This is a genomic window from Microcoleus sp. D3_18_C2 (assembly GCF_036702395.1).
Lineage (GTDB): Bacteria > Cyanobacteriota > Cyanobacteriia > Cyanobacteriales > Microcoleaceae > Microcoleus.
Genome location: NZ_JAUBTG010000048.1, coordinates 1 through 51,352, shown reverse-complemented (window position 1 = coordinate 51,352; position 51,352 = coordinate 1). Strand labels below are relative to the sequence as shown.

The 51,352-nt window shown below is 44.8% G+C and carries 39 protein-coding genes and 1 riboswitch; of the genes, 15 read left to right on the top strand and 24 right to left on the bottom strand.

From position 1 onward, the window contains the following. The first annotated feature begins 110 nt into the window (after positions 1 to 110). The gene (locus QUA88_RS22845) at positions 111 to 1,001 is read left to right on the top strand and encodes an IS630 family transposase (RefSeq protein WP_333233408.1); all 891 of its coding nucleotides are present in this window, start codon (positions 111 to 113) and stop codon (positions 999 to 1,001) included. A 116-nt stretch (positions 1,002 to 1,117) separates the two neighbouring features. On the opposite strand, the gene QUA88_RS22840 is transcribed toward QUA88_RS22845, so the two are convergent. After that, entirely contained in the window at positions 1,118 to 1,303 is a 186-nt protein-coding gene (locus tag QUA88_RS22840; protein WP_333212884.1) for a hypothetical protein, read from the bottom strand. Positions 1,304 to 1,686: 383 nt separating this feature from the next. Between QUA88_RS22840 and QUA88_RS22835 the strand changes: the two genes are divergently transcribed. The 3 genes from QUA88_RS22835 to QUA88_RS22825 all read left to right on the top strand — a co-directional run bounded on the left by QUA88_RS22835 (position 1,687) and on the right by QUA88_RS22825 (position 4,359). Next, on the top strand, positions 1,687 to 2,133 hold the full coding sequence (locus tag QUA88_RS22835) for a cation transporting ATPase C-terminal domain-containing protein (protein ID WP_333056979.1): 447 nt from the start codon (positions 1,687 to 1,689) through the stop codon (positions 2,131 to 2,133). Positions 2,134 to 2,854: 721 nt separating this feature from the next. Further along, positions 2,855 to 3,127 (top strand): hypothetical protein, encoded by a 273-nt coding sequence (locus QUA88_RS22830; protein WP_333056978.1) that lies wholly within the window; start codon positions 2,855 to 2,857, stop codon positions 3,125 to 3,127. Between the two features lie 422 nt (positions 3,128 to 3,549). Further along, positions 3,550 to 4,359, top strand: a complete 810-nt coding sequence (locus QUA88_RS22825; protein WP_333056977.1) for a glucose 1-dehydrogenase — start codon at positions 3,550 to 3,552, stop codon at positions 4,357 to 4,359. 217 nt (positions 4,360 to 4,576) lie between these two features. Here the strand turns inward: QUA88_RS22825 and QUA88_RS22820 are convergent, their stop codons facing one another. Then, a complete protein-coding gene (locus tag QUA88_RS22820; protein WP_333056976.1) occupies positions 4,577 to 6,202 on the bottom strand; it encodes a cation:proton antiporter in 1,626 nt (541 codons plus the stop codon). 91 nt (positions 6,203 to 6,293) lie between these two features. Beyond that, positions 6,294 to 6,382, bottom strand: a riboswitch (Fluoride riboswitch). Between the two features lie 469 nt (positions 6,383 to 6,851). Further along, complete coding sequence (locus QUA88_RS22815) at positions 6,852 to 7,862, bottom strand: Gfo/Idh/MocA family oxidoreductase (RefSeq protein WP_333056975.1); 1,011 nt, start codon at positions 7,860 to 7,862, stop codon at positions 6,852 to 6,854. 527 nt (positions 7,863 to 8,389) lie between these two features. Between QUA88_RS22815 and QUA88_RS22810 the strand changes: the two genes are divergently transcribed. After that, positions 8,390 to 8,689 carry a ferredoxin gene (locus QUA88_RS22810; protein WP_333056974.1) on the top strand — a complete coding sequence of 100 codons (300 nt, stop codon included), beginning with the start codon at positions 8,390 to 8,392 and terminating at the stop codon, positions 8,687 to 8,689. A gap of 347 nt (positions 8,690 to 9,036) precedes the next feature. Here the strand turns inward: QUA88_RS22810 and QUA88_RS22805 are convergent, their stop codons facing one another. Both QUA88_RS22805 and QUA88_RS22800 read right to left on the bottom strand, forming a co-directional pair. Next, positions 9,037 to 10,692, bottom strand: coding sequence for a SpoIID/LytB domain-containing protein (locus tag QUA88_RS22805; RefSeq protein WP_333056973.1), 1,656 nt, complete (start codon positions 10,690 to 10,692; stop codon positions 9,037 to 9,039). 209 nt (positions 10,693 to 10,901) lie between these two features. Further along, complete coding sequence (locus QUA88_RS22800) at positions 10,902 to 12,089, bottom strand: M20 family metallopeptidase (protein ID WP_333273992.1); 1,188 nt, start codon at positions 12,087 to 12,089, stop codon at positions 10,902 to 10,904. Between the two features lie 431 nt (positions 12,090 to 12,520). On the opposite strand from QUA88_RS22800, the gene QUA88_RS22795 reads away from it, so the two are divergent. After that, on the top strand, positions 12,521 to 13,999 hold the full coding sequence (locus QUA88_RS22795) for a glycosyltransferase family 87 protein (protein ID WP_333273989.1): 1,479 nt from the start codon (positions 12,521 to 12,523) through the stop codon (positions 13,997 to 13,999). A gap of 87 nt (positions 14,000 to 14,086) precedes the next feature. Here QUA88_RS22795 and QUA88_RS22790 read toward each other — a convergent pair whose 3' ends face one another. Further along, entirely contained in the window at positions 14,087 to 14,356 is a 270-nt protein-coding gene (locus QUA88_RS22790; RefSeq protein WP_333273986.1) for a ribbon-helix-helix domain-containing protein, read from the bottom strand. Next, positions 14,340 to 14,516: a plasmid partition protein ParG gene (locus tag QUA88_RS22785; protein ID WP_332983430.1), complete on the bottom strand. Its 177-nt coding sequence runs from the start codon at positions 14,514 to 14,516 to the stop codon at positions 14,340 to 14,342. The genes QUA88_RS22790 and QUA88_RS22785 overlap by 17 nt, the downstream gene beginning before the upstream one ends. A 171-nt stretch (positions 14,517 to 14,687) precedes the next feature. Here QUA88_RS22785 and QUA88_RS22780 point away from each other — a divergent pair, with 171 nt between their 5' ends. Further along, positions 14,688 to 14,921 (top strand): hypothetical protein, encoded by a 234-nt coding sequence (locus QUA88_RS22780; protein ID WP_333233378.1) that lies wholly within the window; start codon positions 14,688 to 14,690, stop codon positions 14,919 to 14,921. 44 nt (positions 14,922 to 14,965) lie between these two features. On the opposite strand, the gene QUA88_RS22775 is transcribed toward QUA88_RS22780, so the two are convergent. From QUA88_RS22775 to QUA88_RS22725, 11 genes are all read right to left on the bottom strand, one after another. Further along, a complete protein-coding gene (locus QUA88_RS22775) occupies positions 14,966 to 15,736 on the bottom strand; it encodes a DUF3226 domain-containing protein (protein ID WP_333233379.1) in 771 nt (256 codons plus the stop codon). Beyond that, a complete protein-coding gene (locus QUA88_RS22770; protein ID WP_333233381.1) occupies positions 15,733 to 16,830 on the bottom strand; it encodes an AAA family ATPase in 1,098 nt (365 codons plus the stop codon). Before QUA88_RS22770 ends, QUA88_RS22775 begins: the two co-directional genes overlap by 4 nt. Before the next feature lie 202 nt (positions 16,831 to 17,032). Next, positions 17,033 to 17,299, bottom strand: coding sequence for a Txe/YoeB family addiction module toxin (locus QUA88_RS22765; protein ID WP_333056963.1), 267 nt, complete (start codon positions 17,297 to 17,299; stop codon positions 17,033 to 17,035). Further along, positions 17,296 to 17,520: a hypothetical protein gene (locus QUA88_RS22760; RefSeq protein WP_333056962.1), complete on the bottom strand. Its 225-nt coding sequence runs from the start codon at positions 17,518 to 17,520 to the stop codon at positions 17,296 to 17,298. The genes QUA88_RS22765 and QUA88_RS22760 overlap by 4 nt, the downstream gene beginning before the upstream one ends. 209 nt (positions 17,521 to 17,729) lie before the next feature. Then, a complete protein-coding gene (gene aspS, locus QUA88_RS22755; protein WP_333056961.1) occupies positions 17,730 to 19,523 on the bottom strand; it encodes an aspartate--tRNA ligase in 1,794 nt (597 codons plus the stop codon). Positions 19,524 to 19,678: 155 nt separating this feature from the next. Further along, a complete protein-coding gene (locus tag QUA88_RS22750; protein ID WP_333056960.1) occupies positions 19,679 to 20,266 on the bottom strand; it encodes a hypothetical protein in 588 nt (195 codons plus the stop codon). Positions 20,267 to 20,779: 513 nt separating this feature from the next. Continuing rightward, complete coding sequence (locus QUA88_RS22745) at positions 20,780 to 21,409, bottom strand: macro domain-containing protein (RefSeq protein WP_333056959.1); 630 nt, start codon at positions 21,407 to 21,409, stop codon at positions 20,780 to 20,782. 349 nt (positions 21,410 to 21,758) lie between these two features. Next, positions 21,759 to 22,733 carry a diguanylate cyclase gene (locus tag QUA88_RS22740; protein ID WP_333056958.1) on the bottom strand — a complete coding sequence of 325 codons (975 nt, stop codon included), beginning with the start codon at positions 22,731 to 22,733 and terminating at the stop codon, positions 21,759 to 21,761. Between the two features lie 10 nt (positions 22,734 to 22,743). Further along, a complete protein-coding gene (locus QUA88_RS22735; RefSeq protein ID WP_333273979.1) occupies positions 22,744 to 25,839 on the bottom strand; it encodes a response regulator in 3,096 nt (1,031 codons plus the stop codon). Between the two features lie 26 nt (positions 25,840 to 25,865). Beyond that, positions 25,866 to 26,054 (bottom strand): hypothetical protein, encoded by a 189-nt coding sequence (locus QUA88_RS22730; protein WP_333273976.1) that lies wholly within the window; start codon positions 26,052 to 26,054, stop codon positions 25,866 to 25,868. Positions 26,055 to 26,091: 37 nt separating this feature from the next. Beyond that, positions 26,092 to 31,581, bottom strand: a complete 5,490-nt coding sequence (locus QUA88_RS22725) for a PAS domain S-box protein (protein ID WP_333273973.1) — start codon at positions 31,579 to 31,581, stop codon at positions 26,092 to 26,094. 674 nt (positions 31,582 to 32,255) lie between these two features. On the opposite strand from QUA88_RS22725, the gene QUA88_RS22720 reads away from it, so the two are divergent. The 3 genes from QUA88_RS22720 to QUA88_RS22710 all read left to right on the top strand — a co-directional run bounded on the left by QUA88_RS22720 (position 32,256) and on the right by QUA88_RS22710 (position 35,451). Beyond that, entirely contained in the window at positions 32,256 to 32,579 is a 324-nt protein-coding gene (locus QUA88_RS22720) for a hypothetical protein (RefSeq protein WP_333273970.1), read from the top strand. A gap of 304 nt (positions 32,580 to 32,883) precedes the next feature. After that, positions 32,884 to 34,281, top strand: a complete 1,398-nt coding sequence (gene mgtE, locus QUA88_RS22715; protein WP_333056952.1) for a magnesium transporter — start codon at positions 32,884 to 32,886, stop codon at positions 34,279 to 34,281. A 246-nt stretch (positions 34,282 to 34,527) separates the two neighbouring features. Next, entirely contained in the window at positions 34,528 to 35,451 is a 924-nt protein-coding gene (locus tag QUA88_RS22710) for a hypothetical protein (RefSeq protein WP_333056951.1), read from the top strand. 181 nt (positions 35,452 to 35,632) lie between these two features. Here the strand turns inward: QUA88_RS22710 and QUA88_RS22705 are convergent, their stop codons facing one another. After that, the gene (locus QUA88_RS22705) at positions 35,633 to 36,151 is read right to left on the bottom strand and encodes a hypothetical protein (protein ID WP_333056950.1); all 519 of its coding nucleotides are present in this window, start codon (positions 36,149 to 36,151) and stop codon (positions 35,633 to 35,635) included. Positions 36,152 to 36,171: 20 nt separating this feature from the next. Beyond that, positions 36,172 to 37,254, bottom strand: coding sequence for a ParM/StbA family protein (locus QUA88_RS22700; RefSeq protein ID WP_333041971.1), 1,083 nt, complete (start codon positions 37,252 to 37,254; stop codon positions 36,172 to 36,174). 404 nt (positions 37,255 to 37,658) lie between these two features. On the opposite strand from QUA88_RS22700, the gene ftsH2 reads away from it, so the two are divergent. The 5 genes from ftsH2 to QUA88_RS22675 all read left to right on the top strand — a co-directional run bounded on the left by ftsH2 (position 37,659) and on the right by QUA88_RS22675 (position 45,898). Next, complete coding sequence (gene ftsH2 / locus QUA88_RS22695) at positions 37,659 to 39,545, top strand: ATP-dependent zinc metalloprotease FtsH2 (RefSeq protein WP_333056949.1); 1,887 nt, start codon at positions 37,659 to 37,661, stop codon at positions 39,543 to 39,545. A gap of 133 nt (positions 39,546 to 39,678) precedes the next feature. Next, a complete protein-coding gene (locus tag QUA88_RS22690; protein ID WP_333211531.1) occupies positions 39,679 to 40,074 on the top strand; it encodes a hypothetical protein in 396 nt (131 codons plus the stop codon). Between the two features lie 117 nt (positions 40,075 to 40,191). Further along, positions 40,192 to 41,481, top strand: a complete 1,290-nt coding sequence (locus tag QUA88_RS22685; RefSeq protein WP_333273965.1) for an aminopeptidase P N-terminal domain-containing protein — start codon at positions 40,192 to 40,194, stop codon at positions 41,479 to 41,481. Positions 41,482 to 41,740: 259 nt separating this feature from the next. After that, positions 41,741 to 44,668, top strand: coding sequence for a PAS domain S-box protein (locus QUA88_RS22680; RefSeq protein WP_333273962.1), 2,928 nt, complete (start codon positions 41,741 to 41,743; stop codon positions 44,666 to 44,668). A 6-nt stretch (positions 44,669 to 44,674) separates the two neighbouring features. After that, positions 44,675 to 45,898, top strand: coding sequence for an ATP-binding protein (locus QUA88_RS22675; protein WP_333273959.1), 1,224 nt, complete (start codon positions 44,675 to 44,677; stop codon positions 45,896 to 45,898). Between the two features lie 15 nt (positions 45,899 to 45,913). Here QUA88_RS22675 and QUA88_RS22670 read toward each other — a convergent pair whose 3' ends face one another. The 4 genes from QUA88_RS22670 to QUA88_RS22655 all read right to left on the bottom strand — a co-directional run bounded on the left by QUA88_RS22670 (position 45,914) and on the right by QUA88_RS22655 (position 51,289). Continuing rightward, positions 45,914 to 46,495 carry an HAD family hydrolase gene (locus QUA88_RS22670; RefSeq protein WP_333056940.1) on the bottom strand — a complete coding sequence of 194 codons (582 nt, stop codon included), beginning with the start codon at positions 46,493 to 46,495 and terminating at the stop codon, positions 45,914 to 45,916. 270 nt (positions 46,496 to 46,765) lie between these two features. After that, a complete protein-coding gene (locus QUA88_RS22665; RefSeq protein ID WP_333273956.1) occupies positions 46,766 to 47,890 on the bottom strand; it encodes an ATP-binding protein in 1,125 nt (374 codons plus the stop codon). Beyond that, positions 47,887 to 50,151, bottom strand: coding sequence for a WD40 repeat domain-containing protein (locus QUA88_RS22660; protein WP_333262536.1), 2,265 nt, complete (start codon positions 50,149 to 50,151; stop codon positions 47,887 to 47,889). The genes QUA88_RS22665 and QUA88_RS22660 overlap by 4 nt, the downstream gene beginning before the upstream one ends. Position 50,152: 1 nt before the next feature. After that, on the bottom strand, positions 50,153 to 51,289 hold the full coding sequence (locus QUA88_RS22655) for an AAA family ATPase (protein ID WP_333273953.1): 1,137 nt from the start codon (positions 51,287 to 51,289) through the stop codon (positions 50,153 to 50,155). Positions 51,290 to 51,352: the final 63 nt, after the last annotated feature.

Below are 51,352 nucleotides of genomic sequence, written 5' to 3'. Positions count from 1 at the left end.
TGCATTAAAGAGAGCTAAAATGTATGCGTCTCCTAACACATCTCTTGATGAAGTTATTCGTGCTTATTGTGCATGAATAGTGTCTCATACTTATTTGAAATAACTATAATCTGAGAACGGCGAAAGTACCACAAAAAGTCAAAGATCGAGCAGAAGTAATCAGGTTAAACGCAAATGGCTGGTATGTTGAGAAAATAGCTACTCACTTTAACTGGGCTTCACAAACAGTGAGAGCAGTCTTACATAAATGGGAAGAATTTGGTATAGAAAGCCTTTGGAAAAAACCAGGTCGAGGGGTAAAAGCCAAATGGAAAGAAGAAGATATAGAGTTTTTGTCAGAATGCTTAAAAAAAGAACCACGTACATATAACAGTTTTCAATTAGCTGATAAGTTAGAAAAAGAGCGCTCTATTAAATTAAGTCCCGACCGACTAAGACGGGTACTAAAAAAAAAAGGGATCATTTGGAAAAGAGCTAGTCCAAGTCATAAAGGAAAACAAGACCCCAAACAACGAGCAATAAAGCAATCAGACCTAGATATGCTGGAATTAGCAGCGGCAGCCGGAGAAATCGACTTAAAATATTTAGATGAATCAGGATTTTGTGCGTGGAGTAAAGCAAGTTATACATATTACAAAAAAGGTCAACAAAAACGGATACAGCAAACTAAAAATCGAGGTCGTAGATTAAGTATTGTGGGGCTTTTTGAACCTTTAAGTAGCTTTGTATATGGTTTGGTAATTGGAGGTGTTGATCGAAAAGCTTATATTCAGATGATGGAAAAAGAAGCAGAAGAAGCGGCCCAAATGAAACGGATTAGAATTATTGTACAAGACAACGGTCTAATACACCGATGTCAGGAGGTTAAACAGTTGTGGTCAAAGTGGGAAGCTCAGGGTTTATATATTTTTTTCTTGCCTAAATATTGTTCCGAAATGAACCCAATTGAATTAGAGTGGCAACACATTAAAGAAGATGAATTAGCAGCGACATTTGTTTGAGGATGAATTAGAACTCGCCTACGCCGTAATTCATGGAGTAGAAGTTAGAGGAAAAAGAGGAGATTACCCTACACAACGTATTAAATTCAAGTCCAGTCACCCGACTTAATATTTTGTTACATACTTATGGATTTTCCCGCCGACCTACTTATGTAGCCACCGCTAGCTTTCCTGTCTCTTTTTAGTCCTACGCCCTTGGGGCATTCCTTCTGTGCTTGTTTGAAGTAGTCCAGAATCCGCTCGTAACCAACAAGGTAGTCTCCAGTGGTACTTGCCGTGACTGGATTAGACTTTTCGCTCATCTTTCGCTCCCTACTATAAGAATGCCGACTTTGCTTGCTGTAGACAGCGTACAGCAAGTCGCTCGGTATTCGCTCAAATCCAAAACAGGACTTTCAGAGTAGGCACAAAAAATGGCTAGAACAACGTAAAAGCGTCGATTGAGAACTCAGCGCTAATTCAAATCCCACCCTCTCCGTATCCCTTGACTGATAAAGGTTTTAGCGATTAACAAGCTCTAGTTTTTCAGTAATACATACCAAAATGGTATATAAAATGGTATATATACCACAACTGTATATAAAGCATTACAACTGTTGAACTAGCTTGCCTTACCCGTACTTACCGACACCACACTGTGTTTGCACGGGAGCCTAGAGGCCGTAAATTCTCGTTACCTGAGACTATGCAGCGATCGCCCCGCCGTCCCAATGAACCCCTATTAACGAAAAAATTGCTGTGGCGCATCCTGATTATTTCCATCTTCAATCTCATTGCTGTACTTGGAATTTTTGAATTGGCTTCGCAAGCCACAGGTAATATCAATTTGGCTCGGACAATGGCAGTCCATACCATCGTTTCCGCAGAAACCTTTTACTTATTGAGTATTAGCCAATGTATTCCATCTCTGTTTGCGTATTTTAAATATCGCACTCCAGAAATTGCCTTGATTCCTGCGATCGGTGTGGCTTGTGTGTTTATATTTCAAGTTTTCTTTAGCCAGTTGACTTTCATAAACCCGCTATTTGCTACCCAACCGCTTAGTTTTATTCAAGCTCTCATTTGTATCGGTGCAGGGATTCCAGTCATTGTGCCTGCTCTGTTTTTAAAGCGGTTTGCTCCTCTTGCGTAATGTGATAGCGATCGTCACTCTAATTGGCGCGGCTGGAATTTATGCGTTTGAGCGCGAACTTCCTAATCGATCGCCCTATGCGGTTATTTGACAGCAACGCTGCCTACATTTTTTGTGAGTCAGGATGCTGAGAGCGATCGATCAGAAATAGCGGCTACACAATCAATTCAAGCAGTGTCAACCGAAATTACTGCACTGCCAAGGTTCAATCCTGCTTGACGAAAAGGTTTAGACTTGTGAATTGCTAACCTTGGATTTGAGCATGAAGTCGATCGCTCTCGATGCGATACTATAGAATCGATGATGTCTGTCCAATTATAGATCACCTTTTACTCTAAACTCTTCCAAGCGATAGATGATTTTTGATTTTGGGAAATTTACTATAACAATACCCTCTACCCACTCACATAAAACTACTTAAAATAAGGGAAAAAACAAGCCGAATAAATTCATGACAGGGAATCCCAAAAAACTTGATTCAGGATAAATCCTATATTGCACTGTTCAATAGTGCGGACTATTTTTCTAGGACCCAATGGCTAATTTTCTATGACTTTGAGCCCCGGTGGATAATTAAATCAATGTCATCTCCACTCCTGACTTGCATTTAATTCGACTTTCTTATGTTCCTTGCCATCTAAAGCTTGTAGTATCATCCCCAAAAAACCAACTGTATTGAATGTTAACCTGATTCTATTTATTACATTGACACGAGAAACTCATGGAAAACACATTGTTCGATCGCACATTCCGCGACAGCGAAGGTCAAATTGTTATAGCTCAGATGCCAAATCTACCACTGAGTGTCGGGATTATAGCTAGTTTATTAACGCTCATTGTTACAACAGGAAAAGTTAATCTAGGGTTGGATATAGTAGCCTTTGGCTCTTTGTTTACTTGGGCTTGGGAAGAATTGTTTCAAGGCGTTAATTACTTTCGTAGAGCATTAGGTCTGATTGTGCTGCTTGGTCTAATTGCGGGGAAACTTCAATAATTAGGTCAGCATAAATCAAATCAAGAAGGTATATAAGCTGTCACGCATTTAAATTGCATATTCTGGGCGGGATATTAGGCCCACCCCACCCCAAGGGGATTGTTTTGTGACATTCAGTTTAAATGCACAACAGCTTAGCACTGGGAGCATCTCAATGAAAGCAGCCCAGCCCAAAATTGGAGTTTTGAGGCAGGAATTTTGAGGCTCTCTTGCTGCGGGGAAAGAGGAAGAAGGAAGGATCCCGAATAAGTGTTTTTACAAATATGAGATGCTCCCGGACGATCGCGGGGGTGGCGATCGGCATCCTGGATATTGATGAAATGCGTGGGGAAAAGACAGAACAACCTTCTGGTTGATGTAGAAGCCAGTTGGCTTAAGGTTTCGGTTAAGATATTTTGTTGTGAATCTCTGGGAGAGCAATTATGAAAGGTTTAAAGGGAAAAAACGCACTAATTACTGGAGCGAGTTCAGGCATTGGGCAGGCGATCGCCATTCGTCTCGCCCAAGAAGGTTGCAACATTGCCGTTAACTATCGCAAAAGCTTAGAAGAGGCAGAAGATACGGAAGAAATAGCTCTGCAAAAAGCCTGTGGACAAGCATCGGAATGCGGGGTTGAAACCCTATTAGTTCAGGGAGATGTCTCCAAAGAAGACGACATCCTTCGTATGGTGAATACTGTCATTGATAAATTTGGTAGTCTCGATATCCTGATTAATAATGCTGGGATTCAAACAGAAAGCGCATCCCATGAAGTGCCAACCGATGAATTCGATCGTGTGATTGCAGTAAATTTGCGAGGTGCATATCTCTGTGCGCGGGAAACCATTAAGCATCTGTTAGAGCAGCAGCGCCCTGGCGTGATTATCAACATTTCGAGTGTGCATGAAATCATTCCCCGCCCGATGTATATTAGCTATTCCATCAGCAAAGGCGGCATGGGAAATCTGACTAAAACCCTAGCGTTGGAATACGCAAACCGAGGCATCCGTGTCAATGCTATTGCGCCCGGTGCGACGATTACACCGATTAATGAAAGCTGGACGGACAATCCAGAACAAAAGGCAGTAGTGGAAAGCCATATCCCAATGGGACGGGCAGGCACATCGGAGGAAATGGCAGCATCTGTTGCGTTTCTCGTATCAGATGAAGCGGCTTACATTACGGGACAAACGCTCTATATTGATGGTGGATTGACCCTCTATGCTGACTTTCGCGAAGCTTGGTCTGCCTAGACTGACAATGAACCACTTGCCCAGTTGCGGAATGACTGTGAACTGCTCAAATTGAAGGAGAGGTTTGATAATAAAAAATTCTTTTGAATAAATTTAGGCTCGCTGCGATCGAGCCTAAATCGGGGTTAAATAACGCCTTGATTATGAACCGCAGAGGGCGCAGAGGACACAGAGAGGGGAGAAGAGGATCGAGGGGATATAAAACCCATATTTGGGATTACTTGTAACTAGATTCTACCAAGATGACAGGAAGAGGACTGGTTTCTAATACGGCTTGAGAAACTGAACCTACTAGCACTTGTTCCCAAGGTTGATGCCCTCGTTTTCCGATCGCAATATATGTCACTTGCCGAGCTTGCGCCACGCGGATAATCTCCTCTGGCACTGTACCAGAAAGACTCAGGAACTCATAGCGAATATCTGATAAGATTCGTTGTGCTTGTTGTTGTAATTGGGCGATCGCCTTTTTATCTCCCAGGTTATCCACATACAAAACAATCACATCCCCGTCACTGCGCCGAGCTAAGTCTGCCGCCTTAGTTAAAACATCTGTTGTTAGGGGAGAATTGTCTACGGCGGCGAGAAAAACTGGACGGCCGGAAATCGCTACTTTGGTCGGGTCAACTTCGCCTTTTTCTAATAGTTTGGGAGCAAAGGTAGGAATTGCCCAAGCACCCAAGGGAGCCGTTACTAAAATTGAGAGGGCTGCGATCGCCAAAATCGTCTCGCCACCAGCAATGCCCTGAGCTAGGGGAATCGCCCCAATTGCCGCCTGTACCGTTGCCTTAGCCGAATTTCCTGCTAGCAGAAACAGCCGTTCTTTCCCAGTCCAATTACTACCCAAGGTGGAAAGATACCAACCGAGCGATCGCCCAATCAGAGTCCCAATCGCCAACACCAACAAACCAACCAGCAAGGTATTGCCTAATACATTAAGTTGAATACTTGCTCCCAGCAGCACAAACAAAATAATTTCCGCGATCGTCCACAAACTATCAAACCCACCCCGTAATCTTCGTGCTAAAGGCGCATCCAACTCAATCAGGAAAAACCCCGCCCCCATGACAGCTAAATAGCCAGAGAAAACCGGAATATGTTCGGCTGATACTACCAGCCCTAGGGCAAAGCCAGCAGCCACTAGGGAGTCCTGAACCGCAGTTTGAGTCCAGTTTTGCTTGACTAATAGTGCCACCAAAATTCGAGCACTCACCCATCCCAACAGCACCCCCAAGGTAATTTGGATGATGATTTGAAATGGCAGTAATTGCAGAGGGCTGAGGGTGATTCCTCCGAGTAAGGTAATGGCTGTAGCTTTCCCTTGGGACAGAAAAGCTAGCAGTAGGCTAAACACCAGCAACAGCAATACATCTGACAAGGCACTTCCCGTCAGAATTGCATCGGGAATTCCTTTTTTTACTCCCCAACCAAGACTTTTTAACCGCAGCATTCCGGGAACAATTACTGCTGGAGATTCTGCGCCAATGATGCAGCCTAGCAGTAGCCCCGTCAAAAAATCAAACTGAAGTAGCCACATCGCAGCGACAGCAATAGAGATAGCCTCGCAAGCAGCAGGCAGAAAGCCTAATCGCAGCGCCACGGTTCCCTGTTGGGATAGCTTTTCGCGATCGAGTCCTAACCCCGCCTTCATCAAAATCACCATCACGGCTATGGTGCGAAGAGAATTCGCTGCGCCCAAAACCTCTGGGCTAATGACATTCCCCAGTTGCGGGCCTAATAAAATGCCCACCAGCACCATACCTACGAGTGCTGGAGCTTTCAGCCGTCGAGCAATCTGCCCGACAAAAAAGCCCATTAATAAAATCCAGATTATACTTTCTAACATCACGCCACCTTAAATTTGAATCGATGAAGGTGACTTGTAGGGGAAAGATCGATCGAGGCATCCGCACCATCCTACCCTTCCGCCACAAGTCGGAACAGTAGGAGCCATCAGCCTTTTAAACGTTATGAAGATTATTAATAACGAAGGGCGGTTTCGGCGAGCTCCATCGCCATCATTACTTTTATACCACTATTGAAGCTGATATTCCATTTCCGTGCCTCCCGGAATGCCTATCCTTGTTCATAAACTTCGACAGTTTGAATCCATCTTTTTGGGATGGAAACTAGCTCAGCTCCTGGAAGGATTGCTATAGCAATCCTTCCAGGAGTCGTACAAAAATTTAGGGGTAATGCCTTTCTTTGCCTACCCGGCATCATGGGGGCAACCACGAGGGGTTTGCCTCTAGGAATGAGAATTAAATAACTTAGAATTTTGATGGTTCTTGTGGGATGGGCGTCCCGCCCGTCCAGAAAGGGCGGGCTATAAGAGCCCAACCCACTTTCAAGAGTGTAAATTATTTAATTCGCGATCCCTACAAGAATTACACAAATGATGCGAGGATTGCTATAGGTAATTGAGAAGGGTGCAATATCTCAGTTATATTGGATTTTTACCCAAATTAAATAACCTTCTTTTTCCTAGCTTTTTATTAATTTATAAGTGCGATAGTTTGTCGAGTTTCGCTCGATCGCCTCGCAGCATCTGCCACCTTCAAAGCGTACAAACTACTGGCATTATTCACGTACAAAGGCGTACCGTTTGACAAATATTCCAACACCATATCGGTGTCTTTGGCAAACAAGCCGCGCCGCGTTCCTACTTTGAGGTTGCGCCGATTTTCTCCCTGAATAAATTGACCGGATTCAGGAGTGAAAACCAGCGTTCCTGCTTCACCGTAGATAGTAAAAATGTTTTCCGACTGCCAAAAAGTCTCTCCTTTTCCATAAACAGCTTCAGCGACAACGCCATTGGCAAAGCGCAACTGTGCGTTGCACAAACAAGCTTTGTAGAAATCCGGCTGACTGTCCCAAAATTGAGCTTGACAGTTAACGCTTGCCACTTCCCCGAACAAATCAGTAAATCGGTGCAGTCGCGAAATTGCACCAACTAACGGAAAGCCAAAGAGGGAATGTTGATAAGTCCACCGCTGCGGCGCTGGATGTTGAGGAGTAATAGTAATGTAGCGGGCGTAAAAAACTTTACCGATTAAGGGCAAAGATTCTTTGATTGAGGAGTGCAAACCGCCTAAGAGTTCGATGTGTTCGATGTGGAGGAGTTTTTGCTTTTGGGCTGCAAGTTCGATCGCCCTTTCTGCTTCAGATACGTCTAAAGATAGAGGATATTCCACCACAACGTGCTTGTTATTTTCTAGGGCTGCCAGGACGATCGCCCCGTGATCCCGGTTCACCGTACAGACAATCACCAAATCTAAATCGTCTCTTTCTACCAGCTTGCGCCAGGAAACCGCAGCTTCTGCCCCGAACCCTTGACAAAATTCTGCGGTTTTCTCCGGGGAGTGGCCCGCAAGCGCTACCAAGTGCGATCGCCCATCAGCTTGAATTGTCTGGGCCCTCAACTTAGCGGCAAAACCAGTACCCACAATCCCCACGCGAATTGGAGAATTAACTGAAAAACCAAAGCGAGTATCAATATTAGTCATGGGATTTGAGATTTAAGATTTTAGATAGTTACAGACTTGCGCTGCAGGGGTTTAGGGGTTCTATGGCCCCGATTTTAACCTGTGGTTGTGGTGCGATTTATGGGATCGAGCCTTCAACACCCAAGTCTTGATGTCGATCTAACTATACATTTCACCGCCGGCAGGGACTTGCCTTGCAGCAAGTCTTGCTGAAACTCGATCGACACAGCGCATACCCACAACCCGGTTTTTGTGCTGTAGGGCTCAAAACAGGATTTTTCCTAGAAACCGGATTAATTCGCGCAAGTCTTGCGGCAACAGTATCACAAGGCTGAACCCAAGATAGGTATAAGTAATCAAGATGAAATTAGAAAAAGTTATAACTAATCCCATTCAAATATTTTGTAAATAAGTGTGTCAACCTCCCTTATATCCCCTAATATCATAGAGGGAACGAACCTAATACCTAACCTCAAAGCTAATAGAGCCTTGAAGGTTGCATTAGGAAAAATTATCAATCTTGTTGAATTTTTGAGAGGATTTAGTGCATGGCAACTTATAAAGTTACCCTCATCAGCGAAGCCGAAGGAATTAACCAGACCATTGACGTTGATGACGATACTTACATTCTTGATGCTGCTGAAGAAGCAGGACTCGACCTCCCCTACTCTTGCCGCGCTGGAGCTTGCTCCACCTGCGCCGGCAAAATTACCAAAGGCGAAGTTGACCAATCCGACCAATCTTTCTTGGACGACGACCAAATCGAAGCTGGATTTGTCCTCACCTGCGTCGCCTATCCCAAGTCTGACTGTACGATCGAAACTCACAAAGAAGAAGAGCTCTACTAAGAAAGGACGCTCTGCGTGATACCCTAAGAAACCCGGTTGCTCGTTTCCAGAATTAAGAAGCTGAAATACGGCAATTATTTTAAGAAACCGGGTTTCGGTGTCTAACACTGCAACAAAGCCGCCAGCAGTCTCTCACTCCCATCTATGAATTCGTAGCTGTTTGAGCAGATAGCTGGCCCAATAATTTTAGATTTTAGATGGCCGATTTTAGATTAACTGTGAAACCAATCTAGAATCCAAAGTCTAAAATCTAAAAGTTTTACGGCTAATATTTAGTCTGGCGTGGCGCGAAATTTATTTGTGTAGTGGCGATTTAACTCGCCGACTCTTAGGCAGACTTCGATCGCCTATTCGCGCCAAAATGTAATGTTATCGCTAAGCGGGACAACTTGGGCGCCGGGAAAATAAAAGCCCAGAATTTGAGATCCATTCCAGCCCAAATTAGCCAAATTGTAAGAACCAGTCTGACTCATTCCCACGCCGTGTCCAAAACCGCCTCCGACAAAAGCATAACCATTGAGAGTTTTGTCTGGATTGTAAATTGGTTCTAGGTAAAAAAGCGTGCTAATCGGCGGGTAAAAAGCATTGCGAATCTCGTCTTTGTCGATATCAATCGGGCCCAAGTCAGTTTGAACCTTCATTTTCAAAACTCGACCTGCGGGCGACCTTTCTACCACTTCCACCTGAGTGACAGTTTTCAAATTAGCCATCGGGTGCTGTTTCTTCTGAAGATACTGTTTGAGAAATCCAGCAATCGCGGTCAAAGAAGCGGGTTCGCGCCACCGAAATGTGTCTTCTTTTTCCTCATTAAACCCTTTTTCCAAACTGATAAAGCGGCGGAAATTGTTTTCGTCAGACAAACTCTGCTTGGACAAATCCCACACCTTATTAGGGGAATCGACGATCGATCGCAAATATGGACGTTCCGCGCCCTGCCACACATCGTTAAAAGAGGCTGTCACGCCGCCGCTAGACGCGGAATAGAGCGCGTCTACTAGCTGATTTTCGTAAGTTAGCACCAAACCGCTCGTTTGGGCGATCGCCTTATCACTTTGCGGGTAAACCTCCGTCAAACCCTTATAAACTTGACAGTTAACATCAGCGCACAACTCATAATTATCCACAGCAAACCGGCGCAAATTTCTCAGGGCGTAGGTTCTCGCCAAAATAGTTTGAGCGACAATCGAAGCGTAAGGCGAAAAAGCCCCAATTTCGTGAGGAACAACACCCCGCAAATAAGTTTCCGTCAGCACTTCATTCACCAAAGTATAAGTGCCGTAAGCATTTTTTTGCAGGCGCAAATTCCCACCATAACGGCGAGTTTGTTGAATAGCTTTTTCTGGTTCAATAGCTGTCGCCTCTTGGGTAGTTTGTTCCAATACCTCAATCACATTTTTACCGGCCGTCACATCCAACTCATTGCGGTTGAAACGAAAGCCGTTTAAAACCCAAAAAGCCTGGGGTATTTGCTTCAAAACTTTGGAATCCAAAAAAGCTGTTGTGTTCCCTTGAGCTTGCAAACTTTGCAACAGCCAGCGCCGCACCAAAGGAGAGTTGTAAATATCTCTTTTTGCCCAAACTTGCCAGCGAAAAGGTTGAGCAATTTCTACCTCAATTCCCTGGGCGCGCCACTGATTAGCGCTGTCTTCCGCACTCTCGAAACTGCGGTGAGAACTTAGTACCACTCGTTCTTCTACTAAGGGCGTTTCCAGCGGTTTCGGGGCTATTTCTAACTTGACGCTAGCAGCAGTTTTGGTTTCTATGCCTTGAGGAGTTTTGTAACGCAAAGTTAAGCTGTCGCCCGGTAATGCTTTCAGCGTCAGTTTGTCGGTTGCTTTCGTGCCAAACCGCTGCACCACGCCGATTTTGATGGGTCTATTTTGGGGACTTTGGGCGTATCCCGCAGCGCTGAAAAGAGGTAACAGGCACAATGCGGTGAAAACAGTCCTAGAAATGCAGCTAAACCATTTGTAATTGGGAGTTGGAGGTGCTTGAGCGAACACGGTTATCTGTCTCGCGATAGTTGAAATTGGGGGATTTTTGATTGTAGGTTAGCACATTTAGCGACTGCTATAGGGGAATTGCGGAAGATAAGGTGGTTTGGTTGCCAGAATTCTGTTAAGCAGCTAGGCGCAAATAAACTTTACATCAAGCAATTTTGAGCTATTACCCACCCCACAATCTTATTACGGGTAATTCAATGAAAGCGAGTTTACCTACTTACTTGCTGTTTCCAATATTGGTAGGCGGCATAGGCCAAGGTGACAGCGCCGGTGACAATAGCCGCTTCATCAACCTCAAATTGCGGGTGATGGAGGGGATAGTTCGGTTTGTCAGTCAGTCCCACTCCTAAGCGAAACATGGTTCCCGGTGCGTGTTCTAAGTACATCGAAAAATCTTCCGCGCCGAGGGATGGTTCTGGTAAAATCTGGACGCGCGATCGACCTAAAGCTTCTAAAGCCGCAGTTTCGACTAATTGCGTGAGTTTGGGGTCGTTTTGGACTCCGGGCACGCCGCGCTTGTAGGTGAGTTCGTACTTAGCGCCGTAAGTCGCGCAAACGCTGGAAACAATTTGTTCGATCCAAGCCGGCAGTTTTTCGTGGGTTTCTGGATGCAGCGATCGCACGGTTCCCAGCAATTTTACTCGATCGGCAATCACGTTCGGCGCTCGTCCGCCGTTAATTTGCCCGATCGTCAAAACCAGTGGCCTCAAAGGATTTTGCGTGCGGCTAATTGCCTGCTGCAAAGTGGTAATTATCTGAGAAGCAATCCAAATTGCGTCGATCGCCTCGTGGGGACGCGCACCGTGGCCGGATTCGCCCATCACAATCAATTCTAGGTCATCTGCCGCCGCCGTCAGGGCCCCGTGGCGGATACCGACGCAACCGCCGGGAATCGTCGGAAAAACGTGCACTCCGAGGATGCCGTCAACATCTTGCATCGCCCCGTCTTTAATCATCCATTGAGCACCTTGGGCAATCTCTTCTGCAGGCTGAAACAAGAAGCGGACGTTACCGGGCAATTTTTCCTCTAGCTGAGACAATATCATTGCTGCGCCCAAACCGACTGTGGTGTGGATGTCGTGGCCGCAGGCGTGCATGACTCCCTCGTTGCGGGAGGCAAATTCTAAGTTTGTGCGTTCTTGAATCGGTAAAGCGTCCATATCGGTGCGAATTGCCAGCCACCGGGACTCGCTGCTGTTGCCTTTGAGTTCGCCGAGCACTCCTGTTTTGCCGATTCCTTCGATGGCGCGGACTCCGCTGGATGCGAGAACTCCGGCTACGTAGGCGGCGGTTTGATATTCTTGGCCGCTGAGTTCGGGGTGGGAGTGGATGTGGCGGCGTATTTCGATTAAGCGGGGTGCTAGGGTGGCGGCTAATTCTTGGATGCGGGGAAGCATGAATTTTGTTGGGGAGTGCGGTACAAGTTGTAGTCAACTAGGTTAACGCATATGTTTGGGGGTGAACAGGGTTATAAGGGGCTAAAGTGCGATCGGGCTTTTGGATGGCAATGCTATTTCGTTTGTGAATAGGATTTTTTTTTTAACCGCAGAGGGCGCAGAGGACGCAGAGAATAGAGAGGAAAGAGAGTTAGGTTGAAACCAGGAATAAACGTCTATATTCTAGGTTCAAAGGCTGATTTTTAGTTAATAATATGATGTCCGGTCGAGCAACCGCGATTTTTGTAGGGGCGGGTTCACCAACAATACCTGTTAATAATTTACTATCTCAAAAACCCGCCCCGACCGGGATATTAGGGTCGATGGATCGGACATGAGATAATTTCTGGTTGTGATATCATCAAATAGTAATTTGATCAAAATTATGACCTATGATTAGCTTGGGATTCTGGAATATAATTATTATAATTACCGTCGCTTTGTTCCTCAAATTTAATTGGCGATTAGATACCGAAAAAACAGCATGGCAAGATTCTTTGTTTTTCAAACATCCTTCGAGCCAAAGGTTGACTCAGTTTTTTCGTCAACCTATCGTTAACTTTATTTTGCAAGCAGTTATTGTATTAGTTCTCACCCGATTTCTCTGTTATACCGGTTGGTTGGTTTACAATCTGACTACTCGGCCCGATCCGCCTTACTGGGATTTTAAGTGGTTTTATGTAGCGAGTAGATTAGCCCATCAGCATTTGAGTCCCTTTAATGTCGAGGTGTTTAACAGCGGTTTCTGTAGCATCACAAAAGTGTGTGGGTTTATTCCTTCTTTTGTTTATCCACCTAATATCATTCCTCCGCTGTGGTTTTTGGGCTATTTCCCGATGAAGACTGCATTCACAATCTGGATTTGGCTGCATCTTATTGCCACAGGTTTTGTTTTATGGGGAGCGAATATTTTGTTGGAGTCCCACTCACGAGCTTTTAGGACTATTTGTAGTATATCAGTTGCATTCCTCTACGGTTTTGTCTTCGATCTTCAAGTTGGCAATGTGGCAACTTTTATTGCGGTTCTGCTGTTATGGATGTTTATTTATGCTAGAAATGATCGGGATATAATTGCAGGACTTTTCTTAGGAATTGCCCTTTTTAAACCAACTTTAGTTATATTGTTTCTTCCTTATTTTTTAATCAAAAGACGGTTTCAGCTAGTTTTTATATCTATAGTCACGGTAACTGTTTTGGCAGTTATAGGTCTAGCTGTAACGGGCAATTCTTTAACAGGATTTATACAGGATGCGACTCGTGGATTTCCACTCTGGCTCAACGATCCATCGAATAATGCTTATATTTCTATGAGTCGCCTTGATTTAAGGGTTATGGGGCCGAGATTTTTCCCCGATAGTCCCTTCGTGGCGAAGCTATTTTCTGACTTGATTGTTCTGGTGCTAGTTGGTTTAGTGTGTTGGTATTTTTACAAAAAACAATCTCGCAATGCTTGGTCAAAAAAGGTTGACTTATCTGAAATGGTGCTAATTTCTACTTTGAGTATTGCTATCAACTATTCTCAGCCCACCAGTTCTGTGATGTTAGCACCGGCGGTGGTTTTTTTGCTGAATGATTTATGTTTTCAGATTAAAAATTGTGCCTTCTCTAGGCAAAGAATGTCGGTTTGGTTATTGGGCGTTGGCTGTGTCATGGTGCAAACCGCAGTGATTCATGGCGGGCTGTTGGTGTTTCTAGGAAAGCGGTGGAACTGGAAGGGGGGGGAATTGCCTTATTTGTTTAAAGTAACTATTTTTTCACTACCGAGTTATGCGATTTTAGGTCTTACGTTAAGTGTTTTAGTCTTAGCAATTACCTCTCTTCGTCAAAAACAGGTTCCTGAATTTGACCCTTTGGATCAGATTTCTGGTTAGAGGAAAAACAAAACCCCACTCCAACACAAAATAAACGGCCCGACAGGTTGGCAGTTGAGAATGACCCATCAGCGTAGAGATCAAAGGTTAATTGCTGCTGGGTTCATCTTCTGTAGTCTTTTTAGCCAAGTAAGCATCTACAGCTTCAGAGACAATCCGACTTACGAGATTGCTGACTGTCCGGTCTTCTTCCTTGGCCCAATCTTCCAAGACGTTGTAGGCGTTTGGAGGAACGTAGCTGGTGACTCGTTTTAGGTTTTTTGCTGGCAAGTTAGGCAACTGGGAATTTACTTCATAGATCGATCGTACTTTCTTTGTACGCCTCTTTGGTGTCGCCCCTTCAGGTGTTTGACTCATCCCGTTTCGCCTGGGCTTGCTCTTGCTCTTGACACCAGTTTTCTATTAGTTGACCTCCGACGCTGCTCATATCCCTTTCCGCACGAACGCACAAGGCTTTGAACCTGATCTTCAATGCCTTGGGAATTACAAGTTTGATGGTGTCTTTTTCATTTGCCATAACTTTATTTTCACACGTTTACGTGTGAAAAGTTTAAAATTCCCTTAGTTACCTATTCCCATATTCCCATAGCTGTGCTAGACTGAGGATGTACAAACGGAAAAGCGATCGCCCCTGGCCTGGAAAACTTGAGGGCGATCGCAATTCCACTATTCGTGTAATTCAAAGTCTATGATATCACAGCCAAAGTCAGTTCCCGAGCTGCTCCGGGAAGAAATTCCTGATGTACCTCAAGGTAAGCAACCGATTCGTTTGCTGTTGTGTGGCGTTCCCAAAGCGGTAAACAGCATCGTTAATCTGTTGCACGTTTTAGGTTTTGCAGAAGTTGGGGAATGGAGCCCGCCTCTACCATCGCCGATAGCGGGTGAGGTGATTCGGATTTTAACCCGTTACTGGAAAGAGTAATTGTTGAGGGCGATCGCACTTTTTTTGTGAAGTGCGATCGTCCCTTAACTCACTTCCAAAAGTTGCCTCAAAAATTCAATAAAATTTGCCAAAGCAGGAACCTGCTGTTGCGTCTGTTCGCTCACCCAATTATTATCAGCAATACTTGTTGTATTAGTCTTCCCAGGTTTGAGAACGCTGACAACAGTAGCAACTAAAGCTTTTTCGGGATCGAAATTTTTCCACTTTAAAGATTTTCTATCTGACTCAGAAAACTCATTTAGATAGGAACTAGCTTTTTCCATGTACGCGGGATAAGCTATCTGTCCGCACTCACACAGCAAAGTATCCAACACACCAGGCGAAGCGTTATCGGGCAAAACATAGACTCCTGTACGCGGGCTATTGGTATTTACAACACCAGGGCGATCGGGAAAATTAGGAAAATAACTTCGGAATTTGTTAGCATATGGTTCCGCAATGCGATCGGGAGTTGATTTGTCGCAATCGGCAACTATCCCGAAGGCTGCCAAGTTTGTCTGATACTCATAATTTGTGAATAAAATGTCATCCAAATTAGTCACAAGATTGCTTCCTTCACCTGCATAAATTGCTACAGAGATAGTATCATTAAACAGAATAGAAGGCATATCAAGACGTTTGTACAAGTTTCCTTTCTTGGGATAAACGGGAATAAACTTGCGCCAGAAGGGGTCTAACTGAGACTCTAATCCTTTCAACTCTTCCCGCAAATCTTTGAAATTCAAAAGCTTGAGAACCTTGCCTGTAAAGGCCTGATCGTGTGGCCCTTCTACTCCAATAATGGCGTATTTCACACGCGCACCTCCTGACCCAAATCCTCCCGCAATCTTTGCAATCTTTCCCGTTCAATTCTAACTGCTTTAGTTTGTGACTCGTGTTTCTCTAAACGATAAAGAACTAAGTCCGTCTCCGTATCGCTAGCATCCAACATCGCATCAACTGTTTCTAAACTGTGAGTAGTTGCAAATAACTGAACATTCATTTGCTTGCACCACTGCACAATCCACGCAAATGAACTGCGAAGTGCTTCAGTATGAATTGCTGTTTCTATCTCATCAATTAGCAAAACTCCACCTCTGACTTTTGTCAGGGTTAGAGCAATAAATAGCAAGCGACGTACTCCATCACCAAAAGAACTTAATGGTGAAATTCCCACTTGTTTGTGGTCAATATAGAGACTGCTACGATTGCCGCCATGCGAGAGAATCACTAAATCAATAATTCCTGAATCCATCACTTGCAATAGCTTAATCACTTCCGGCTTAAAACGCTGAAAAATAGCTTCTGACAGCAAGCCAACTTGTGACTGTTCTATGCGGTGAGAAAAAGGTGTCACAGTATCAACTGACAGCATTGCATCTGAGCGAATTCGCCGATTAGTTAAACGCTCATTTTCCCAAATTTCAAAAAATTCAGATAATTCATTTGGTGAATCCGATATAATAGCTTTTAGCTCTATTTCTGCACCTCGCAGAGTATTATCAAATCCAAGATCGTCTGAGGATTGACTTTCGTCATCTTCCGATAATTCCACTCCCTCAATTTCTTGGTAAATTGCCCTCGACTCTCTCACTAAAAACTTACCATTACCAGAAACACGAGTTTCCATTGGGTAAAAATCCAATTGTTCTTCTTCTTTATTTTGAGGAAACAGCCATTGTAGTGCCTCCAGTCTTGGCTTGCGAGAATATTTGATTTCTCGCCGCCACGATGTGTTCAGCCATTCCAGGGGATCTAAGGGGCGACAATAGGTTGATATCGCCTCTAAAACACTGGTTTTACCTGAGTTATTTCCACCAACCAATATGTTGATTTGACCCAAGTCCTGCAAGGTTAAATCTCGCAGGCCTCGGAACCGATGAATGGTTAAATTGTCAAGGTGTTTCATAATTATGATTTAGGCATTTCAACTGAGATGCTTCGTTTCTCTCAGCATGACACATCGGCTTTGCCTAAGTCCCGATCGCCTTATGACTTGGGCGTATAAGTCGATCGCACTTGCAACTCCTTCAACTGCTTCTCATCCACACCAGACGGCGCATTTGTCAGCAAACAACCCGCCTGCTGCCTCTTCGGAAACGCAATCACATCTATTCAGTGTAATGATACTTACAAGCCGCGATCGCAATTTCTCGATCTGTAACTTGGTAAACTAAACGATGTTCGTTATCAATGCGCCTAGACCAAAAACCACTTAACTCGTATTTCAGAGGTTCAGGTTTTCCCAATCCTTCAAACGGTGAGCGGTCTATATCTTTAATCAATTCTACAATTTTGCGATAAATCTTTTTGTCTAATTTTGCCCATTCATTAAAATCTGCAAAAGCAGAAGATTCAAAAACAATTCTTCTGCTCATTGCAAATTCTGTAAGTTAACTTCAACTAAATTTTGCCGCTCGTTAACATTTTCAATAGCTTTTAAAAGTCTATTTTTGTTGACTTCGGATTTCAAAAGATATTCTGTTTCATCACACTCAGAAACAATTATTTCAATCTCTTTATCTCCAAAAGTCGCCTTGATTTGTTCTAAAAAATGATGATTGATTTCGCTGGCTTTTAAACGATAAACTGTTGACATCGTTTTTACCTATTTTCGATTATGCTAATTATAGCGTTTTTAGTCTAAAGACCTGGAATGTAACTCTAGCATACAGTATCAGCCAAAGTTTTGACTCAATGACAGTCCTGGACGCAGAATCGTGTCTGTCATGCTGAACAAAACGCAGTCTAGTGAAGCTTCGCTTCTCTCAGCATGACACATCGGCTTTGCCTAAGTCCCGATCGCCCTTATGACTTCGGCGTATAAGTCGATCGCACTTGCAACTCCTTCAACTGCTTCTCATCAACCCCAGCCGGCGCATTCGTCAGCAAACAACCCGCCTGCTGCGTCTTCGGAAACGCAATCACATCCCGAATCGATTCCTCACCAGCCAACAGCATCACCAACCGATCCAAACCGTAAGCAATGCCTCCGTGGGGCGGAGTTCCATACTCAAACGCATCCAACAAAAAGCCAAACTTATTGTAAGCTTCCTCAGTCGATAAGCCGATCGCCTCAAACACCTTTTCCTGAACTTCCCGCTGATAAATCCGCAGGGAACCGCCGCCGATTTCTGTACCGTTTAACACCAAATCGTAAGCTTGAGCTCTCGCAGTTTTCAAATCATTAATATCGTCAGGATGCGGCGCAGTAAACGGGTGATGCAATGCTTCCAAACGCTTCTCATCAGCGTTCCATTCAAACATCGGGAAATCTGTCACCCACAGCAGATTCATCTTATCTTTGTCAATCAATCCCAATTCGTTACCCACGAACAAACGCAATCTATCCAAAGTCTTATTGACAGTTGTCACATCAGCCGCAGCAAATAACAACAAATGACCTGGTTGCGCGCCCGTGCGATCGAGCAATTGCTGTTTTTGTGCTTCCGTCAAATTATCCTTAATTGCGCCGATCGTATCAATTTCGCCATTATCCCGCACGCGAATGTAAGCCAATCCCTTCGCACCGGCGTCGCTGGCTTCCTTAAACAAATCGCCTTTCGGGCCCGGTTTAATCCGCACGTTAGAAATCGCATCATTCCCGCCCGGAATCGGCAAAACTTTCACAATTCCGCCCGCAGCAACCGCCCCGGAAAATACCTTAAATCCCGAATCTTTCATCAAATCGGAAACATCGACTAATTCCATACCGAAGCGAGTATCCGGTTTATCGCTACCGTAGCGATCCATTGCTTCAGCGTAAGTCAAGCGCGGGAAAGGACGAGGCAATTCTACCCCTTTGACACTTTGGAAAATATGGCAGACTAAACCTTCGTTTAATTCGATAACTTCTTCTAAAGACATGAAACTCATTTCCATGTCTAATTGTGTGAATTCCGGCTGTCTGTCGGCGCGCAAATCTTCATCGCGGAAACAGCGGGCAATTTGATAATATCTGTCCAAACCCGAAACCATTAACAATTGTTTGAACAACTGCGGCGACTGCGGCAAAGCGTACCATTCGCCCAAATTGACGCGGCTGGGCACTAAATAATCTCTCGCACCTTCAGGAGTCGATCGCGTTAAAATTGGTGTTTCAACTTCAATAAAACCTCCCACATCTTCCAGGTGGCGGCGCATCGCTTTGACTACTTGGTGGCGAAGCTGCAAATTGCTACTCATGCGAGCGCGCCGCAAGTCCAAATAGCGATATTTCAGACGCAAATCTTCCCGCACGCTTTCGGTATCCGCCGTCGCCACCTGAAAGGGTAACTGTTTGCGAACCGCATTCAACAACTCAATTTCGTCAGCATAAATTTCCACCTCACCCGTAGGCAATTTCGGGTTGAGGGAATCTTCGGGGCGGCTGCTGACTCTACCCGTAATTTTAAGCACGTATTCGCTGCGTAAAGCCTCAGCCCCGTGATAGGAATCGGGGGTGCGTTCAGGATCGCTAACAATTTGCACAATACCCGATCGATCGCGCACATCCAGAAAAATCACCCCGCCATGATCGCGGCGGCGATCCACCCAGCCGTAAAGGGTGACAGTCTCTCCGATGTGTTCGCTTCGCAGTTCGCCGCAGTAGTAACTTCTCATGGTTGGGGGTTATGGACTAAAAATAATGCTTTTTGATTATAGCGCTTAGTGTCAAAACCTTTTATGAACAGCCAAGATGCCTGTTCCACAAGAAAATTCAATCTTTGTGGAACAGGCCGAAAAGCCTGTTCTTTAAAATGGTCTCATATCTGAGTTTAATCCTTCTTGTCAAAAAACACCGTCAGCGAGTTCCATGCAGACTTAGCCGCATCCGTCAAGCGAGTGCCGATCGACTCAATTTGCTTCACAATAAGGTGCCAATTCTTTTCAGCTTCCGTGTGAATGTGGTCAACAGCTTGTTCGATGCGATCGCGTTCGATCAATTTATTTTGTTCCACCGCTTCTCGCGCTTGTCGCACTGCTTTCAAATAAGCTTCGCGACTGACAACACCTGCATCTTGCACCTGCGCTTGCGCCCGCGTTTTAATCGCATCTACCACCAGCCAATTTTTCTCAGTTTCTTGTTTAATCAGCTTGACTGCTTCTGTGAATCTCTCGTGGGCGAGATCCTTATTTTCTTCGATCGCCCCGGAGGCCTTATTCACAGCTTTTAAATAAGCTTCGCGGGTGAGTTCGCCCGCTGCTTGCACTTCGGCGGTGGCGCGTTTTTTAATTGCTTCAAACAGCGCCGCAGTTTCTGCGATCGCCTCATCAGTCGCGTCGGGCATCTCTTTTTTGACGAGCTCCGTCGTTTCGAGAGTAGCCTCTAAAACTGGTTCCTCGGTTACTTTTGGATCTGTCATCTCAATCTTCTCCTTTGGTAGTAAACATTTTCAAACAATCTCATAGTCCCTGGATGCAGACTTTGTAGGTGTAGCGCCCGAACGAATTGTGGTCTTTTATACAGACTTTGTACGTGTAGCGCCAGAAGGAATTCTGGCATTTAATAAGAACTAGGCAATTCTTGTTCCAGCTTTATCAACTTTTGTATCCGCGCTTACCTAGTTGGAATGACCTCAGTTCTATTACATTATATCTACCAAAGTTTCTCTTGTCTGTAGGATACCGCCAACTTGCAGGTACGGTTTAGCGCACTTAGGATCGCGAATTAAATAACTTACAATTTTAATTGTTATTGTGGGATGGGCTCTTATAGCCCGTCCACTCATGACGGGCTATAAGAGCCCATCCCACTTTCAAGAGTGGAAGTTATTTAATTCTCATTCCTTAAATTTATGATAAGTCTCTCTACCTAAAACAACACACACCAATCAACTTGGTTTCTCAACCCAATAAAACGGGCAAATTTTATAATTTCAATTTGCCAACTGCAAATCTTCGCGATCGTCGGTATATAACAAATGGTGACATCTTTGAGCGTGCAGTAAAGATTGAGGAAATTCGTACTGAGATAAGAGGATATCTTCCAGCGCAACTTTCATTTGATTGGCACAGATATGTGGTGGCATTTTGCCCATTCCCGTACCCATGCCGGGAATAGCGATAGTTTCAATTATATGTTTGACAGGAGTTCCATCTGCGACTGAGCCAAATTTTACGAGAGTCAAAATAGCGCGGGTTGCTAGATAAACATTTACTGTTTCTCTTAAAACTGTGGGAACGCGCATAATTGGGGCAGCTATTAAATAGGGAATTTCTGCATGATCCGTGTCTACAATTTCTGCCATGCCTACTAAGAGTTCGCCGTGATGTCGAGATTGAATTATTTTTTGCAAGCGTTCAAGAACCTGCCCTCCAAAATATTCCGAAATTTCTAACTCTAAGCCGTCGTCCATGAAACCAAAACTATTCCCCGGACTAACAATAGCATCGCATTTCACATCAAATATTGAACCGTGATGTATCTTTACATTTTCCATACTGCCGCAAGTGCTTTCCCAGGCTCTAACTAAACTATCGTCTAAGGCAGCCAGCACAATTTGCATAAATACTCTCTCTTAATTTTAATGGCGAACAGCCAGAACGATCGCCAATTTAATCCTACAATACTTTACATAAGTCCGCTGAATCTAAAATTCATCTCAATTTCAACTAGCAAATGTTCAATAGCTACGAAATTTTTTGCTCGCACACACCCTTAACCTAATACAGAGAGAGCTTTTAACGCGGTTGTCACCCTCTCAGTTTTAGGTGTGATGAGCTGTACTGCATCGTGTTTTCTGGCCCAGGGGCTAAAGTCTGCAAGCTGTTTCCCGATCTTGTTTTCAGTTTACTCTTTCTCGGTTGAACTCACGTTTAATAAATACTGCTTATGACGCTCCGATATCGGTGTTCTCAAAAGAAAGGTTGAGGATTGAAACAGCGTTTGGTGCGTTTATGCTCGTACATCAGTTTATCAGCCTTTGCCAGCAATTGTTCTAATAAAACTTCATTATTTAAATCCCCAAACTGCACACCAAGACTTATTGATATATAAGCTCGCTCTGACTGTTGATTAAAGCGATCTATATTGTCTTGCAGCCGAGCATGAAAATTAGTAGATGAATCACCAGAAAAGTTAGGAATAAATAAAGCAAATTCATCTCCTCCCAGTCGAGCAACAATATCCGCCTCACGAAAGGTTTGTTTCAATATTTGAGCTGCGTCCACGATTACTCGGTCTCCCATTTCGTGTCCTAAAGTGTCGTTAATTTTTTTCAAACCATCTAAGTCAGCGAACAAAATAAAATAAGATGTTTGCGTGCGCCTCGCAATTTTTAGTTGTTGCTCTGCTAGTAAAAAAAAGCCCCGTCGGTTATATAATCCCGTTAATTCATCGGTCACGGATAGCTGTCTTACTTCTGCTTCTGCCCTCAGACGTTCTTGGATTTCATGTTCTAAACGTTGATTTTGTTCTAGCAGTTGTTGGCGTTGCTGTTGGATGAGTAATTGATTTTTTACTCGCATCAGCACTTCCTGTTCTTGAAAGGGTTTGGTAATATAGTCTACGCCACCGAGTTCAAAGGCTCGTACCTTGTTTTCTAGTCGTTCGAGGGCACTGATAAAAATAACCGGTATCTGAGCACTCGCTTCCGATGCTTTTAACTTTTGGCAGACTTCGTACCCATTCATCTCCGGCATATTGATGTCAAGTAAAATTAGACTCGGTGGGTCGCGATGAACACCTTGGAGTGCCATTCTGCCGTTGAGGGCTTTACGGACAATATAGCCCTGTGACTCTAGAATTTTGGCTAACAAGCGTAGATTGTCTGGGGTATCATCCACGATGAGAATATGCGTTTGGGCTACAAGTTTGAATAAAGCTGTCATGTTCTTATTCCTAAATCTGGGTGAGAGTTGCGATCGCTTCAAGCTGAAAGTTATCTACCAGAGATGTCATCGCCGCGATGAAATCTTGTTTCTCCTTGGGAATTTGAGCGATAAGTTCATAAAGCTTATTATCACTAAGATCGAGTGCTGCTTCATGAACTTCTGCAATCCACTTGGGGGGCATGGTTTTCAAGTATGGAGTCAATATCTTTGGTGGCGAAGCTGATGAGTCTGGCGGAATTTTTTCGGCGTAGCAGTAGCGGACGCCCAAGTGATGAGCTATCTTGTCGAAAAGTGTGTCTTCAGTAAACGGCTTGGCAATGTAGTCATCGCAACCGACTTGCAGGCTGGCGGTGCGATCGTCCTCAAAAGCATAGGCAGTGAGGGCAATTATGCGTGTAATTTGTCTTCTGTCCTGTGACATTTGCCCTGAGTTATCTGCTGATGACTCATGACTCATGACTAATGACTGTTGTGCTCGAATCTGTCTCGTCGCTTCATAACCATCCATGACAGGCATTTGAATGTCCATCAAAATCAAGTCAGGGTGCCATGTTTGCCAACGATCGATCGCCTCTACCCCATTTTCCACCGCACACACATCAAACCCAACTGACTCCAGCAGCGTCACCAGCAGTTGCCGATTTTCTAGAACATCTTCTACTACTAGAATTCGGTAGATAGGTTGCCCAGGTTCGATCCCGATAATCCGATCGCTAATTTCAGGTTCATCTAAATCAACCGACTCTGGTAGTTCCAAAACGACTTGGCAGGTAAAAGTCGAGCCTCGATTCAGGGTGCTTCGCACGGTGATATCCCCTCCCATCAGACGCGCAAACTCACGACTGATAGACAGTCCTAAACCTGTTCCTCGATCGTGGCAACCGCGATTGGTTTGCATGAAAGCCTCAAAAATTGATTCTAAATCTGAGGGAGAAATGCCAGGCCCGGTATCCTCAACTTCGAGACACAAGGTAATAGTTGGTTTAATATCGGGTGGATTAGTGGCGCGATCGCAATTTGTACCGGATGGCATATCATCTAATGAAAAAGCTCGTCCACGTAGGGCTATGCTTCCTGTTGTTGTAAATTTGAGCGCGTTCCCCAGCAGATTAATCAAGATTTGGCGAAGTTTTGCTTGATCGCCACAGACATAACGGGGGACAGTAGCATCCCACTCGCTGCTGAGATGTAACCCTTTCTCAGGCGCTTTGATGGTGAACATCTCGTTAATAGAACCTAGCAGGCGATGCAGATTAAAACAGCTTTTACTCAGTACCAATTGCCCTGCTTCAATCCTAGACATTTGCAAAACATCGTCGATCAATGTCAGCAGGTGTTCTCCACTACGGGTAATGATCCCTAAATGCTCTTGAAATTCTTCTGGGATATAGGGGCTGCGGTTCATAAGCTGGGTAAATCCCAGAATCGCGTTGAGTGGCGTTCTGAGCTCGTGGCTCATGTTGGCAAGGAACTGGCTTTTGGCACGGTTGGCTATAGCGGCCCTTTCAGCAGCGTGTTCTAGGGCTGCTTGCGAAAATTCTAACACCGCCAGCATGAGGATATGTCTCATTTCGGCAGCAGCTTCTAACTCTGCAATCTGCCACGGATAAGACATCTGGCGCACTGTCTCTTGCCACCGTTCAAAGGATCTGCGGGGACACAGGTGCATTTTTCCAATTTCGTCGATCGACACAGCATCCTGTGGATTACCTGCCCAGTTTATCGTTTGAATTTGTTCGGGTCGGAACCAAAGGATATGATATGACTTTTGTTTGGCATAGCATAGGAAGATTGAGATTGCTAAAACACCGCTAGCTCGCTCTTTGAATTGCTTGGCTTGGGGATACAACTGAGACAAAGAAGCTGTTGCAAACACTCGTTCTTTGTTCTGTTGCAGCAACCACTGCACGAGTTCGTCTACCTCAGCTTCAGATGGTGTTTCACCCACCAATGTCAGACGACCATCGAGCAGAATTGCAGCTCCCTGAGCATGAACTAAATCTAGCAATTGAGAAGCATTTTCGGTCAATACCTGTTCGATAAAATTAGAATCTCGCCGGAAGGCCTCCTGAAGTTTATCCTGAATAGTTTTCGCCTGCGATCGGTAAACGTTCAATTCTCGCTCTTGCTGATGCACCAGTTCGATCGAGGCAAATTGTCCTAAAAATTCACAGCTTTTGCGAGTTTCGTAATCTACCAATCGCGGGCTGTAATGGTGACAGGCAATTAATCCCCAGAGACGCCGATCGTCAATTAACGAAATCGTCAGTGTCCCAGCCACTCCCATATTCTGCAAATATTCAATGTGGTAGGGAGATACTCCCCTTAACACACAAGCACTGAGATCCTGGGGTGTATTGGTTAGGGGATGGTTGGTGGGAATTAGGCGGGCCGGGGTGTAATTGATATTGGGAATTTGGCGCACCCAATTGCTGTAAAACAATTTGCGGGCGGGTACGGGAATATCGATCGCCGGGTAATGCAATCCCAAGTAGCTTTCTAGATAGCTTTCTTTCTCTTCAGCAATCACCACCCCATGCTCATCGGCTTCAAACCGATAAATCATAACGCGATCGAACCCTGTCATGGCTTTTACTTCTCTAGCAATGGTTTGAGCTAAATCAGAAAGACCGAGCGCAGTGCGAAAGTTGAGGATAACTGTTTGCAGACGCTGATAAAAATCCATTGCATGATTATTTTCAATAGTCAATTGGGGCTCTAGTTCCAGAATCAACTCATCGGGTCGCTGATGCACTGTGCTTCTAAAACTTTGAATTTTTCCGTCTTTTAGAGGTATTTTCAGATTAAAACTATTATGAATCTTGAGCTTTTCTTGATTGAGATACCTGACCATTTCTTGTACTTGCTCGTGACCAAATAGCCATGGCAATGGCTGACCTAGCAATTCTGCGACAGCAATGCCAAAAAACACTTCTACATTGTCACTTACTTGTAAAATATTGAGCGTTTTTTCTTGCAACAATAAAAGTATTCCGTGGGGCTGAATATGACCGGGAGCATATACTGATTCTTCACTGCATTCCTCTAAATTTGTTAAATCTAAAGGAGTAATTTCCGAAATCTTTGGTACTTTATGAGGCATTTTAGAGCAGTAGTTATCAATAAAAATCAAGGATGTTTTTTGGAAAACTTTACCAACAATAAAATTGAATTATTGTTGGCTGTGCCTAATTTCCTAAGCTGTTCGGCATTTAAAGGACTTGCGTAAGGTGCGTCAGCATCTAAGGTTTTCCGTTTCAGCGTAAGGGTTCGCGAATGACGCACCCTACTAGCCTCGTTACTGGTTAAATGCTCCACAGCTTAGTCCTAATCAAACGTTTAACTGCACAACAGCTTATAAATCCAATGGAGGAATTCCACTTGGGAAATTACCTTGAATTAGATTAAGGATTTTCTCAAATTGATACTGGTGGGCGAGTTCCGTCAGATGAGTACCGAATTGAGCCAGGTCTGATGAAAGTTCAGCTACCAGTTCAACGATCGCAAAATCATCCCCACATAAAGCAGCATCTTCCAACTCAACCACCCATTCTTTTGGTAATGTCGCCAGAAGCATTGGATCGAGGGAATTTGAAACGGAAGATGCAACAGAACAGAGATCAGAAGGAAAACAATCTGTTCTTCGTTCGCCTTTTTCTGTGTCCTCTTCCTCATATACATACTCTAAACCTAGATATTGGGCCATCTTAAGAAAGAGGGTTTGTTCCCGGAAGGGCTTGCTGATGTAGTCGTTGCAGCCAGCAGCTAAGGCGAGGGCGCGATCGCTCTGGGAAGCTTGGGCCGTAAGTGCAATAATGATACTGTTCTGTCCGTCTTCCATTGCCCGAATTTGCTTCGTAGCCTCGTATCCATCTAACACGGGCATCCGAATGTCCATCCAGGTTAGGTCGGGTTGCCATTGTTGCCAAATCTGCACAGCTTGCTGTCCGTTGGTAGCTTCTTTTACCTCTAATCCTAATTGTGTCAGTAATCTGACCATTAGCAAGCGATTTTCTGCTTGATCGTCAACCACCAAAATGCGACGATCCCGTTCACTGGGAGCCAGCCCAATCACGAGGCGATTATTCTCTTCCGGTGTAACATTAACTCCACTGATGGGGCTGACGGGAAGGGTAAAGGTGAAGGTACTCCCCTCTCCCAGAGTGCTGCTGACAGAAATTTTTCCGCCCATGAGTTCCAACAATTTGCGGCTAATAGTGAGACCTAGACCAGTACCGGCGATCGATCGCTTCCCAGCTTGGGCTTGCACAAACGCATCGAAGATAGTATCGAGTTCGACCGATGCAATCCCTACACCTGTGTCAGCGACTACACACTGGAGAATCTGCCGAGTTGTGGTTAATGCCCCTGTACCGTCCGCCTCAATGCTGACTTGCAAAGTAATGCTTCCCCTCTCGGTAAATTTGATGGCATTACTCAGCAAATTGAGCAAAACCTGGCGCAGTTTTTGAGCATCGACAATCATAAATTGGGGAACTTCTGGCGCAATCTCGAAACAAAAGTCAAGTCCTTTAGAACTTGCTCGTTCCGCCAACATATTTCGGAGGGAATGCAGCAGCGCAATTAAGTCCAATCCGCTTTGTTCAACTGTGCAGTGTCCCGATTCAATTTTCGAGAGATCCAGCACATCGTTAATCAAACTCAAGAGGTGATCCCCACTCCGTCGAATTGTTTGCAGGTCTTGTTTTTGGTTGGGAGTTAAAGAGATGTCATGGGTCATTACCTGAGCAAATCCTAGAATTACGTTGAGAGGAGTGCGTAATTCGTGGCTCATATTGGCTAGGAAGGTACTTTTTGCCAAATTCGCTGCTTCTGCTGCTTCCATGGCGTGCAGCAGTGCCAGTTCTTTTTGTTTGCGATCGCTGATATCTTTATGCGTTCCAATCATCCGTAAAGGCTTACCCTCTTCATCGTAGGCAACGATTTTCCCGTAGTTAGCGATCCACTTCCACTCACCTGACTTGCAACGCACACGATAGTCAAAGGCATATTTGAGAGAGCTATCTTGCAAGTTACTATTGAGAGTCTCAAAAACCCAGCATTTATCATCAGGGTGAATCATCTGTTCCCAGACTTTCACATCCATCACCAACTCACCGGGCTTGTAGCCCAGCATCTCCTGGTAGTAGGAATTAATGTAAACTTCTCCAGTTGCAATTTTCCAATCCCATAATCCATCTCCCGAAGCTTCTAGTGCCAGCATTAAGCGTTCTTCACTCAGTTGTAAAGCGGTTTCCGCTTGATGTTGTCGTGTCACATCGATCGCCACACCACCTACTAGCATTTGCCCAGGTAAGTCGGGGATGAGAAATTTGTAAACCAAAAACTCACCCAGAGTCCCATCTCGACGGGACGCCATCTCAATCGTTTCAATTAGCTCGTTGGTTTCAACAACCGTTTGGATATTGTCTAGATATTGTTGGGCGAAGGCGGCAGGGTAAAGTTCAAAAATGGATTTTCCAATCACATCCTCACTGGGTAACTCCAAGGTATTGAGATAAGTCTGGCTGGCATAGAGCATTACACCATTTTCATCGGTAATCCAGGCAAGGGCAGGGCTGTGATTCATGAAGGCTTGGAAGCGAGTTTCACTCTCTCGGAGTGCCTGTTCTGCTTGTTGGCGTTCCGCTTCGTTGCGTTTGCGATCGCTAATATCCCGGCAGATACAGAAGTTCATCATCTCATCTTGTAATTCCACCCGGTTCCAGCTAATTTCCACGTCATATACAGAACCATCCGGGCGGCGATGTCGCGTTTCAAACAGCGGAATAACCTCCTCTCTCTGGAGCATAAGTTGTAGTTCTTCCTTCGTCCATTCAGCATCCCAATCAAACACACTCAGATTCAGGGTTTCTTCTAGGGTGTAGCCCAGCATTTGAGCAAAACTGGGACTAGCTTCGACAACTTTTCCGACCCAATCCATGACAACAACACCGTCCATTGAAGTGTTGAAGAAGGCTTTACTCCGCAGGAGTTCCTGTTCTAGTGCAAGTTCGGCTTTTTTGCGATCGCTAATATCTTTCATGAAGCAGTAATGCCCCAAAAATTGATGCTGTTCGTCGTAAGTTGAAATCATCACCAATTGCTTATAAAAAACCGAACCGTCTTTACGAACCCCTCTGGTTTCTACTTCAACTCTGCCCTCTTGCACCATCAGCTCATAGGCTGCAACGAGTTTTTTCAACTCATCGGGATCTACGGTTTTTTCCCAGGACATCCCGATCATTTCTTCTGGCTGATAGCCTGTCACGTCAGAATATGCTTTATTGACATAGATGTAACGCCCTTGTACATCCAGTTTGGAAATGCCGGACAGCGCATTTTTCATCACATCACTCAGTTCTCTAAGCTCTGCTTCTGCGTGTTTGCGATCGGTGATATCTTCGGAAAAACAAAGTAGGTACTGGGGCTGATGCTGCTGGTCGAAAATGGGAATCTTCACCGTATGCAGCCAACGTTTTCCGAGACTATGACTGTCAATGATTTCTTCAGCAATATCCTCACTCTTACCTTTCTCAAAGGCTTCTCTATCCTTCTGGTCAAAAAAGATAGCCTGTTCTGTTGGGAAAAAATCATAGCCACTTTTGCCGATCGCTTGTTCCGCTGAAATGCCAAATAACCGTTCGCTGGTTTTATTCCAAAACTGAAATACCCCAAATCGTTTAGGCTGTGCGTCCTTAACAAAAATTGCGATCGGTAAATTATCCAGCAGTGCTTGTAAGAAATTGCGCGTTTTTTGGATTTCCAGTTCTACTTTTTTGCGCTGGCTAATATCAATAAACGTAACTACAACTCGTTGGATTTGACCAGTTTGATTTAACTCAGGGTAGGCATTAACTAATACCCAAATACAACAATCACTTCTTTTTTTAATTCCTAAAACATAATTTTTGATGGAATTTCCAGTGGATAAAACCTGATTCACGGGATATTGTTCTAGGGGGATAACGCTGCCATCTTCCCGCACCAACTGCAATGCCGACTCGCTCACTGTTTTTCCCAGCATTTGGTCAATTGAAAACCCTAGTAATTCAGCGGCTGTTTCATTACATAATTGGAGGCAGGTATCTGTCCCATGAATCACAAAACCCGCATTTAAGTTATCGATCAATTGCCGATATCTGGCTTCGCTTACCTGTAAAGCAACTTCAGCTTGCTTGCGCTCCGTAATGTCGGTGTGAGAGCCAGCCATCCGAATTACGTTACCTGCATCATCCCAAAGTGCTTGACCACGATCCAAAATCCATTTGTAGGAACCATCTTTGCAGCGAATGCGATGTTCTGTGATATAGAAAGGAGTTTTCTTGGCAAAATGATCTTGAACGGCTTGCATCACCCATCCCAAATCATCGGGATGTACCAGATTAGCCCATTCGTCTAGAATGTTTTGGATTTCATGGTCTTCATAGCCCAGCATTTCCTTCCAACGACTAGAAAAGAAGACCTCGTTGGTTTGAACATTCCAATCCCAAATGCCGTCATTATTCCCGCGTACAGAAAGTTCCCAGCGTTCTTCACTTTCACGTAGTGCTGCTTCTGCTTGTTTGCGATCGGCAATATTCCTGCCAATCTTTGAGGCTCCAATTATATTCCCTGCTTGGTCTTTAATGGGGGAGACACTCATCGAGACATCGATTAATGTTCCATCTTTCCTCCGCCTCTTGGTATCGTAGTGTTTGATGCGTTCTCCTCGCTGGATTTTGGCGAGAATTTCGTTTTCCTCCTCTCGATATTCTTCGGGAATCAGCTTTCTCCCTGATTGCCCTACTATTTCGGCCGCTGTATAACCAAAAATTGTTTCGGCTCCTACATTCCAACTTGTAACTACACCCTCTAAATCTTTACTAAGAATGGCATCTTCCGAAGATTCAACGATCGCAGCTAGTCGGGCGATCGCAATTTCTGCCTGTTCTCGCTGGTGAATTTCCCATTGCAACTGGCGATTAGCTTTTTTGAATTTATCGACTTTGCCATAACTAATTTGTGCGAGATACACGACCCACATCAGGATCAAAACTAAAACTAAACCACCAATTAATACAACTCTTGGCCAATAAAATTTGACATTATTTAGTAGATATGAAGTTGGAAAAACCTCTATCCTCCAGTCTACACCATAGGCTTTCACTACAACTGTTTTATCCTCGGGTTTTTGAGGCAAATACTTTTGACCGTAGATCAAATTTGGGCCATCATATATAGCCACATTGTACCCAGATGACACTTTTAAAATACTCTCAAATAGAGTTTTAAATTGAAAAACTCCGACAATAAACCCATCAAACCGTTCACCTACAAACAAAGGAAAACTTGCTAAAAATCCTTTACCCCCTTGAACAAGTGAAATATTGCCACTTAAGATAGGTTGACGCAAATCACGAGCTACTTGCAAAGTAATTTTCCGACGTAGTTCCCCATTCAAATCTAGGTTTTGCGCTGCCTCATTCCCTGCCAGTGGTGCAACCCATCGCACTTTAAATGATGGATCGACTAATGCGATCGCCTGATAACCGTAAAAATCCTTTACATAAGCCTCAGCATCGGCTTCCCAAAGAGCCTTTGGTGTACCGCCATTGGCTTGCCAGCGACTCGCCATTTGCCGAAGCGTCAACACTCGAATGGATAATCCTTCGGTTAGTTGTGACTGAATCGCATTGGCTTCCTGCTGAATTAACTGCTCAATGTGAATTTGTGCATTGATGGTTAGCTGTTGCCACGTAAATAAAACAGCAAAAGAAGCCACCACACCAAGCAAAAGAGGTAGCAATCGTTTAATTGGTGTTTGGTCTAAACTTATAATGACTTTGCGTCGATGTATCACCATAAATTAAGCGATAGATGAATAGAGCGGTTTTCGATTGATTGGGCTATAATTGGGTAATTTACTGAGGCAAGAGAGCTAAGTATTGAGCCGGAAAACCCGTTAGTTATAAGGCAATATCTAAACTTTATACCCCCTCAAATGAGCTATTAGATTCCACCGGTAAAGAATGTTGTTCCTTAACCCCTAGCCCTTTAACTAGATTTATAGAGGGCGATGAGCAACATCTGTTCAGATTGTAAATAGGTGTTGTTTGCCAACATTGGCGACAAAACCAGTAGATTTGATGCTGGCGAACGTGACGGAGCATTTGATTCGAGCAGCAGGGGCACTGTGTCATAAAGACCTCTTTTTTAACTAAAGGCTATTTCACTGTTGTTGCAAAATGCTGTAAGCTCGCTTGAAGCAACGATAACAAGACCCTATACAAAAAAAATAAAGATTTGGTAAAGAATATAAAAGGGTTAAGGAAAAGATACAAGTTTAAACATTCCGTAATAAAATTAAGACCGCAGAGAATTTTTATCCCACCATACGCACCTTGTAATATCACATCTGTTGTGTGATAATTATATACTATTCAGATGCAGCTTTTGAGACTCATTCCTACATCAAAGAATTTTCCTGTTCCCTGTTCCTTGATTTGATATGAGAGTCTAAATCCTAGCCCTACACCTTTGTATGAAGGTATCGCGGGCCGACAGTCTGGTGTAAAAGATGCGGTATCAGGAACAATCGATGCCTTGGCTAGCGACGGAATGCTGTTAGTAGGAGAAGCGCTGAGACAGGGTTTAACTCCAAGCCAATATTCTGTGAGACCGGAGCAGCCTTTAACCTGCATTTCTTACGGCATGATATTGCCAGCAAGTGACACTGAATGGCAAGAAACAGTCAATAATTATATTCGCAATCAAAGTTCGACAAACCTGTTGGAAAAAGTGCTGGGGCGCAATTCTCCTTTCCTACCGATGAGTGTTGCCGCTCAAGATAAATGTATTTGAACCCAAATCGGGCAAGGTGGTCGGCGCGCACCAGAAGAATAGGGGTCAATCGATTGCGCGATTTTAGATTTTAGATTTTAGATTTTAGAGGCGACCCCACGGATCAATGCGGGGGCAATAAGTGATTTTCGATTTTCGATTTGGGATTGATTCCACGGATAAATCACGTGGCGGGTACTACCTTTGAAATTCGTGGTCAGGTGCGGATCTTGTCAGGGCAAGTCCGATCGCTGCAACCAGTGGCGTCAATAGGCTCTAAACTGGATTCAGGAAGGCGCGCAGCACAGGTTTAGGAGGGTCATCAGTGACAGAAAAAAATTATCAATCGTCTTCTCTACCCACCTACGCTCGAAAAGAACTGCGGGAATTAGTTCGATCGCAGTTAAGGGCCCTGTTGGAAGAAGGAGACTTTAAAGGAGCAAAAGCGATTTTGCACCCGGTGCAGGAAGCAGACATAGCTGAAGCTATCGAAGGCCTGCCAGAAACCATGCAAGTAATAGCTTTCCGCTTGCTTTCCAAAGACGAAGCAATCGCAGTCTACGAATATCTCGACTCCAGCGTTCAGCAGTCCCTCTGCGAAAAATTCAAACGCCAAGAAGTCATTGACATTGTAGACAAAATGTCCCCGGACGATCGAGCTAAACTGTTTGACGAACTGCCGGCAATATTAGTCCGTCGCCTGTTGGGTGAATTGAGCCCAACGGAACGGGAAGCTACGGCTCAACTTTTGGGTTACGAAGCCAGTACCGCCGGTCGGATCATGACCCCGGAATACATTTCTCTCAAAGAAAGCTTTACCGTCGCCCAAGCTTTAGACCGAATTCGCTCTTTGGCTAAAACTACCGAAACAATTTATTCTCTTTACGTCACTGACGCCGGACGCAGCTTGACAGGTATTTTATCCCTGCGGGATTTAGTCACTTCGCCCCTCGACAAAACCGTCGGCGAAATTATGACCCGCGACGTAGTTTCTGTTCAAACAGGAACGGATCAAGAAGAAGTAGCTAGGCTGATCCAGCGTTACGATTTTTTAGCTGTGCCCGTTGTAGACCGCGAACAGCGTTTGGTCGGCATCATTACAGTTGACGATGCGATCGACATTTTAGAACAAGAAGCAGCCAAAGATATTTATACCTTGGGCGGCGTCCAGTCCGGCGGCGACAATTATTTTCAGACCGATTTAATCACTGTTGCCCGGAAAAGGGTCGTGTGGCTGTTTGTTCTGCTTTTAACTAATACTGTCACCGGCGCAATTATTAGAGCTCAAGAAGATATTTTGAACCAAGTAGTCGCCCTAGCAGCCTTTATTCCCCTGCTGACTGGCACTGGAGGCAATGTCGGAGCTCAGTCCTCAACAGTTGTAATTCGCGGTTTGAACACTGATGAAATTACAGCAATGGGCCCGTTTCAAGTAATTGTTCGCGAGGGGATGGCGGGAGCGCTGCTAGGAGCTATATTGGGAACTGTAGCGACGGGCTGGGCTTACACTCTGCAAGGGAGTTTAGCAGTGGCACTCGCGGTGGGAGTGAGTTTGTTTGCGATCGCAATTTTAGCTTCTCTTGCCGGTTCAGCTCTGCCGTTTCTATTTCGTTCTTTGGGTTTAGACCCGGCTTTAATGTCTGCTCCTTTTATTACCACCGCAGTTGATGTCCTCGGGGTCTTGATTTATTTCACTTTAGCTCGACAAATTTTGCAGCTTTAATATATTTAATTACATGGCTGTGAATAAAAAACTTAATCTGTTTTTCACCACTGCTAAATTCGGGGTTTACGTGCGATTACATACCGGATATCTGCCGTCGCGCGTACTTTATTTTTATCCGCATACTTGCACCAGTTGAAAAAAAGAATGCAACTATAGGCCCGTGCTCCAAACTCCGAGCTTCCTCAGTCATTCCCAATCTAAAATCTACAATCTAAAATCTAAAATCTAAAATGGTATTAGCCTATGTCATCATCCAATTCACCAACGAAAATCCAAAATCCCACGTCGAGCAATTTGTTAGAAACTGCTGAAGTGGTTTTTATTGCTGCCTCTGCTGTGGGATTGGCTGCTAGTTTGGTTTGGGAACAGAGCGTTTATGCTCAAGGCGCGATCGTGATTGCGTTGGTGTTGAATTTTGTGAACCGGCAGAAGCTGCACAAGCAAGTTAAAGCAAGTACGGCGGCCACGTTCGATCGCGTAAATCAACAAGCAGCTACTACCGATCGCGCGATCGAGCAATTGCAACTTGCTGTAAATGCTTTAGACGAAGCTGTTGCTCAAACATCTCGCGAAAATCTCAATGTTGGGCCTGGAGAAAACGTACACTCTCTCATTTCAGCAATTGAGAACCTGCGCCAGCGACTAATAATTTTAGAAAAAACTATTAAAATGATTCAAAGCGAGATCGAACTCACCAGCCGCCAATTCAAACAGCGACCGGAATTGCAACAAGTCGAAACTTTGACCACAATAATTCTGGACTTGCAGCAGTTTATCAACGAACTGCCACAGTGGGGCAATTTGCAGCAGCGGCAGCTAACAGAACTTCAGCAAAAAGTAGACAATGCTTTAGCGGAACTCTCAGAAGAAATTGCTGTGATTCCCAACCGCGTGCAAGAGGCGCTAGCTAGTCGCGGTGGGGAAATTAACCCACAGTTGGTTTCTGGTTTGAATGCCGAGCAAAAGAATGGTTATCGACCTAAAACCCAGAATGAGAAAATTCGCCAGAAATATCCCAGAGCTTATGTCAAGTGGAGTCAGGATGAAGACGAAAATTTGAAGCAAGAATACGCTAGCGGTCAACAAATTGACGAATTAGCTCAGAGATTTCAGCGACAGCCTAGTGCCATTCGTTCGCGATTACAAAAATTAGGATTAATCGAATAATGGGAATGGTATAGACAAAAATGAGTAAATCTAAAATCTAAAATCTAAAATCGGCAATAACAAAACGATCGCCCTTTTTTTTCAAAAGAGCGATCGCTTTGTTTCTGTATTCAGTACCGGCTGCTAACAGCGGGCCACTAACATTACATCTCAAGGCTTTTTAGCCTGGGTCTACCTCATTTTAGAAATCTTGGGGTAACAAAGAACTTAAACGCTCCAACAAAGGATCGGAATTCCGAGGAGGAGCAACTTCAGCATCAGGCACTACATTATCATCCGCCACAGAGTCAGACTCAATCGGGCCAGGCTCTACTACTTTTGAAACTGGGGCAAAAGAAACTTGAGCAAACTTACTGTTAACACTCCCCTGCAACTGATCCAACTGCGCGCTGAGTTGACTCAGTTGATGTTCCAGTCCCTCCAAACGGCTTAATTCCTCTGCCGAAACATTGTGCTCAAACTCAGCAAATTTCACCACAAGTTCAGCAATACGCTGTTCCAACCGCTGAAAGTTCTGTGTAGAGCTAGCAGACTCAGATACAGACAAAAACTGCCACAAAGCTTGCTTGCAGAGATTGCTGAAAGTCTGATACTTCGTGAAAGCCAACTCTTTTTCAATAGCGGCCAGCAAAGTTTGATCCGCAGCATCTTCCGTAAACGCCACCGAGAAATTCGCCTTATTTTTTGCCCACAGTGCCATAGGGTTCAAGCCTTAATGCGTTACTTTATCGTGGCTAGCTGAGCCTCAGCATAAATAAACTGTCCCAAAGCATTAGCTTTCCGGGAAGGCTGAGCCAAGTGAGCCTTAAGATTGGCGTCTTTAAGCAAAGGTTGCAAAACCTCCCAGAAAAACTCGCCGCCACCGCCAGTCAGAACCACATCCGTCACACGTTCCGGCAGCCACTGCACCAAACGTTCGGACAGTTCGTTAGCGAAAGCCTCCCGCAAGTCCTTAATAATCGGATCTAAATTAGTCGGCTTAGTCGCTCCTCTGGGACGGTAGAAACGCTGGCCTTCGGGTTTATTCACCGCTTCCAGTAAAGACAGAGATTGAGGGTCTGCCCCCGGAATCTTTGAGGCAACTTGTTCGTAGAACTTGTTCATTGCGAAGGAATCGCTCTTTGAAGCCGCCCGGGCGAAACGGAAACGATCGACCATTAACAAATCGGTAGTTTGGTGTCCGATATCAACAACAGCCACCGACAGTTCGGGCAACTCCGGCGTAAACTCCTTGTTATCTTGAGCCTCGCACCAAATCAGGCTGCCGAACCCTTCCGGCATCACCCAAACGTGACTGATGTTAATATCCACCCGCTCGCCCCGGTACACCACAACGTGGGGAGAGCGCAGTTGGCTGATAATCTCTTCCTTTTCCTTCTCAAACTGATCCTGCGAATAAAACGGCAAACCCAGCACAACTGCTATTTCGCCTTTCATCTGGAAATATCCAGCACAGGAAAAGACCTTAACCAAAGCATCTACTACTTTCGATTGGTCAGCGCCACCGAGATTAGCGCCAAAATCTGCTGCCAATTGACCGATCGCGTAGCCCTTGCCCTGGTACTCCAGCCACATATCCAACAGAGGGTCTGTTGCTTTGGACTCAAAGCTGCCGCCCCGCACCTTTTCTACGGGCATAGTAGCCACGTTGGCAGGGATGAAAACAACGCTACTCGGGTTGCGACTCACGCAAGCTTTAGTTGCCGTCCGACCCAAATCAGCACTAATAATCGATTTGTTAGAAGCGACTTTAGTCTGCTGGGTCAGCATAGCCGAATTAGGAACAAGCTGTCTAGTTGTCATTGAAATGTGTTACCTCACTGAGCCTCACCATTATCATGCCTTATCCCTTGACACTGCCACGCTTAAAGACAGTGGGTTTTGCGGCGATTCTTCTAACTCTACCTAGATCGGTATCGAAATCAGCACCAAACATTATATTCGGGACGATCGCCCTTAATAGATTTTAGATTTTAGATTTTAGATTTTAGATTTTAGAGGCGACAACAGGGGCCGCGGTCCGGGGGCTTGTACCCTGGATGGTTTCGGTCGAGGAGTATTCTCGATCGATCGCGGCAATACGGCCTGTTGCCTGAGAGTGCATTGTTAAGTTAAATTTAGTTAAGATTCTGAGTGTAAACTTTTGTCGCACTTCTCCCACACCGCGATCTTACCCGATCTGTCCCCAATTCAAGGCATCCGCGTTTATGAAAATTTCTTGGCGAACTATACTACTTTGGACTTTACCCGCCTTAGTCATCGGCTTTTTCTTGTGGCAGGGGGCCTTTGCGCCATCCCCGGCAGAAATGAGCAAGAACACCGCCAGCACCCGCCTGAGCTACGGTCGATTCTTAGATTACTTAAACGCCGGTCGAGTGACCAGCGTTGACCTTTACGACGGAGGTCGGACGGCTATTGTCCTAGCAGTCGATCCCGAACTGGACAATCACGAGCAGCGGTGGCGGGTAGACTTGCCATCAAATGCCCCGGAACTGGTTTCTAGGCTCAGAGACTCCAAAATCAGCTTCGACACTCACCCACTACGCAACGACGGCGCTGTCTGGGGACTTTTAGGCAATCTAGTATTTCCCCTCTTGTTAGTAGGAGGGCTGTTTTTCCTCTTCCGCCGCGGTGGCAACGTGCCAGGGGGCCCTGGCCAAGCCATGAACTTTGGCAAGTCCAAAGCTCGCTTTCAAATGGAAGCTAAAACAGGCGTACTGTTCGACGACGTAGCAGGCGTTGAGGAAGCCAAAGAAGAACTACAAGAAGTAGTGACATTCCTCAAAAAACCCGAACGCTTCACCGCAGTCGGGGCGAAGATTCCCAAAGGCGTGCTGCTAGTGGGCCCTCCCGGAACCGGTAAAACCCTCTTGGCAAAAGCGATCGCAGGCGAAGCCGGCGTGCCTTTCTTCAGCATCTCCGGTTCAGAATTTGTCGAAATGTTCGTCGGTGTCGGCGCTTCCCGCGTTCGGGACTTGTTCAAGAAAGCTAAAGAAAATGCTCCTTGCATCATATTTATCGATGAAATCGATGCAGTCGGCCGCCAGCGCGGCGCCGGTATCGGTGGCGGTAACGACGAACGGGAACAAACCCTGAACCAGTTGCTGACCGAAATGGACGGTTTTGAGGGCAATACTGGCATTATCATCATTGCTGCTACGAACCGCCCCGACGTGCTCGACTCAGCGCTGCTGCGTCCGGGACGTTTTGACCGCCAAGTTACCGTAGATACGCCGGATATCAAAGGCCGCTTGGAAATTTTGGAAGTTCACGCGCGCAACAAGAAGCTGTCTCCAGAGATTTCTCTGGACGCCATCGCCCGCCGCACTCCGGGTTTTACCGGCGCTGATTTGGCTAACTTGCTCAACGAAGCTGCGATTTTAACCGCACGCCGCCGCAAAGAAGCGATTACGATGCTCGAAATTGACGATGCAGTCGATCGCGTGGTAGCAGGTATGGAAGGCACTCCTTTGGTGGACAGCAAGAGCAAGCGCTTGATTGCATACCACGAAATCGGCCACGCGATCGTCGGTACAATCATTCAAGCCCACGATCCCGTTCAAAAAGTTACCTTAGTTCCTCGCGGACAGGCCCGGGGCTTGACTTGGTTCATGCCCAGCGAAGACCAAGGTTTGATTTCAAGATCGCAAATTTTAGCCCGGATTAGCGGTGCTTTAGGTGGCCGCGCAGCCGAAGAAGTAGTTTTCGGCGATGCCGAAGTAACCACCGGTGCCGGCAACGACTTGCAGCAAGTCAGCGGTATGGCGCGCCAAATGGTAACTCGCTACGGGATGTCTACCTTGGGCCCGATCGCCCTGGAAGCCCAGCAAAGCGAAATTTTCCTCGGCCGCGACTACACAGCGCGATCGGAATATTCCGAAGAAATAGCCTCTCGGATTGACGGACAAGTTCGAGCAATTGTCGATCACTGCTACGACGACGCCCGCCGAATTATTCGCGAAAATCGCACCGTGATCGATCGCTTAGTCGATTTGTTGATCGAAAAAGAAACCATCGACGGCGAAGAGTTGCGCCTAATCGTCTCTGAATACACTTTTGTTCCTGAAAAAGAACAATACGTTCCTCAGCTTTAATACTTGTTTGAACATTAGGGACACGGCATTGCCGTGTCTTTAAAAAGTAGGGACGCAAGACTATTGCCACGTCCCTACTTTTTTATTAAACTGTCAATAATATTAAACCGCCCCTAAACGCCAATTAACGCAGATGAATACTACATTGGCCCTACATACTAAGAATTTGTCATTTTTTTTTATAGCAGCTTTTATTTGTGTTGGTGTCAATACTTTGAGCGTCCGCGCCGAAAAATCAAGATGTTTTGTAGATATTTGCATCGACTCCAGCAGCGTTGAATTAAGCAAATCCGATATTCCCGGTGCTCCCTCTTATCCAGTCAGAACTATTTTAGTAACTCAAGAGTTTAGTAACGATAAATTGTTGGCGCAAATGGAAGTTGACTGCCAGCAACGACAGTTGAGAACTGTCAGAGTTAGCCAAGATGGCGAAAATTGGTCGAATTTCTCTCCGAAATGGACTTTAGTCGATGGCCACTCATCTTTGTCTCGGCTGGTTGACTATACTTGTAAATTGGCGATCGAATAAGCATAAAATGCTGATCGAGACTTAGGCTGCAATCCAAAATCCCCAATCGAATAACTTAAAATGTCGATCGCGACTTAGGCTAAAATCTAAAATCTAAAATCTAAAATCTAAAATCGGATGACAAACCCCACCGAATATCGGCAAAGACGCGAACAATTAATGGCCAAAATTGGCAGCGGGACGGCGATATTTCGCAGCGCCCCCGCTGCCGTCATGCACAACGATGTAGAATATGCCTACCGACAAGATAGCGATTTTTTCTACTTAACCGGTTTCAACGAAGCTGCGGCGGTAGCAGTGCTCGCGCCACACCACGAAGAACACAAATTTGTGTTGTTTGTGCAGCCAAAAGACTTGGAAAAAGAAACTTGGCACGGTTATCGCGCCGGAGTAGAAGGCGCTAAGGAATTGTACGGCGCGGATGAAGCTTTCCCGATTAATGAACTTGCGGAAAAATTGCCGAAATATTTAGAAAAGGCCGATCGCATATATTATCACTTCGGGCGCGATCGTACTTTCGACCAAACAGTCCTCAATCACTGGCAGCGCTTGATGGCAACCTATCCCAAACGTGGCACAGGCCCGACAGCAATCGAAGATTCCAACATCATTTTACACCCAATGCGGCTGGTGAAAAGCGAAACTGAATTAGCATTAATGCGAAAAGCCGCTAATATCTCAGTTGCAGCGCACAACCGCGCCCAAGAATTCGCTAAACCGGGCAGATACGAATATGAAATTCAAGCTGAAATAGAACATACTTTCGGCTTAAATGGCTGCACTCCCGCTTACCCTTCAATTGTTGCATCCGGCTACAATTCCTGCGTCCTTCACTACATCGAAAACAACCGCCAAATGCAGGAAAACGATTTGTTGCTAATAGATGCCGGTTGTGCTTGCGACTACTACAACGCTGATATTACTCGTACCTTTCCTGTTAGTGGCAAATTTACAACTGAACAACAGATAATTTATGACTTAGTTTTGCAAGCACAATTGCAGGCAATTAGTCAAGTATATCCCGGAAATCCTTACAGCAAAATTCACGAAACAGCGGTGCGCGTTTTGGTGGAAGGTTTAATGGATTTAAAACTTTTGGTGGGGGACATTGAAGAGATAATTAAAGAAGAGAAATACAAGCCATTTTATATGCACCGCACTGGTCATTGGCTGGGATTGGATGTACATGATGTCGGCGTTTATCAGTACGGCGAAAATCCGCAAGTTTTGCAGGCAGGACAAGTGCTGACGGTGGAACCGGGGATTTATATTTCTCCTTATATTAAACCGGTTGAAGGACAGCCGGAGGTTCCTGAAAAATGGCGCGGTATTGGCGTGAGAATTGAAGATGATGTTTTGGTGACATTGGAAAGTCATGAAGTCTTGACGGCGGGAGTTCCTAAATAAAGGAAAAGTAGAAGGCTTTGGGGATAAGTCAAGAAAGATTGATTAATTAAGTTGGCAGTAAAGGCTTGAGCTTTGTTAGTATTGAGATATTGCACCCTTCTCAATTAGCCTTTTATGAACAGGCTTTCCGGCCTGTTCCACAAAAGATAAATTTTCTTGTGAAACAGGCCGGAAAGCCTGTTGCTGACAATGGTGCAAAATGTGAGTTAGTATTAACTTGAAAAAGCTCAAGTCCGCAACTGCTAAACCTAGAGCAATTATGTGTATTGATCCTACCAAGATCGATCGACCTCTGGAAACCTGCGAAGCATTAGTAGCAGAGCAAAAAGCAAAAATTCTACAACTAGAAGAGGATTTGCAGCAGCAGAGAGAATTGTGCCAGAAATTAGAAGCACAACTCAAAGCAGTCGAGAATGCTGGCTTTTCGGGTTCGGCAACAGAATTTGATATCATCGAGGACGATCGCATTGGGTTAATCACATCTCTGGAAAAAAGCCAGGAAATGTACCGAACTCTCATCAAACATTATCCCAATGGGTCGGTGTTTTTGTTCGATCGCGATTTGCGCTATACTCTGGTTGACGGCCAAGGTTTGGCAGTAGTTGGTTTGTCCAAAGAACTGTTGGAAGGCAAAACATTGTGGGAAGCATCGCCACCTGAAGATTGGCAACTTTTTGAGACTACATATCGCGCTGCTTTGGCAGGAAAAGAGAATACTTTTGAATATAAATACGGCGATCGCGTTTATTTAACAACAACTGTTCCCGTCAAAAACGACCGAGAAGAAATTTTTGCCGGCATGGTAGTTACTCATGATATCACCGAAAAAAAACAGGCAGAAATAGCGCTGCAAGAAATCAAAAATCAGCTAAAAATTAAATATCAAAAGCGCACAGAAGACTTAAAAACAGCTAACACTCAATTGCGGGAAGAAATTATCTATCGCTGGCAGGCAGAAGAAGCTTTGCGAGAAAGCCAGGAACAGCTAGAATTGTTTTTCTCTCAATCTTTAGATGGTTTTTTATTTATGATGCTGGACGAACCAGTGCACTGGGACGATACAGTTGACAAAGAAAAAGTTTTGGATTATGTATTTACTAACGGGCGGGTAACGAAGGCAAATGATGCTTTGATAGCTCAATACGGGGGTACTAGGGAAGAGTTTATTGGTCGCACGCTTTACTCTTTGTTATCGCACAACTTGACTGGTGGCAGAGAGATAATCAGGGAATTTTTTGATGCGGGCAGAATCCACATCGAAAATGACAATCGCAAGTTTGACGGGGCTCTAATTTGGGTGGAAGGCGACTATATTTGCATTTACGATTCCCACGGCAGAATCGTGGGCTATTTTGGCGTGCAGCGCGATATTAGCGATCGCAAAAAAGCAGAAGCAACCCTCAGAGATAGCGAAGAACGCTTTCGGGCCACCGTCGAACAAGCGGCAGTCGGTATTACGCACCCTGACGCAACAGGCCGCTATTTGCGAGTCAATCAAAAATTCTGCGAGATAGTGGGATATAGTGCGAGCGAACTGCTGTCGCGAACTTGGATGGACGTTACTTACCCAGAAGATATAGATGCAGATTTAGAACAAAACAAGAAATTATTTGCCGGAAAAATTGACAGTTTTAAAATGGAAAAACGCTTGCTGCACAAAGACGGCACTGTAGTTTGGGTAAATATTACAGTATCGCTAATCAAAGAACCGCTGAGTGGGGCAATTTACAATGTAGTAGTGACAGAAGATATTAGCGATCGCAAAAAAACCGAAGCAGCACTGAAAGAGAGCGAAGAAAGGTTCCGACAGCTAGCAGAAAACATTGAAAGCGTGTTTTGGATGGTAAACGTTCAACCCCAGGAAATTATTTATATTAGTCCGGCTTATGCAAAAATATGGGGCAGAAGCTGTGCTGATTTGTATGCTTACGGGCGCTTTTTTACAGAGTCTTTCCATCCAGAAGATCGCGACCGCGTTATTGCTACCTTCACGAAACAAATGGAGTCTGAAAAGGATATCGAATATCGAATTTTCAGACCTGACGGCCAAATTCGCTGGATTCGCGCTCGGGCTTTTCCGATTAGAAATCAAGCTGGTCAAGTTTACCGCATCGTTGGCATTGCAGAAGATATAAGTGAAAGCAAACAGGCAGAAAAAACCATTCGTGAAAGTGAAGAACGCTTCCGCCAGCTAGCAGAAAATATCCAAGATTCCGTCTGGCTAATGTCTGCAGAATTCACCGATTTATTGTATCTGAGTCCAGCTTACGAACAAATCTGGGGGCGCAGTCGCGAAGAATTGTATGCTGATCCATTAAAAATGATGGAGTGGGTGCATCCAGAAGATAAAATCCTGTTGGAAGAGGCAATGGGGCGAGTGTTGCAGGGCGAGTCCACCAATACCGAATATCGGATTTTTTTGCCAGAGGGCACAATTCGCTGGGTGTGCGATCGAGCTTTTCCCATTTACGACGAATCGGGTAAAATTTACCGCATCGCGGGTATTGGCGAAGATATCAGCGATCGCAAATTGACCGATGCCCGCATCCAAGCAGCACTCCGCGAAAAAGAAGTATTGCTCAAAGAAATTCACCACCGAGTCAAAAATAATATGCAGGTAATTTCCAGCTTGCTGCAACTTCAAGCTCAATACATTGAAGACGAAGCGACGCTAACTTTATTTGAAGAAAGCCAGACCCGCATCCATTCAATGGCTCTGATTCACGAGCAACTTTATCAATCCGAACATCTCGATCGGATCGCCCTCTCCCCCTACGTCGAAAACTTGGTTGCTAATTTGTATCAATCTTTTGGTTGCGGCAACACTTCAATCAAATTTAATCTCAAAGTTGACCCCATTTATTTAAACATAGAAACAGCAATCCCGTGCGGTTTAATTATTAACGAACTGGTCTCTAACTCTTTAAAATATGCTTTTATCTCAAGTCTTGCTGGTGAAATATCCATCAATTTTCATGAAATAAATAATTCCCAATTTCATTTAACTATTCAAGATAACGGTCGCGGATTTTCGGCGAATTTTGACTTGGAAAATACTGAAACATTAGGATTGCGATTAGTAAAAATGTTGGCTTACCAATTAGAGGCGAGTATTGCCATTGACAGTCAGCGTGGAACCTGCTACAGTCTGATTTTCCAAGAGTTAAATTATCGGCAGCGTATTTAACGAAAAATGAACCCTATACAAATTTTGGTTGTAGAAGACGAAGTTATTGTAGCCCAAGACATAGCAGGTCGATTAAAAAAACTGGGATATGTAGTAACAGCTACAGTTTCTTCAGGAGAAGAAGCAATTAAAAAAGCGATCGAAAACCCGCCCGACTTAGTGTTGATGGATATCGTGCTTAAAGGTGACATGGACGGGGTAACAGCAGCCGAGAAAATCCGAACTAATAGGAATGTGCCGACAATATTTTTAACAGCTTATGCCGACGATCAAACGCTGCAAAGAGCGAAACTTACAGATCCATTCGGTTATATTATCAAACCATTTCAACAAAATGATTTGCGGGTGGCGATCGAGATTGCCCTGCACAGACACGAAATCGAAACCAAGATGCGAGAATCTCTCAAAGCCGCGGAAGCAGTCAGAGAGTCGGTGGAAGAAAAATCGCACCGCCAAAACCAGTATATTTCAATGGCCGCTCACGAATTGCGGAATCCCCTCAACGCGATTTTAATCTCTGCGGAACTTCTCGATCGAACTCGCAGCAGTGACGAATCCCAAGTTAGAACCCTGCGGCTGGTGCACTCAGCTACCCAAAAGATGAACCAGCTAATCGATGATATGCTGTTTATGGGTCGAGCAGAAGCAGGCCAACTCAAATGCAATCCATTACCGATAAATTTAGTCGAATTTTGTCAAGACTTGCTCGATCAATTGCAGTTAGGAAATGAAGCCAAGCACAAACTAACATTAATCCCGTCAGATGTTACCAGTGCAATATTAGATCAACAATTGCTGCACGGCATTATTTCTAACTTAATCGTCAACGCCATCAAATATTCCCCAAACGGCGGACAAGTCACCTTGGAATTGGAATACCGTCCAGCAAGCGAAGGAGACAAAGAAGCTATTTTCTGCTTGTCTCCTCAGTGTTTGTTTCCCAATTCCCAATTTACAAAAATTAACTCTCCCTCACTAATTATACGTATCCGAGACCAAGGTATCGGCATCCCAGAAACCGAAGTAGGGAAAATATTTGAAATGTTCTACCGCTGCAAGAATAGTGGGAAAATTAAAGGTAATGGTTTGGGATTAACAATTGTTAAAAAAGCTGTGGAATTGCAAGGAGGGGCGATCGCCTGCGAAAGCAAAATCGGCGTTGGTACAACCTTCACCGTCGCCCTTCCTTACGTAGCACTTTCCTGTTCGACTCAACGGCAAAAAACTTAAATGCCCCTACAAACACTAATCAAACTGTTGCAAAATCCACTCCACCGCCACCGCTAAATTTGCTGCAATAAAATCCGGTTTAGTATGGTGCTGATACTCCCCACTCAACACGCTTTCCCCGTAACCAGTCTGCACCAAAATACCAGTACAGCCGGCATTGTGAGCCATATCAACATCAGTCGCTTTATCCCCCACCATAAAACTATTTCGCAAATCTAAATCCTGTTCCCAAGCGGCCGCTACCAACATCCCCGTATTGGGTTTTCGCCAGGTTGTATAGCGCGTAAATTCTGGGTTGGTTCCGCCTTCTGCTGCGCTTAAATAAGGACAGTAATAAAGAGCATTTAACTTGGCTCCTGCTTCATTTTCTAATAGCTGACAAAGGCGTTTGTGCAAAGCTTCTACGTGGCTAACCGGATAATAATTCCTCGCTGGGCCGGATTGATTGGAAACCAGACAGCAAAATATTTGTTGGTCATTTAAACGGCGTACAGCTTGGGCGACTCCGGGGATTAAATGCAAATCTTCTACTTTGTGAATGTAACCAGCTTCGATATTGAGGACGCCATCTCTGTCAAGAAATACTGCTCGTTTCATTGTTGTATTGTTTTTGATATAATATAAAACTCGGTGGCATCGGAATTGATATTACTTAAGCTTTTCGTCGGCTAGTCCTCCCGCCTACCCGCCAGTCCGCCAGGGAATGAATTCCCTGTCTAATAGCGAAAGTCCTCTAAAAGAGGACTGACTCATTCATTAGTCCTCTTTTAGAGGAGTTCAGCTTTGAGGCAGGGGTTTCAACCCCTGTCGGACTATCGGTTTAACGTGTTTGTTGACTCCAATGGACACGGCGCCGTGTCCTCATCATCATTCTAAAATAGATTGTTTGCCTAGCCATTCGCGGAAACTATTATGATACAAACTATAGCAAATTTCTCCTCCAATTTCTTGTTTATTTAAGAACTCGATCCAATTGTCTAACACTTTTTCAACATCGTATTCATCCCGATCAATTATATTGGCGATCGCACTTACAGACAAACCTGTTGGGGATTTTACCAAAACATTGATCGCAGACAAGTCGATCGCCGATAAGCCATCACCTGTCATCCGCAGCCAGTGGTTTTGATAATACGCTGCTAAACCGGGAGGAAGTTCAGAGAGAAGTGAGGACTCTCCCAGATTAGCATCGGGGCGTGAATTCTCGGCGATCGCCCTTAACATCTGACTCAGATACATGAAATTGTTTTCGCTGACAGTGGCGAGTTGTTGGCAGAATTCGGGTTGAGTTAAATCCGGTGCGGTTGATAGGTATTGCTGAATGTAGTTCAGGGCATCTTCGCGATTTTGGGCGGGATAATCTCTTAAATCGAGAGTTTGGGAGGGAGTTTCAATTAACAAACCGGATTTCTCTCTCAAAAACGGGCGGCGGGCGAGGATAAAATAAGTACGATCGCCCAAATATCTCGGCAGATAAAACAGATTTGTGCTGGGAGGCTGACTGGTGCGGGCGATCGCGTCTACAGAATCAATGACTATTATCAACTTTTGGCGAGAGTCTAATTTATCGCTAATTTGCTGAAGCAACAAAGACAGAAACCAACTCCCATCATCGGATTCGAGATTTTGAAGTTGAGATTTGAGCTTGAGAATTTCGGATGTTTCCCCATTGGCGGCAAGGTATTTGTCAATCAGTTGAGTGCAGACAGAAGCGAGAAAATCTTCAGCTCGATTTTTGCCCTCAACTCCAGCGTTGTAATAGATACTGCGAGGATGGGCCCTGACATATTGGGCGAGGATGGAACTTTTGCCGCAGCCGGGAGTGCCGACAATTGTGAAATAACCGCGGCTGTGGGAGTTCAGAAAGTCGGATATCGCAGAAAAAACAAACTTGCGGCCTGCAAAATTCTCGGTTTTTTCTCGCAGGAGTTGCTGAAATTCTTTTGGGTAAGAATCGGTAGAGATGGGAGTTGAGAGAGGTAAGGAATTCATGTTAGTTCCTCCATCCCTTCTAGCCGCAGGAAATATACGCGGCCGGATTCGTCGCCTGCGACAATTGTGACTCCATCGGGGGCGATCGCGCAAGAGGCGATCGGATTTTCAAGGGTGAAACTAGCAATGAGATTTCCAGTCGATAAATCCCATAGTTTGATGGTGTTGTCATCTGAACCAGAAATCGCTCGCTTGCCATCAGTAGTGACGGCTACTACATTTACCGATTTGCTGTGTTCGGTAAGAGTAAACAGTTCCTTTCGAGTCGTTAAATCCCAGATTTTAAGGGTGTTGTCTCTCGAAGCAGAAATTGCGTGCTTGCCATCAGCAGTGACAGCGACTGCGTTTACACAGTCGCTGTGACCAGCAAGAATAAACAGTTTCTCTCCAGTTTTTAAATCCCAGACTGTGATGTAGTTCCACGAACCAGAAATCGCCCACTTTCCATCAGCAGTGACAGCTACTGGTGTTACCAAGGAACTCTCATTAGCAAGAATCAACAGGTTCTCTCCAGTTGTTAAATCCCAGACTCTGATGCTTTTGAAATAACGAGAAAGCACCCGCTTGCCATCAGCAGTAAATGCTAGTGCATTTTCCAAGAATCGGCTATCTTCGCGAGTAAACATTTCCTTTTTAGTTGTTAAATCCCATACTTTAATGGTGCTGTTTATATCAGAAAGATTCAGCTTTTCACCAACACAGGGGTTGCGCGACGAATCAGAAATCGCCCGCTTGCCATCAGCAGTGACGGCTACTGCTGTTACCGGGTATCTGTGACCCGTAAGAGTAAACTGTTCCTTTCCAGTGGTTATATCCCAGACTTTGAGGGTTTTGTCTCTCGAACCAGAAACCGCCCGCTTGCCATCAGCAGTAACGGCTACTGCTGTTACCGAGTAGCTGTGATCCGTAAGAGTAAACTGTTCCTCTCCTGTTGTTAAATCCCATACCTTGAGGGTTTTGTCATCTGAACCAGAAATCGCCCGCTTGCCATCAGTAGTGACGGCTATTGATTTTACCGATTGCCTGTGACCAGTAAGAGTAAACAGTTCCTTTCGAGTTGTTAAATCCCAGACTTTGAGGGTGTTGTCTCTCGAACCAGAAATCGCCCACTTGCCATCAGCAGTAACGGCTACTGCTGTTACCGATTTGCTGTGACCAGTAAGAGTAAACAGTTCCTTTCGAGTTGTTAAATCCCAGACTTTGAGGGTTTTGTCTCTCGAACCAGAAATCGCCCACTTACCATCAGCAGTGACTGCTACTGCATTTATCCAGTCACTGTGACCAGTAAGAGTAAGCAGTTCCTCTCCAGTTGTTAAATCCCAAACTTTGAGGGTTTTGTCTCTCGAACCAGAAACCACCTGCTTACCATCCGCAGTAACGGCTATTGCATTTATCAATTTGCTGTGACCAGTAAGAGTAAAAAATCCTTCTCCTGTTTGTAAATCCCAGACTTTGAGAGTTTTATCATCGGAACCAGAAATCGCTCGCTTGCCATCAGCGGTGACGGCTACTGCATTTACCGATTTGCTGTGACCAGTAAGAGTAAACTGTTCCTTTCCAGTTGTTAAATCCCAGACTTTAATAGTGTTGTCTCTTGAACCAGAAATCGCCCGCTTAGCATCAGTAATGACGGCTACTGCATTTACCACTTTTCTGTGACCAGTAAGAGTAAGCAGTTCCTCTCCAGTTGTTAAATCCCAGATTTTAATGGTGTTGTCTCTGGAACCAGAAATCGCCTGCTTGCCATCACCAGTGACGGCTACTGCATTTACCCAGTGTCTGTGACCTTTGAGGGTACGGATTACTTCCCTGCTAGGGGGAGTTAAACAAGGTGTCAAAGGACGCAACCAAAATCCTATTTTCTGTTGCTTTACTTTCTCCAGTATTGTATAAATTTGTGGTTTTTTAAAGTGTACCAATCGCCCCCACAATTGCTCTGCTAGTTGCGTTTTGTCTCGCTCTAAAATATCCGATGATCTCCACAATACCGATCGAATCAAGTTCAGAGCTTTTGCTTTTTCTGGGTTGTACTCTGGGTTACTTAATGCTTCTGAATCGTCAACTAAATGGAAATCATCAATCAGTGCCTGCACTCCAAACTCAGGATGCTGAATTTTTGCCATCAGGAAGTTAAAATCTGTCAGCTTTTCATAATATTTTCCTAATTTTCCAGACTTGATATAATTTGGCAGTAAGCTGCCCAGATAAGCACGTTGAAAGAAAAGTGGTTTGGCCTCTAACTTCTCAGCAAATTCTCCCATCTCACGCCATCCCTTTTTCTAAATTCTCAGCAATCCGTTGATATACTTCCTGAAAAATTTTACGCTTTGAATCCATCTCTCGTTGGGCTTTCAGAAAGTCAAGGAAACTCGCATGATAGATGCTGTAGCAGATTTTTCCGTCTACATTCTGCTTTTTCAAATACTCAACCCACTCATCTTCTAAAACCTGTGCCACATCGCATTCATCCACCCCGGCAATTCCAGCAATCATCTCGCAGGGAATCGGCGTGCCAATCTCTAGTAAAATATACAAAACAATCTCCATCAATTGCCCAGGCTTAGCGTCCATCCCCATCCGCACCCAATGGTTTTGATAATACTCTTGCAGCCCGTCGGGCAATTGCTTTAAACTGAGGTCGTTGTAATCGCCTTTAGCAATTGCTGGCAAAACATACCGCAAATACATAAAATTGTTTTCGCTCTTGTCTGCCAATTGTTCGACAAAAGCTGTATCGGCAATGCTGCGACTTTGAATCCAGTTCCTCAGCCCATTATTATACTCAGAATCGGTATTTATAACAAATCTAATATATTCTTTGATATCATCTTGATTATAATTAGCATACTTTTCATCTCTTAAATCTAACTCGGTTACCAAAACTCCAGGAGATACGGAAAGCCGCTTTTTTCCGAGGTTATAGGGTCGCCTCGTCAGCAAGAAATAAACCCGATCTGGCAGAGTAGTCGGTAAATGTAAAAGATTTTCTCCCGCTTCTTGTTCGACTTCATCCAGTGCATCTATCGCAATTACCAAACGTTCGCCCAAAGTGAGTTTTCCCGCCACCTTTGCCAGTAAAGTTGGTAAATCGGCATTTTCTGAATTTGGCAATTGATAGCGGTCAATTAATTGCTGGCGAATGCTCTTCAAAAACAATTCTGGTCTGTTGCGGCGTTCGACGAGAATATTGAAATAGCAGGGAGATTTATGTTCGGAGACGTATTTGGCAACGATCGAACTTTTGCCCATTCCCGCATCCCCGATGATTGTAAAATAACCGTGAGGATTTTCGCTGACAAATTGCTGAAAATTATCAAAAACAAATCGGCGGCCGCAAAAGGTTTTAATTTTTTCTGCTATAAGTGATTGAAACTCTGGTGGCAGCCAGGGGGAACGCATCTTATTGAACACTGTTCATCAGTGGTGAGTATATTTTGAGATAAATTCACCCTTCTTAGAAGC

What these genes read in the sequence shown, in the direction of transcription:
- QUA88_RS22840 (WP_333212884.1), bottom strand. Translation starts at nt 1,303, where the DNA reads ATGAGCGAAAAGTCTAATCCAGTCACGGCAAGTACCACTGGAGACTAC.
- QUA88_RS22835 (WP_333056979.1), top strand. Translation starts at nt 1,687, where the DNA reads ATGCAGCGATCGCCCCGCCGTCCCAATGAACCCCTATTAACGAAAAAA.
- QUA88_RS22830 (WP_333056978.1), top strand. Translation starts at nt 2,855, where the DNA reads ATGGAAAACACATTGTTCGATCGCACATTCCGCGACAGCGAAGGTCAA.
- QUA88_RS22825 (WP_333056977.1), top strand. Translation starts at nt 3,550, where the DNA reads ATGAAAGGTTTAAAGGGAAAAAACGCACTAATTACTGGAGCGAGTTCA.
- QUA88_RS22820 (WP_333056976.1), bottom strand. Translation starts at nt 6,202, where the DNA reads ATGTTAGAAAGTATAATCTGGATTTTATTAATGGGCTTTTTTGTCGGG.
- QUA88_RS22815 (WP_333056975.1), bottom strand. Translation starts at nt 7,862, where the DNA reads ATGACTAATATTGATACTCGCTTTGGTTTTTCAGTTAATTCTCCAATT.
- QUA88_RS22810 (WP_333056974.1), top strand. Translation starts at nt 8,390, where the DNA reads ATGGCAACTTATAAAGTTACCCTCATCAGCGAAGCCGAAGGAATTAAC.
- QUA88_RS22800 (WP_333273992.1), bottom strand. Translation starts at nt 12,089, where the DNA reads ATGCTTCCCCGCATCCAAGAATTAGCCGCCACCCTAGCACCCCGCTTA.
- QUA88_RS22795 (WP_333273989.1), top strand. Translation starts at nt 12,521, where the DNA reads ATGATTAGCTTGGGATTCTGGAATATAATTATTATAATTACCGTCGCT.
- QUA88_RS22790 (WP_333273986.1), bottom strand. Translation starts at nt 14,356, where the DNA reads ATGAGTCAAACACCTGAAGGGGCGACACCAAAGAGGCGTACAAAGAAA.
- QUA88_RS22785 (WP_332983430.1), bottom strand. Translation starts at nt 14,516, where the DNA reads ATGGCAAATGAAAAAGACACCATCAAACTTGTAATTCCCAAGGCATTG.
- QUA88_RS22780 (WP_333233378.1), top strand. Translation starts at nt 14,688, where the DNA reads ATGATATCACAGCCAAAGTCAGTTCCCGAGCTGCTCCGGGAAGAAATT.
- QUA88_RS22770 (WP_333233381.1), bottom strand. Translation starts at nt 16,830, where the DNA reads ATGAAACACCTTGACAATTTAACCATTCATCGGTTCCGAGGCCTGCGA.
- QUA88_RS22765 (WP_333056963.1), bottom strand. Translation starts at nt 17,299, where the DNA reads ATGAGCAGAAGAATTGTTTTTGAATCTTCTGCTTTTGCAGATTTTAAT.
- QUA88_RS22760 (WP_333056962.1), bottom strand. Translation starts at nt 17,520, where the DNA reads ATGTCAACAGTTTATCGTTTAAAAGCCAGCGAAATCAATCATCATTTT.
- aspS (WP_333056961.1), bottom strand. Translation starts at nt 19,523, where the DNA reads ATGAGAAGTTACTACTGCGGCGAACTGCGAAGCGAACACATCGGAGAG.
- QUA88_RS22750 (WP_333056960.1), bottom strand. Translation starts at nt 20,266, where the DNA reads ATGACAGATCCAAAAGTAACCGAGGAACCAGTTTTAGAGGCTACTCTC.
- QUA88_RS22745 (WP_333056959.1), bottom strand. Translation starts at nt 21,409, where the DNA reads ATGCAAATTGTGCTGGCTGCCTTAGACGATAGTTTAGTTAGAGCCTGG.
- QUA88_RS22740 (WP_333056958.1), bottom strand. Translation starts at nt 22,733, where the DNA reads ATGACAGCTTTATTCAAACTTGTAGCCCAAACGCATATTCTCATCGTG.
- QUA88_RS22735 (WP_333273979.1), bottom strand. Translation starts at nt 25,839, where the DNA reads ATGCCTCATAAAGTACCAAAGATTTCGGAAATTACTCCTTTAGATTTA.
- QUA88_RS22725 (WP_333273973.1), bottom strand. Translation starts at nt 31,581, where the DNA reads ATGGTGATACATCGACGCAAAGTCATTATAAGTTTAGACCAAACACCA.
- QUA88_RS22710 (WP_333056951.1), top strand. Translation starts at nt 34,528, where the DNA reads ATGTCATCATCCAATTCACCAACGAAAATCCAAAATCCCACGTCGAGC.
- QUA88_RS22705 (WP_333056950.1), bottom strand. Translation starts at nt 36,151, where the DNA reads ATGGCACTGTGGGCAAAAAATAAGGCGAATTTCTCGGTGGCGTTTACG.
- QUA88_RS22700 (WP_333041971.1), bottom strand. Translation starts at nt 37,254, where the DNA reads ATGACAACTAGACAGCTTGTTCCTAATTCGGCTATGCTGACCCAGCAG.
- ftsH2 (WP_333056949.1), top strand. Translation starts at nt 37,659, where the DNA reads ATGAAAATTTCTTGGCGAACTATACTACTTTGGACTTTACCCGCCTTA.
- QUA88_RS22690 (WP_333211531.1), top strand. Translation starts at nt 39,679, where the DNA reads ATGAATACTACATTGGCCCTACATACTAAGAATTTGTCATTTTTTTTT.
- QUA88_RS22685 (WP_333273965.1), top strand. Translation starts at nt 40,192, where the DNA reads ATGACAAACCCCACCGAATATCGGCAAAGACGCGAACAATTAATGGCC.
- QUA88_RS22680 (WP_333273962.1), top strand. Translation starts at nt 41,741, where the DNA reads ATGTGTATTGATCCTACCAAGATCGATCGACCTCTGGAAACCTGCGAA.
- QUA88_RS22675 (WP_333273959.1), top strand. Translation starts at nt 44,675, where the DNA reads ATGAACCCTATACAAATTTTGGTTGTAGAAGACGAAGTTATTGTAGCC.
- QUA88_RS22670 (WP_333056940.1), bottom strand. Translation starts at nt 46,495, where the DNA reads ATGAAACGAGCAGTATTTCTTGACAGAGATGGCGTCCTCAATATCGAA.
- QUA88_RS22665 (WP_333273956.1), bottom strand. Translation starts at nt 47,890, where the DNA reads ATGAATTCCTTACCTCTCTCAACTCCCATCTCTACCGATTCTTACCCA.
- QUA88_RS22660 (WP_333262536.1), bottom strand. Translation starts at nt 50,151, where the DNA reads ATGGGAGAATTTGCTGAGAAGTTAGAGGCCAAACCACTTTTCTTTCAA.
- QUA88_RS22655 (WP_333273953.1), bottom strand. Translation starts at nt 51,289, where the DNA reads ATGCGTTCCCCCTGGCTGCCACCAGAGTTTCAATCACTTATAGCAGAA.